This window comes from Pseudovibrio sp. JE062 (assembly GCF_000156235.1).
GTDB lineage: Bacteria > Pseudomonadota > Alphaproteobacteria > Rhizobiales > Stappiaceae > Pseudovibrio.
Window position 1 is genome coordinate 467612 of sequence record NZ_DS996806.1, and the last position, 57193, is coordinate 524804.

Genomic DNA, 57193 nt, shown 5'->3' on the forward strand with positions numbered 1-57193 from the left:
ATCTTATTTAGAACTCAGTTTAGCAGTTCGGTGGACGAGTATCAGCTCGCCTGCATAAAATGCGGGAACCATCCCTCGAAAGCATTGTTCAGTTCTTCAACTGACACACTGATTTTATCGCCAAGAACCAGAGTATCACCACCAGTCTTACCGATTTCTTCTGTGCTGATACCAGCGTCGATCGCATCTTCCAAGAAGGCAGCGAGTTTTTCCTCTGCCACAGTCACAACATAGCGACTTTGATCTTCACCAAACAGAATGGCATGAGGATGGTCACCAGTCACTTTTGCGGTGGCGCCGAGCTTGCCTTTAATCGCCATTTCAGCCAGAGCAACAGCGAGACCTCCTGAGGAGATGTCGTGTGCTGCTGTAATACGGCCTTCGGTGATTGCTTCACGAACAAATGTGCCGGTGAGCTTTTCAACTTCCAGATCGACTGGAGGAGGAGCGCCTTCTTCGCGGCCCAGAACTTCCTGCAGGTACTGAGAAGAGCCGAGGTGTTTGCCCTTACCGCCCAGAACGACGATGGTTTCGCCAGTGCTAACAAATGCACTGCCGACGCGTTTGGTCACGTCTTTCAGCAGACCAACGCCGCCGATGGCTGGTGTTGGCAGAATGCCTTCGCCGTAGGTTTCGTTGTAAAGGGAAACGTTACCGGAAACGATTGGGGTTTCCAGCACTTCACAGGCTTCGCCGATACCCTTCAGACAGCCAACGAACTGACCCATGATCTCTGGCTTTTCAGGATTGCCGAAGTTCAGGTTGTCGGTGATTGCCAGTGGCAGAGAGCCAACTGCGGACAGGTTGCGGTAGGTTTCTGCAACGGCCTGCTTGCCACCCTCATAAGGGTTTGCGTAGCAGTAGCGTGGGTTTACATCGACGGAGAACGCCAGACCTTTGTCTGTGCCGTCTACGCGGATGACGCCTGCATCACCGCCCGGAGTTGCGGCAGAGTTGCCCTGAATGAGGGTGTCGTACTGCTCGTAAACCCAGCGACGGGAAGAGCCGTTTGCGCCACCGAGCAGCTTCAGCAGTGCTTCTTTGTAGTCTGCTGGTTCTTCAACGTTGGCTGCAGCGATTTCTTCCGGCTCAGGCCATTGTGTCCATGGACGGTCATACTCAGGAGCTTCGTCGCCGAGTTCCTTGATTGGCAGATCAGCCATTACTTCGCCGTGCTGCTTCACAACGAAGCGCAGGGTATCCGTGGTGATGCCGCAGATTGCGAAGTCCAGACCCCACTTAGTGAAGATGGCTTCCGCTTCTTTTTCCTTGGATGGCTCCAGCACCATGAGCATACGCTCCTGGCTTTCTGAGAGCATCATCTCGTAGGCCGTCATGTTTTCTTCGCGGGCAGGAACCTTGTCGAGGTCGAGCTCGATGCCGAGGTTGCCTTTTGCGCCCATCTCAACAGCAGAGCAGGTGAGGCCAGCGGCGCCCATGTCCTGAATAGCGATAACCGCGCCGGTTTTCATCAGCTCAAGGCAGGCTTCCATCAGGCATTTTTCAGTGAATGGATCACCAACCTGGACGGTAGGACGCTTTTCGTCGATGGAATCATCGAACTCAGCGGAGGCCATTGTTGCGCCGCCAACGCCGTCACGGCCTGTTTTTGCACCGAGGTAAACGACTGGGAGGCCGACACCTTTTGCTTCGGACAGGAAGATCTTGTCTGCATCAGCAAGACCAGCTGCGAAGGCGTTTACAAGGCAGTTGCCGTTGTAGGATTTGTGGAACTCAACTTCACCGCCCACGGTTGGGACGCCAAAGGAGTTGCCGTAGCCACCAACGCCGGAGACAACACCGGAAACGAGGTGGCGCGTGCGTGGATGATCCGGCTCACCGAAGCGCAGCGCATTCATAGCTGCGACAGGGCGAGCGCCCATGGTGAACACGTCGCGCAGGATGCCGCCAACGCCGGTTGCCGCGCCCTGATAGGGCTCGATGTAAGATGGGTGGTTGTGGCTTTCCATCTTGAAGACGACAGCCTGACCATCATCGATGTCGACAACGCCTGCGTTTTCGCCTGGTCCCTGAATGACGCGAGGGCCAGTGGTCGGGAGTGTCTTCAACCATTTCTTGGAGGATTTGTAGGAGCAATGCTCGTTCCACATTGCGGAGAAAATTCCAAGCTCGGTGAAGGTTGGCTCTCGGCCAATCAGCTCCAGGATGCGAGCATATTCATCTTCCTTAAGACCGTGGGCCTCAATGAGTTCGGGGGTGATCTTAACGCTATTTTGGATCATCACACTCAGAAAATTTGGGCGCTGTGCGCCGGGGCCAAATGTCACGGGCTGCTTAACAGGATTCATAGAAAAATGGAAACTGTAGAGGCCGCTTTTTTGGATTTTTTGCTGCCAAGGCATGGTTTTTTGCAGCTTAACGACAAGTCACTCTGTTTAAATCATATGGAGCTGTAATCTTTTGAATTAGCTGAAAAATTTTTCAACCTAAAATACTCAGTTTGCGGTGGTCAGAAGGTGACTTCGCCCTGCAGAGTTGTCACGGACATGGACATGTTTGGCAGCTTGGTACGGCTCCATGTTCCGCTGCCTTTGGCATTTGCCCATTTTTCATCGCCACCCAGAATGGCCCAGTTGCCTGAGTACCGTCCGTCTTTGATGCCCGTGATCTCATAGCTGATGGCAAACGGTGCGCCGTTCTTGTCCTTCAGGCTGCAAACACCGCCGCCCTGTACCTGCATGTTTTTAACGACTGCACCGCCGAAGCAGCTGCCGGATACGAAGTCGAATGGATCTTCAGGATTGTCGCTGAGGAATACGTAATCTGCGTTGATGCGCTTGAGGTTGAGTTGATCGGTGATGATAGCATTGTTGTAAAGGCCGAAGGTTGCGAGCTGACCTGTGTGAGAGAACCCTGCTGCTCTGGCGTTGACCTGTGCTGCATTGGCAGAAAGAGCGGTGACTCCAACTGCTGTGGCGAAAACGGTTCCGAGGACGGCAAGTCTTTTCGCAAGGGGTGGCATCACAGATAGTCCTTTGCAGGTTTGCCCGGCGAATTAGCAAGGCGCATGTGTTTTCGCGATGCAACCACAACCTGAGAGGATGTTTCAATCATGTCCTTTTGAACTGGTTAGGGTTTTGTTTCGCGTTATGCAATGAGCGGGCGCTAAAATTTTACGCTTCGGAAATATTCGTTAACCTACTGTATTTACTAGCTACTTAGAATTTGGAGGGATCATTTTCACGATTTCAAAACCCTCATTTGCGATGCTTTCACGTGCCTCCAAATGGGCGCCTTTTGCTGGTGCTAATAACCGGCTTGTCTAACAAGAATTCGCCGATGCTTATGTTTTGCGTAGTGTCAGGTGAGCGGAGATAAAGGGTGCCTGGAGGCATTTTTCACATAAGTGGTCCGATCAAGGTGATCTTAGGCGCATGCGCCTTGATCGGCGCTTATGTTGTTATTGATTATTTCTTCACCTACACCGCTGATGCCTATGTCTCCGCAGATGTGGTGCGTGTCTCTCCTGAAATTTCCGGATTTGTTACCGAGGTTCCTGTTGATCGGAACAAGGCTGTAAAAGCTGGTGAGTTGCTGATGCAGATTGATCCTGAACCTTTTGCTCTGGCGGTTCAGGAAGCGCGGGCGCAGGAAGCCATGTCTCTGGCTAACTTGCGCAGGTCTGAGGCAGAGGTGCAGGTTGCTGAGGCTGCAGTAACGGCTGCGGTTGCAAAGGTTGCTAATCTCTCAGCTCAACAGCAGCGCTTTGAGGAGCTGACGGACAATGGTTTCGTAACCCAGCAACGTCTCGACAACATCACGCTTTCTCTGGAAGAGGCGAATGCGGAAACGGATTCGGCGAGAGATACTTTGCGGGCGGCTGCGCATCAGGTGGAAGTGCAACGCTCGACCTATGAGGCTTCTCAGGCGGCAACAGCTCTGGCGCAGTACAATCTTCGAAAGTCCTCCTTATTGTCGCCGGTGGATGGTGTGGTCAGCGAGTACACAGTTAACCCGGGCAATTATGTGCTTCAGGGCATTCCACAGATGGCACTTATCACGAACACCAATTGGCGGATCATTGCGAACCTGATTGAGAGGCATGCGGCCCGGTTGAAACCGGGGCAAACGGTCTACTTTCAGGTCTCCAGTGATCCATACCGGGTTCACAAAGGGACGGTCCGGTCCATTGGGCGAGGCATTTCCCGCATGGATCAGGATCCCAGGGTGCTGCCTTACATACCATTGACGACCGACTGGATCCGGCTTTCGCAGCGGTTTCCGGTCGAAATTGATATGGGGGAGTTTTTAGAGGACCACGTTCCAATGCATGGGGGAGATGCGCGCATCTTCCTTGTGCATTAGAGGAGGCGCCATGTTCTTCAACTACGCTATCGGTCTCCGCACCAGCCTGATGGTGACGCTCGCCTCGATCATTGCTCTGATTGTTGATGCGGATGATCCTTGGTGGGCGGCCATGTCTGCCATGACGGTGGCCAATGCGGACTGGACCAACGTTTGGCGCAAAGGCATTCAACGTGTGATCGGCACCATTGCCGGTGGGTTTTCCGGGTACTGGATTGCGGTTGCAGTTAAGAACTATGAAGTCTTCCAGATGATTGCGGTTGGATGCCTTGCAGCCCTTGCGATTTATAAGCGAATGGCGAGCCCCAACTATGCCTATGCGTGGTTGATGGGGATCGTGACTGCGATGTTGGCCATTTATATTTCTCTGCTGGAAATTGATCTGTTGTTTTATCTGATGGTTGACCGAACAATTACGGTTGCAATTGGGGTGATGACCGCGGCGGTCGTCTCCTATTACTTCCTCGAGGAAACGTCGTTAGGTGTGGGAGTTGGACCCTATTTGACGCCCAACATCGACACCATGGATAAGAGCTGGGTGATTGCGCTGTGTTTGAGCGGGGCAGCAGTCGCAATGCTGGCACCGATCATCTACGTGGGCCATGAACTTGCGGCGATGGTGCAGATCATCATTACCTCGCTTGTTGTGCTCTATGGGCCGGTTGTGTCCGTGAAGAAGTTTGCTTTGAACCGAAGTCTGGGCTGTCTCATCGGTGGGTTGATGGGGTTCGGTCTGATCGGGCTCGGGTTACAGTCGTTTTTCTGGTGGGCGCTGCTGCTTGCAATCGGGTTGTTCTTCCTAGCCTCGGTGCACCACGGCAAGAGTTACTGGGCTTATGCAGGAACGCAGGGTGGGTATGCGTTTGTGATTGCGGCGCTGGCGTCTGCAGGTCCGGTCGACAACTTCAATCAGGTTATTGACCGATTAGTGGGTGTTGTTTTGGGGGCTGTGATTGCGATCTGTGTCTTGATTGTTGTCCGCATTTGGCAGGGGGCAGACTTTCCAGATATTGAGCACATCAATCAGAAGAAGGCACGAAAGCCTCGTGTCAAAAAGACATAAAAAAGAGAGGCTGCGAAAACACAGCCTCTCTGAGCACCAAGAAAGTGTTTGTGGTAAAATTGATTATAGAGCTCCGGTGTATTCACCGCGGGCGGGATAATCGTTCTTGATGCAGAAGTCGAGAGCACCGAGCATTGGTTTAAAGTCAGGACGTGCAAATGGCATAGTCTGCACATTCCCGAAGTAAAGTGTGCCGTCAGGCTTTACGAAGAACAGTCCTGGTTCTGCGAACAGATCTGGTTCTTCAATACCGATAGACGTTTTTCCGCGGCCTGCTGAAATGAACAGACCCCATTCACGCGCCTTGGTCAGAGTAACGCCATACCCAACGCGCAGTTTGTCTGCTTTGATTGCGTTGGAGAATGTTTGGGCACGATCCTCTGTATCGGTGGAGAGAGCAATGGTTTTCACACCGCGTTCTTCGAACTCCGGTGTCAGACGTTCCAGTTCTTTCAGGTAGGTTGCACAGATGGGGCAGTGCAGACCACGGTAAAAGACAACCAGAGTGGCAAAATCAGAAGCGTCGGCTGACAGATCGAATGTACCACCACCAACGAGGTTCGCAGATAAGCTTGGGACTGGCTTGCGAGGGATCAGCATATTATTCTCCTGAGCTAAGTATTCTTCTTGTAGCTTTGCTCATTTCGTTTTTTGAAAAGGCAATTAGCGGTGGTCGATTTGTAGCTATTATGTTATTGAACGTTTAATTGCCTTTTGTTCGAAAAAACTGATCGAGAGTTCGGATATGGCCACTGAGCTAGCTGAAGTGAAACCACGAGAGCTGCGATACGACCGTCTGTCTTCGCTTATTGAGCGCTTTAAGGTGGAGGCGCATATCCTTCACAACACAGAGGATGAGGTGCTTCAGGGCAACTTTTTCATCCTTCGTTGCATGCACGGTTTTCGGAAGCTCGTGTTCCTTCCTTCCAGTCCCAACAACCCAACTGAGATCAAGCGTATTTGCGATGACACCATTGTGCTTGCAGGTGCGCGGGTGGAGTTCGGTGGGCCGGGATCTCAGCTGAGTACGGCGCTGCCGGACTATGTCGAGATCTATCTGCAGGATGCGCCTGAGTTGGAAAGCCTTGCTGACCTGATGGTGGAAGAAGTGCTGTCTCCGCGCTGTGGTGGAGCGGCGGTGATCAACCGGCTTTGCGAAGTGGTGGTGATCCGGTTGCTGCGGCATGCGGTTCGTTCTGGTGCTGCATGTAGCGGATTGATTGCCGGGCTAGCACACCCAAATCTGGCGCAAGCGCTTGTGGCTATTCATGAGGAACCGGCAAAGCAGTGGCGACTGGAGACCCTCGCTGAAGTGGCGGGCATGTCGCGCACTCAGTTTGCGGTTCACTTCAAGGATGTAATGGGTGAGACGCCGGGTTCTTACTTAAGCAACTGGCGTCTGGCTCTGGCGAAGCTGGATCTGGAGGCTGGGCGTCCCTTGAAAAGTGTGGCAGCGCGTGTTGGTTTTGCGTCGCCGACGGCATTGTCCCGTGCCTATCAACGGCGTTACAATGAGTTGCCTCGCAATGTTGCATTGAAAACAGTTGTGGCTGCCTAGTACCGGGGCGCTCTGAGTATTTGTCCTGATGTCACAACTCTGCTTTATATGCTGCTCCGCTTTCTATTCAGAATACGATTGAGCCATCCATGAGTTTTGCAGAACGTCCGACAAATCTTCCTGAGGAACATGTTCAGGGTCATGCGTTAGAGGTCTTTGTTGCTTTCCTGAAGTTGGGCCTGACATCCTTTGGTGGGCCGATTGCGCATCTTGGGTATTTCCGAGAGGAGCTGGTTAAGCGACGTAAGTGGCTTTCTGAAGAAGCCTATGGGGATCTGGTTGCGCTCTGTCAGTTTTTGCCGGGGCCTGCGAGTAGTCAGGTTGGATTTGGGCTTGGTTTGATGCGGGCAGGGCCACTTGGGGCGCTTGCAGCATTCTTTGCGTTTACCGCACCTTCCGCTTTGCTTCTCTTTGGTTTTGCATACTGGGCCAGCGCTTTTGAGGGGCCTGTCGGAATGGGCTTGATCCATGGCCTCAAGCTGGTTGCTGTTGCTGTAGTGGCGCAGGCGGTTTGGGGGATGGCACGTAACTTCTGTGCAGATCAACTGCGGGCTGGGCTTGCGGTGCTTGCAGTGGTTCTGGTCGTTGCGCTGGGCGGTGCTGGTGGGCAGATTGCTGCGATAGTTGCTGGTGGCTTAGGTGGTTTCCTGTTCTGCCGATCTGAGCCCAAAGCCGACGTTCATGAGGTGCTGTTTGCTCCGAGGCGTCGGTTTGGTCTTCTGGCCGTTGCGCTATTTGCAATTCTTTTGTTCGGCCTGCCTGTTTTGAGTGAGTGGGTTGTTGATCCGCTGCTTGGTGTGTTTGCCAGCTTTTATCACTCCGGTTCGCTCGTGTTTGGTGGTGGCCATGTGGTGCTGCCGCTTCTGGAGGCGGAAGTGGTTGGAACTGGGCAGGTGAGTGAGAGTTCTTTCCTCGCCGGATATGGTGCAACGCAGGCGGTACCGGGACCTCTCTTCACGTTTGCCGGTTATCTGGGGGCTGAGATGCCAACTGGATATGCACCGTGGATTGGCGCATGTGTTGCTTTGATCGGCATTTTCTTGCCGGGAGCTTTGCTTTTGATTGCCGGTTTGCCTTACTGGGCTGTTCTACGGCAGACGCCTTCAGCGCGTGGGATCATGGCAGGCGCTAATGCAGCCGTCGTTGGTGTTCTCGGTGCGGCGCTGTACTCGCCTGTGTGGACCAGTGCAATTTTGGAGGCGAAGGACTTTGCAGCGGCGCTTTGTGGCTTTGTGCTGCTAGTTTCTTTCAAAGCACCACCATGGATTGTCGTTGTGCTGCTGGGCCTGACCGGGATCGGTTTTGCGTTTATCTGAGGCATGAAAAAACCCGGAGTGCTGAGCATCCGGGTTTTAAAAAAGTTATTCTGCTCGCAGTTTAAGCTGCAAGGCTCTGCATGACGCTTTCGAACAGCGCGCGGCCTTCAACGCCACCGTGAAGATCTTCAATGAGATTTTCTGGGTGAGGCATCATGCCGAGGACGTTGCCTTTTGCGCTGGTGATGCCAGCGATGTCGTTGATGGAACCGTTCGGGTTGGTGCCGTTAGCATAGCGGAATGCCACGCGGCCTTCGCCTTCCAGTTCTTTCAGCGTTTCCGCATCAGCAAAGTAGTTGCCATCATGATGAGCCACCGGGCAGCGCCAGACCTTGCCTTTTTCCATGTGGGATGTGAAGGCACTGTTGGTGCTGGTGGTTTCCAGCATGACTTCCTTACAGACGAAGTGCAGGGATGCATTGCGCATCAGAGCGCCCGGCAGAAGGCCTGCTTCAGTCAGCATCTGGAAGCCGTTGCAAACGCCCAGAACGTGACGTCCCTGATCAGCTGCTGTTTTCAGAGCTGGCATGATGTGGGAACGAGCTGCAATCGCACCTGAACGCAGGTAATCACCGTAGGAGAAACCGCCCGGAAGGACGTAGAGATCTGCTTCCGGCAGTTCTGTTTCGGTGTGCCATATTGTGGCAACAGGCTGGCCGGAGATTTGCTCCAGCGCTTTGATCATATCGCGGTCACGGTTGGAGCCGGGGAATAGGATCACTGCGGATTTCATGAATGTTTCCTCTTGGATGGAGGGCCGCTTGTCACAGACGAGGTTTTACAGGAGTAAAAACACCGCAAGAACAGAGAGGGCAGCTGGCAAGCCAATAAAGATGATCGCCTTGATGACCATGAAACGGATGATCCGGCTGGTATCGTCTTGCACGGTTTTGCCCTCGCAGGTTCGTCTATCGTTTACAGCTTAAAGCAGCTCGATAGAGTAGTTTTCGATGACGGTGTTTGCCAGCAGCTGTTCGCACATGGCTTCAATGTCAGCTTTGGCCTGAGCTTCGCTGCGGTCAGCCAGCTCCAGATCAAACACTTTACCCTGGCGAATGCCTTCAACGCCTTCAAAACCGAGAGAACCAAGGGAGCCTTCGATTGCTTTGCCCTGGGGATCGAGAACACCGTTCTTAAGAGTGACGGTCACACGTGCCTTCATGGTTCTAACTGGTCCTTCCTTACCAATATGGGAGATTTAAGCGGACTGCATTGCGCCTGTCGCCTAAATCCATTCTTTGCGCGCGTTCATAACGCGGGAATCTATGCTGGGGAAGCAAAAACGAGCCAAGGTAGTGAGATAGTTCAATACCCGTGCGGTAGATTGCTTGCCCCAAAAATGCAAAACGGGCCTCACGGGCCCGTTCATTGATTACTTGACTAGCACTGGTCCAGAGTGTCCCGGACGGTCGTTGTCGATCAGGATGCCGAGCCTGCGGGCTACTTCCTGATAGGCTTCAACCATACCACCCATGTTCTGACGGAAGCGGTCCTTGTCCATCTTGTCGTTTGTGGAAGTATCCCACAGGCGACAGCTGTCTGGAGAAATCTCGTCCGCAAGAACAATGCGCATCATGTCGCCTTCGATCTGACGTCCAAGTTCGATCTTGAAGTCAACGAGGCGGATGCCAACGCTCATGAACAGACCGGACAGGAAGTCATTGATGCGGATGGCGAGTGCCATGATGTCATCAAGCTCCTGAGGAGCGGCCCAACCAAAAGCGGTGATGTGTTCTTCAGAAACCAGCGGATCTCCAAGTTCGTCGTTCTTGTAGTAGAACTCGATAATGGAGCGTGGTAGCTGAGTGCCTTCTTCCAATCCTAGGCGTTTGCACAGAGAACCTGCAGCAACGTTGCGGATAACGACCTCAATCGGGATGATTTCCACCTGACGGATCAGTTGTTCGCGCATGTTCAACCGACGAATAAAATGGGTTGGAATGCCCATGTTATTCAGATTGTTGAAAATGTACTCAGAAATCCGGTTGTTCAGGACACCTTTTCCATCAACGACTTCATGCTTTTCGTTGTTGAAGGCTGTTGCATCATCTTTGAAGTGTTGAATCAGCGTTCCCGGCTCAGGACCCTCATAGAGAATCTTGGCCTTGCCTTCGTAAATTCGCCGACGGCGGTTCATAGGCACGTACCATTGCGTTTGTAGAACAAGTCGTACGGGTGACGTCGGGGCGTAAACCAGATGTCTTTCAAAGCACTCGAGCCTAAAGACTGCAAATGTTCCTCCAGCATTGGTTTTCGCATCTTTCGTCATTGCGAAAATCGCGATCCCGCTATGCGGCGCGGAACTTAACCGACTTTTTGATAAAGCACAAATGGGTAATTCGAATGGCGTTACCACCATTTGATATACCACTGACTACAACTAATGGCTTTTGACCTGCAAATAGAAGTTGCGTACAATGATTCACGTAAGTTATAGCGTGACTTGTAAGAGGGGAGGGACCTTTTTACATTGTCTGAGCTAGGAGGGAATAGATGACCACGTTCGACAAACGAGCTGATGCGTTTGAAGGCGGTTTCGCAATGGGTTCTGAGCTTGCTTTCAAAGCGACTGCGCGGCGCGACAAGCTGCTGGGGCAGTGGGCTGCTGAGAAGCTTGGTTTGGCCGGGGACATTGCAGAAGAGTACGCCAACAAGATCGTACAAACTGATCTTAAAGAGCCTGGCGACGAAGACATTTTTGCTCGTATTTCCAAGGATTTTGCTGATGCAGGTGTTGAGCAGTCTGAACACCAGATTCGCCGCACCATGGAAGAGCTGATGGCTGTTGCGAAGAAGGAAGTTGCTGAGGAAGCGTAAGCAGATCCCCTCAAGCTGGCCCATCTGATGGGCGCTTCACAAAAGAATTTGCCGTCTTCCCTTGATATTGTGAGGGAGACGGCTTTTTTGTTTGAATGACAATTGCGTTTAAGAGCTGGTGCTGCGTGGTTGATGGTGCCTGTGCTCAATCAGATGAGGCATTGCATGACTGAGAATATGTGTCTGGCAGAAAAACTGCGTGCAGGGCAAACCGTTGTGAGCGCGTGGGCAAGTCTGCCATCTCCAATCTTTTCGAATCTGTTTCTGAAAAGTGGTTATGAGGCAATCACTCTGGATTTGCAGCATGGGTTGCTGACGACAGCTGATGCCCGTGATTCTATTCGGGAGATCATCATTGGCGGTGGTCATGCTGTGGCACGAATCTGCGTTGATGATTTCAAGAATGCCAGCTGGCTGCTTGATATGGGTGCGGAAGTGATAACCGCGCCGATGATCAACTCGGTGACCGATGCGAAGAAGCTTGTTGAGTTCTGCAAGTACCCACCTCTAGGATCGCGCAGTTATGGCGCTGTTGGGGCGACCATGGCCTCTGGCACCACCATGGACGAGTACTTTGCTTCCGCGGATAAGAAGACATTGGCCATTGCGATGATTGAGACACCGGAAGCCTATGAGGCTCTGGAGGATATTCTCGCAGTTGATGGATTGGATGGTGTTTTTGTTGGGCCAGCAGATCTGTCCCTGACTGTTTCTGGTGGGCAGCGCATCGAGCCAGTGGCAGATGCATCTTTGGCGATGCAGAAGGATATTGCCGAGAAGACACGTGCTGCTGGAAAGATTGCAGGGATCTACTGTGTCTCCAAAGGCCATTTGCAGCACTCGAAGGCCGCTGGTTATCAGTTCATGACGTTTGGCACAGATTCGACCTTGTTTACGAGTGCAGCATCAGAGGCTGCAAAAGCTCTCGATTAAGACTGCATTGCTTACAAAAAAGGCCGCCTCCCGGGCGGCCTTTTGCGATAATGGATCAGGACTTACACCTGAGCAGCTGTTCGAATGGCTGTAATGTTTTCGCGGTAGCTTTCTACGGTGCCACCTTTGAACACGGCTGAGCCAGCAACCAGTGTGTCTGCGCCAGCTTTGGTGACAAGTGGTGCAGTTTCCGGAGTGATGCCGCCATCGATCTGGATGCGGATTGGACGATCACCGATCATGCTTTTGATGCGTGCAACTTTCTCAATCTGAGAGTGAATGAACTTCTGCCCGCCGAAGCCTGGGTTGACTGTCATGACAAGGATCAAGTCTACGCTGTCCAGAACGTACTCCAGGTAGCTTTCATGTGTGCCAGGGTTCAGCGAAACACCTGCTTTTTTGCCAAGGGCACGGATCGCCTGCAGAGAACGGTGCAGGTGGGTGGTCGCTTCAGCGTGGACTGTGATGTAGTCGGAACCAGCCTTTGCAAAGGCTTCAAGGTATGGATCACACGGCTCGATCATGAGGTGGGTGTCGAACACCTTGTCGGTGTGTGGGCGGAGCTTTGCGATGACATCTGGGCCAAAGGTGATGTTTGGAACGAAGTGACCGTCCATAACATCCAGATGGATCCAGTCGGCTCCAGCTTCTACAACATCACGAACTTCTTGCCCCAGCTTGGAAAAGTCTGATGCAAGTACGGAAGGTGCGATAACGAGCGGCTGTGCCATAGCAGGGATTCTCCTTGATGTGCCCATTTTGCTGTGCCGCTAACATGGACACAAGAGAGAAGCAAGTGGTGCGAATAGCGCAACTGCCATTCGTTCTTTAGGGGGCGGCTGTTTCAGTCTTACCGATATGCATGGCGACAGGTCTTAGGATCCACGGCAACAGGTAGATCGGGAACTGAGCAAAGGCGAAGAAGAGCCACGCAAATTCAGGGATTGTGCCGCCTAATGCAGCAACCATCAGACCCAGATTTCGGCTTCCTGTACCATAGGCAGCGATGAAGGCGGTTTGCTTGCCTGCCGGGTAGAAGATCAGGAATGTGATGAGCAGCTGAACACCCGCGATGGCAAAGACACCGATGAACAGCGCGGTCGCCTTGAATGGGGCGGTTAGCGCAAAGTCAGTCACGCCATCCATAGCCGCTATGGCGAAGATGAACAGAACAACGCAGTTGATGCCGTTGATGTGGTCCGTGGCCTGATTGATGCGCTCAGCACCAAGCACGTAATAGAGCAGGCGACCTAAACCCGCTGAACCGATCAGGAACATAGCCAGATTAGTGGCCAGTGAGAGCGGGGCAACTTGCAAGGTGTCTGGCAGCAACAGGTACGCAAACAGGGCCGTGCTGAACGGTGCAATGATCAGTGCGAGTGTTGAGATGGTGAGTGCGAGCGCGCCGTTGAGGCCAAACATCCAGATGAAAATTGGCGTGGACATGACGGGTGGTGCTGCTGAGACCATGAACAGTGCAGTGAGTACGCCGAGATCTAACTGATCCAATCCAATTGTCAGGCATATCAAAGTCGCAAGCAGGGGCAGGATCAGCATCTGCCAGAGGACTGCCGCGATTGCTGGAAGAGGATGCGTAAGCTGCTGTGCGATGGCGGCGTTGTCGACGCGGATAAAACTCAGTGTCAGCAGAATAAAGATAGCGGGCGTTAAAAGAATGCGCAGGGCTTCTGCAATGCCGGGTAGAAAGAGGCCGAGAAAGATTGAGATCGCCACGGCATTGGTGCCGTTTCGTCCCAGAAAACGCAGGAGTGCGTTGATCAGCTTGAGGCCGCTTATAACGAATGTGGGGGAGGGCAATGTTTAGTCCACGCGAAATCTATAAGTGCAAGAGATCGCGCGACTAAACCATATCAGTCGAGTTTGAGCAAACATTTCGGAGTTTCGGCGACCGCGCGTAAACTAACTCCGATTAGGCTGTGTCAGAAACTTTAACTGACAAACTCTTTAAGCGGTAACGCAACTGTTTCCTTAATTGTCGAAACTACAATGCGGGACTGAACATCTGAGACCAGAGCGTTGTCCAGAAGTTTCAAGCGAAGGAAATCGTCATAGGACTTTATATCTGTGGCGACCACTTTGATGAGATAGTCCACTGCGCCGGTGATGCGTTCGCATGTAACAACTTCGGGCCATACCCCAATAAGCCTGTCGAATGTTTCCATGTTCTCGCGGCTGGGCACAGTGAGCTTAACAAAGGCATATGCGAGAAAGCCAAGACCGACTGCTTCGCGATCAACCAGAGCTGCTGTCTGTTTGATCACTCCAGTCTCCTTGAGTTTCTTAATTCGCCTCCAGCAAGGAGTTTGGCTCATACCGGCTTCTTTGGCGATATCTGCGATGGATTGGGATGCATCTTTTTGCAGAATGCGCAGAACTCGGATGTCGGATGGGTCCAATAAGGAATTTTCGCTCATATGCCCTCTTAGGAATAATTTTTCGACTGAGTACGTATTTGTCGGTAGGATAGCACAGAAAGCACGCAAAAAAAGGATCACTATGGGCTAGGACGAAAGAATTGGTTTTGGCGGGGGGGACCGTCCACAGCCATGATGGGAGAGGAGCTCATTGAATGAATGTAAGTGTGCCACCGATCAGCTTACATGATAAATACACAGCTGAAACAGGCAATGTTTACCTGACCGGTATTCAGGCACTGGTACGACTGGCGTTGGACCGCGGTCGTTTGGATCGAGCTAACGGATTGAAAACAGGCGGTTTTATCTCAGGATACCGCGGTTCTCCAATCGCTGGCTACGACACGGAGCTTCAAAGATCACGTCAATATCTTGATCCGCTGGATATTCAGTTTCAACCGGGAGTGAATGAGGAACTGGGTGCAACAGCGGTTTGGGGATCGCAAAAAGTTCGGCAGCACGGAAAAGGTTCTGCCTATGATGGTGTCTATGGCATCTGGTACGGGAAGGCGCCAGGCGTTGATAGAGCCGGAGATGTACTGCATCAGGCAAGTGCTTCTGGAACCGACCCAAATGGCGGTGTTGTGGCGCTTGCTGGCGATGACCATCTGGCAAAATCTTCCATTTTGCCGGCACAAAGCGAGTTTTTCTTCCAACACGCAGAAATCCCTGTTCTCAATCCTGCTGATATTCAGGAAGTGCTGGATTTTGGCCTGCACGGGTTTGAGATGTCGCGTTACACCGGTCTGTGGAGTGCATTGATTTGCCTTGCAGATACGATGGATGCATCTGGTGTTGTTTCTGTAGACCCGCAGCGTTTGTCGTTCTCACGCCCTGCTGCATTTGATCCACGCAAGAATGCGGAGTTGAATCGGGTTCTTCTGCTCGGCAACCGTCTGGAAACGGAGCGCTTGCTGCGTGATATCCGAATGCCGGCTGTTCTGGCCTATGCCAAGGCGAATCGTCTGGATCATGTGGCCTATGGTGCGCAGAAGCCTCGGATCGGTATGGTTGCGACAGGTAAGGCGTTCCGTGATCTGTGTCAGGCACTGCGCCTGATGGGCATTACGGATCGGCGAGCCAAGGAGATTGGGCTTGCGGTTTATAAGGTGGGTATGCCTTATCCGCTGGAGCCAACTGCATTTTCCAGCTTTGCGCGCGGCGTTGAAAAGATTCTGGTTGTTGAACACAAGCGTGCGTTCATCGAACCTCAGATCAAAGAGATCGCTTACAACTGGCCGAGTGATCAGCAGCCGCAGATCCTTGGAAAAAAGGATGCGCAGGGTGAGCCATTGCTCTCTGATGTGCTGGAGCTTTCCATTGATGAGATGATCCGCGTGATCATGAACTTCCTGCCTCGGGAGTACATCAATGACGAGATGCGGTCAGTTGCTGATTCCATGATGCGCCAGCAGATGTGGGCGCAGGGACATGGTGAGCTTGCTGCTCGTTCTCCGTTCTTCTGTTCTGGTTGTCCGCACAACACGTCTACTGTGGTGCCTGAAGGGTCTCGTTCCATGCCGGGGATTGGCTGTCATGCCATGACCGAAATTAATGGCCGGACGACCGATGGTCAGATCGCCATGGGTGGTGAAGGTTCACTGTGGGTTGGACAGGCGCATTTCGCCCGTGATGAGCATGTGTTTGCGAATATGGGTGATGGCACCTACTTCCACTCCGGTATTCTGTCGATCCGTCAGGCTGTGGCGGCGCGTGTGCCGATAACCTTCAAGATCCTTTATAACGATGCTGTTGCGATGACAGGCGGTCAGGAGATTGATGGATCGCTGACGGTTCCTCAGCTTCTCAATCAGCTTCATGCAGAAGGCGTTGAGAGGGTGGTTCTGCTCTCTGAGCATCCCGATGATTATCAGGGGCGTCAGGACCTAGCGCTGACTGAGCCTGTGCATCACCGCGATGATCTGATGAAGGTTCAGAACGAACTCAAGGAGTTCAAAGGCGTTTCGGCGATCGTGTTTGATCAGACCTGTGCTGCTGAGAAGCGTCGTCGTCGTAAGAGAGGGTTGTATCCCGATCCGGATCTTCGTCTGTTCATCAATGATCGTGTCTGTGAGGGTTGTGGTGACTGTTCTGTACAGTCCAACTGTCTCTCCGTTGAGCCTGTTGAGACGGTGTTTGGCGAAAAGCGCCGCATCAACCAGTCTTCCTGTAACAAAGACTTCTCCTGTGTGAAGGGCTTCTGCCCATCTTTTGTTTATGTGAAGGGCTCCAAGCTGCGTCAGGCCAAGCCAGCGGACTTTGCGCTGGATGACTATGTGAAGCAGCTGCCTGAAGTTCAGCTTCCTTCGCTTGAGAACACCCGTAACCTGCTGGTGGCTGGTATCGGCGGCATGGGTGTTACGACCATCTCCGCCATCATTGCGATGGCAGCGCATATTGACGGAATCAAAGCGTCTACGTTGGATATGACTGGACTTGCTCAGAAGGGTGGTCCTGTAACCTCTCACGTGCGTTTTGCAGCAGCAAGCGACACGATTGAGGGGCCACGTGTTCCGCCTGCACAGTTGGATGTGCTCATTGCGAGTGACATGCTGGTTGCAAGTAAGGCTGAACAGCTGTCGCTTTATCACAAGAGCAGAACGCATGGTTTTGTGAACACGAACGTCACGCCGACTTCAGAATTCGTTATGAAGCAGCAGCTGTCGTTTGATGAGCACAAGATGAAGCGGACGCTTGAGCAGGGTACGCTTGATCTGAGAGCGCATGATCTGGCGAACATTGCCGAGAAGCTGCTTGGTGATGCGATTTACACCAATATGATGCTGATCGGTCTGGCCTATCAGGCTGGCACACTGCCAATCTCAGCCCAGTCGATTGAGAATGCCATCTCATTGAATGGTGCTGCGGTTGAGAAGAACATCAATGCCTTCCATGCAGGTCGTGTTCTTTACTCCAACCCTGATGCGATCTTCGCAGCGCTTCCGCGTCAGGAAGCCGTTACGGTGATGACGCTGGATGAGAAGATTGCGTTCTTTGCCATGGAGTTGACCGCTTACCAGAACAGGTCTTACGCCAATAAGTATCTCGATAAGATCACCGAGATCCGCGCGAAAGATGAGGAGTTTGGTCCGGGATCTCTTGAGATCACCCACACCGCCGCTGAGATGCTTTACAAGGTGATGGCTTACAAAGATGAGTACGAAGTTGCGCGTCTTTATAGCGAGCCTGAGTTCCGCAAGAACCTGGAAGCACAGTTTGCTGATCCGGGTGAATTGCAGTTGATGCTGGCGCCACCATTCTTGCCTAGTAAGCCTGATCCAAAGACTGGACGTCCGCAAAAGCGGGCCTTTGGTCCTTGGATTTTCAAAGCATTTGAGATGCTTGTCTCACTCCGCAGTTTGCGTGGAACAGCTCTTGACCCGTTTGGGTATGCACGTGAACGGAAGGAAGAGCGTGCATTGATCAAGCAGTACCGTGATGACCTGAGTCTTGCCTGCGGAAAGCTGGGAACAGCAAATTATGGTCTCCTGCGTGAGTTCCTCAATTTGCCTGATTCTATTCGCGGCTATGGTCCGATCAAAGACGAGAATATGCGGCTTGCGCAACTTCGGCGCGAGGAGCTGCTTGGTCGACTCGAGGAAGATCCAACCACGGTGACCTTCAAAGAAGCAGCCGAATAACATCCAGTTATTGGCGGAAAATCAACAAATGCCGATCCCTATGGGGTCGGCATTTTGTGTTTCAAGTCACAGTTACGTGATCTTTTTCTTGCTATGCGGTTTCCTACGGGCAGCTATCTCGATTTTCTCAAAATTCGAACTTGTCTTTTTTTTGGTCTTCCTCTAAAACCGACTGGACGGTACAAAAACCGACTGGACGGTACAGAAACCGACCAGACGGTACAAGGCTCCGAGAGTGGAGAGGGATACCAACGTGGAAACAACAGCGGAACATATTCTGGATGCGGTCGAGCGTCTGGTTTGCATTGAAGGGACGCGCAAGCTGACCATTGATGCCGTGGCGGCTGAGGCCGGCATGTCCAAAGGCGGAGTGCTTTACAATTTCCGGAGCAAGCAAGAGCTTTTGCTTGGGGTGATCCGCCGGGTTGTGACCGAAGTTCGGGAACGGACTTACGCGTTGAGTGACAAGCTGACAGAGCAGGGGGTGGCCTGCCCAATTTTGAGGGCAAGCTTTCAGATCTATAAGGAATATAGAGAGAAGACCGCACCTAAAGCACTGTTTGCTCTTGCTGCCCAAGAGCCTGAATTGGTTGCTGAATTTCAGGATATGAGCACTGAGTTCGGTCGAGCAATCAGCAGTGAAATCAGTGACCCGGTGTTGGGGCACATGTGTTTGCTCATTATTGACGGACTTTATTATCGCCAGGCTCTGGACATTGAACACTGCAGTGCTGGTGAAATCGATGAACTTATTGATCGCGTGTTGGAAATTTCCTCCCAGAACTCCCGACACGCCGTATTGAACGCTGAAGCTGGAAACTAAGGTAAAATGCAGAAAATAAGCGGAAAAAGTAGAATAGGACGCCTGGGCGCGCCTATTTTTGTTGGGGCACTTGCTCTGCTGCTTGCAAGCTGTCAGGAGCAGGAAATTGCGGAAGCACCTAAAACGGTAGCGCCGCGCCCTGCTCGTGTCATGGTCGTTTCTGAGGTTGATGATCTCTTCACACGTAACTTTACTGGACGTGTTGATGCGGTTCAGACCGTTGATCTGGCATTCCGGGTATCCGGCCAGCTTGTCGAACTGCCAATCGTTGAAGGACAGCGCATTGCAAAGGGCGATTTGATTGCTGCGCTTGACCCAACCGATTATGAGAATGCTCTTCGTGAAGCTCAGGTCAACTATGAGCAAAAGAAGAAAGACTTGCAGCGTTTTGAAACGTTGAAAGACAAGCAGGTTATTTCTGAAGGTCAGTACGATAACGCAAAAACTGCATTTGACCTTGCTGAAGTGACCCTTGATCGTGCCAAGCAAAACCTTGGTTACACAAAGATTGTGGCCCCATACGACGCAATTGTTACTTCCCGTACGCTCGACAACTACGCGATCATCAATGCTGGTACCAGCATCGCACGCGTACAGGACGTGAGTGAAGTTCGTATCGACATCAACGTACCAGAAACACTGTTTGCTCAGGCAACAGAGTCTTCCATGCTGAAAATGACCGCTGAGTTCCCATCTCATCCGGGCAAAGTGTTTCCGCTGGAATACCGCGAGCACAGCACTGAAGCTGACATGGTTGCGCAGACATACCGTGTGACTTTGGCGATGGACAATGATGCTGGCTTCAACATCATCCCTGGCATGACTGCCAGCGTGAAAGTGAAGCTCAACAGTCTTGATGCAGCAGGTGCTACTGCGTTCTTCGTCCCGACTTCTGCTATTGGTTCTGCGCCAGACAAGAGCTCGTACGTTTGGGTTGTTGATGAGAGTGAAAAGCGCGTTGGTCGTCGTAAGGTTCTGCTCGGCACCGTGCTTGGTGGCTTCATTCCGATCCTCTCCGGCCTGAAGGACGGTGAAATGATCGTGACAGCAGGCGTGAGCCATCTGAGTGAAAACCAGCAGATCGTGCCGAAGCTGTAAGAGTAGCGTCTAGGAGTTTTTGAAATGGATATTGCACGCTACTCAATTGAGAAGCCGGTCAATGTCTGGATGGTTGTCCTGATTGCTCTTCTTGGTGGCATTTGGGCTCTAGGCGGCATTGGACGACTGGAAGATCCGGCATTTACAATTAAAGAAGCGCAGGTGATCACCTCCTATCCGGGTGCGAGCGCTGCGGAAGTAGAAGAAGAAGTTACTGAACGGCTCGAAAGTGCCATTCAGCAGATGCCCCAGCTGAAGGAAGTTCGCAGTACCTCTGAGCCGGGTCTCTCACGTATTCAGGTAGAGATGAAAGACATCTATGACGGTACTGAGCTGCCACAGGTGTGGGATGAGCTGCGTCGCAAAGTGAACGACGAGATGCCGAACCTGCCAAGCGGTGTTCGCACTCCGATTGTTTACGACAGCTTCGGTGATGTGTTCGGCATGTACTATGCCTTGACAGCTGATGGATACTCCAACCGGGATATCCGTAAGACCGTCAAGGAACTGCGCCGTGAACTGCTGACTGTCGACAATGTTGCGAAGGTTTCCATCCTTGGTGCGCCTGAAGATGAGATCGTCATTGCGATGGATCAGGACCGTCTGGCACAGCTGGGTATCACTATTGCTGACGTGCAGAACGTGCTGAATGCAGAGAATGCTATTCAGGCGAACGGTACCACGGTTTCCGGTGATCTGCGCATTCGCATCTCAACTGTTTCCGCCTTTGACAGCTATCGCAGCATTCAGGATCTGGTGATTGGTAATCCGGGTTCTACTGCGATGGTACGCCTGTCTGATGTGGCTACGCTTTCTGTCGAAGAGCCTGAAAACCCAAGTGTTCTGGTTCGTCATAACGGACAGCGCGCTGTTACCCTTGGCGTAGCTGCTGTTGAAGACACAAACATTGTGGCTGTCGGTCAGGGCGTTGAAGCGCATCTGAACGAACTGCGTGCGAACCTGCCAGTTGGCATGGAAATCATCCCGATCTACGAACAGCACCGTGTGGTTGATCAGGCTGTTGGTTCCTTCGTGTGGAACCTTGTGATGTCTGTTTCCATCGTGATTGTGGTGCTCGGCATCTTCATGGGCTGGCGTGCTGCTGTTGTGGTGGGTTCTGTTCTGCTGCTGACCGTGCTTTCAACTATCCTGCTGATGAAACTTGGTGGTATTGAGCTTGAGCGTATTTCGCTTGGTGCTCTCGTGATCGCCATGGGTATGTTGGTAGACAACGCGATCGTTGTTGCTGAAGGTATGATGATCAACATGCAGCGCGGTATGCGGCCTATCAAAGCTGCGTCGACTGTTGTTGAGCAGACCAAGTGGCCACTGCTGGGTGCAACTGTTATCGGCATCATGGCGTTCTCAGGTATCGGTCTTTCCAGCGACAGTACGGGTGAGTTCATGTTCTCCCTGTTCGCGGTTGTTGGTATCTCCCTGCTGATGTCCTGGCTGTTCGCGATCCTCGTTACACCGCTGTTTGGTAAGTACTTCTTCAAGATGGCTACCATCTCTGGTGATGAGCATGATCCGTACCGTGGTGTTCTTTACACACTGTTCCGTAAGATTCTGGTTCTGACCCTGAAACTGCGCTGGTTGTCTCTGGCGGCTCTGATCGGTGTGACTGTAGTTTGCTTCTGGTCTTTCCAGTTTGTTGGAAACTCCTTCTTCCCGAACTCTGCAACGCCGCTGTTCTATGTGAACTACTGGCTGCCGCATGGGACTGACATTCATGCGACTGCGCGTGATATGGAGAAGCTGGAGAACGAGATCCTGTCTCTGCCGGGTGTTGTTTCTACCAATACCTTCATTGGTCAGGGTGCGACCCGCTTCATGCTGACATACTCTGCTCAGGATGGAAGCTCCAACTATGGTCAGGTGATCGTACGCACTGAAAACACTGACATCATTGATGATTTGGCTTTGAAGATCCGCGAGTTCGGTGTTCAGGAGCTGCCTCAGGGACAGGTTTATACCGAACGTCTGGTGTTTGGTCCTCCGTCCGGTGCTGATGTTCAGGCGCGTATTACGGGTCCGGATGCAGATGTTCTGCGGGCGATCTCTGAAGAGATGATGGCGATCTTTAAAGATCCTCAGTATCGCTTGAGTGATGTGCGTACTGACTGGCGTGAGCGTGAGTTGGTGATGCAGCCGAAGTTCGACGAACAGCGTGCGCGTATTGCTGGTATCACTCGTCAGGATCTGTCTACTGCAATCCAGTTTACCTCTGACGGTATCCGTGCTGGTAGCTATCGTGATCTGGATGAAGACATTCCGATCATCGTGAAGCGTCAGCGTGGTGAAGGTGAGACTGCCTCTGAAGCTCTTGTAAACACTCTGGTTTGGAGTTCTCAGCAGCGCAAGTACGTGCCGATTGATCAGGTCACCTCCGGTATTTCTACCGTGGCTGAAGATACTCTGATCCGTCGCCGGGACCGTGTGAAGACGCTGAGTGTGCTTGGAGCGAGTGCGCCGGATGAGTTGGCGTCGGTTGCTCATGCCCGAATTCGGGGTGCGATTGAAGCTGTTCCGCTGCCGGATGGGTATTCCATGGAGTGGGGTGGTGAGTACGAAAACTCTCAGGATGCGAATGAATCGCTGGGGAGTAAGGTACCAGTCACCTTCCTTGTGATGATTGTTATCTCCATCCTGCTGTTCTCTAAGGTTCGGGAACCACTCATCATCTGGCTGATCGTACCGATGTCTGTCAACGGTGTGGTGATTGGTCTGCTGGGTACAGGTCTGCCGCTGGACTTCATGGCGATCCTTGGTGTGCTGTCCCTGTCAGGCATGTTGATCAAGAACGCGATCGTGCTGCTGGAAGAGATCGACCTTCAGCTTGAAGAAGGTGGAGACCGGTTTGACGCTGTGGTTCGTGCGAGTGTGTCTCGTCTGCGTCCGGTGTCTATGGCGGCGATCACGACGATCCTTGGTATGGCTCCGCTGATTGTTGATCCGATGTTCGCGAGTATGTCTGTGACCATTATGGGTGGTCTGGCGTTTGCGACTGTGTTGACACTGATTGCTGTTCCGCTGCTGTTCATCATCTTCTACCGCATTCATCCAACAAAGGGTGCAGGTAAAGGTGAAGCAGACAAGCCTCTGAAAAAACTGGAAGAAAAAGTTTCTGACGGTCAGAAGGCTGAGCCGGAACCGGCATAGGAAAAAGGTCTTCCCGGTTACCTAAAACCGGGAAGACCTCCGAGATACGCAAAGGGCGGCGTATATTTACCGCAACACTCCGTCCTTTGCTCCCCCGCGTCGCCTCTGCCCCCAACACCAGAGGCGGCGCATCTTTTTTGCCTTTCGGCACTTATTCAAGAGAGCACATCTGCCTTGAATACCGGCTCCCATCTCTGGTGAGCTCGATCCAAAACTCCAGCACATTATACCGGTTTGCGTCGATTTGCGTTGTTTTGCGCAAACTTGCGTTTTTATGGGTTTGCTTGCGTTGCTATGTGAGCTTTACCTTAACGGAAATATCAGGATACGGAATTCAAATCTACCGTGATCCGTGTTGGCTCTTCCATGTTGGTACTGTGTCACCAGGGTACTCCGTCGCATTGTAGACGCCGCGGGCGATGGCGCGGGAGACGGTCTGAGCGGCGTAGGCGCCGAGCTCGAGCAGCTCGACCATCGGGTCCTGCATCTTGCGTTGGCCGGTTGAGATCACGAAGAGCAGATCACCATCCATTGGAGTGTGTGCCGGCCAGAGAGCACGGGCATAACCGTCGTGGGCGGCGGTGGCGATGCGTTTGGCCTCAGATTTGGTGAGGATCAGATCAGTGGCAACGATGCCAATGGTGGTGTTGGTGTTTGGGGACAGATCGATTGTGCCCAGAGTGAACTTGGTTTGCACGGTACGATCCATGCCCGGCATTTCTGCTGGCCAGCCGAGACCGCCGAATTCCCCGTTTTGCTCGCTTGGAGCGGCCCAGAAGTATGGCGTGTCGCCGATAGTGGGACGGCCTAATGCGTTTACCGCGATGAGGGCGCCAACTGTGCCGCCGCGGGGCAGGGAGAGGGAGGCGGAGCCGAGGCCGCCTTTGAGGTCGGCGGTGGTAGCGCCAAAGCCTGCGCCTGCTGAGCCGAGCTCAAAATCTTCACCAGCGTTGTCGACCGCTTCGATGCCCATCTCACGGTAAACTGGTTTTCTGCCCCAGGATTTATCCCCCCCGTTGAGGAGATCGAATAGAATAGCTGTGGGGGTAATTGGAATGACTGCACTGCCAACTTTGAAACCTTTGCCGAGTTCTGCCAGTCGCACCTGTGCGCCGCTGCCTGCATCCAGCCCGAATGCGGAGCCGCCGGACAGCACGAGGGCGTCGATGGCATTGACGGTCTGCTCTGGTTCCAGAAGAGCGATATCGCGGGTGCCTGGCGCGCCACCCAAGATGGCGACGGACGCGACGGCTTGTTCGTCGGGTATGAGAACCGTGACACCGGACTTGGTCTTCTCGCAATGGGCATTGCCGACCTTCAATCCCGGAACGTCGGTTATCAGATTGCGCGGTGCTGGTGTCATCGTTTTTCCCTAAATCAATGTCGAAATATGCAGATGCACAACCGCGACAGGTCCATCGCGATTGGTGCAGAAAATTCTTTTATTGCTGTAGGCCTAGTTCCGAAATGGGAACTTAGGACCAAATTCAGACGGAATGATAGTTCCGATCAAGGTAGATCAGAGCAGGTGCAAATTCACCCAGACGTGCTGCGACCACCTCGCCGAATATAACAGAGTGCGTGCCAACTTCAGTCACTTCTTTAATGTGGCAATCAAAGCTGACGCGTGCACTCTCCAAAATCGGGCTTCCTGTTGCCAGAGTGCCCCAGCTTCCTTTTGCGAAGCGTTCTTCCATTGACAGGTCGCCCTGACCTGCGAAGACGTTGGAAAGATCGGTGTGGTCATGAATAAGTGTGTTGATGGAAAAGACGCCGTTGTCTTTGACGATCTGATTCACCTTTGCGCTGCGGTTGAGGCAGACGAGCAGGGTGGCCGGATCATCTGACACAGAGCAGACAGATGAAACTGTTGCGCCAACGCGACCGGCAGAACCGGCACTGGCAAGCAAGTGAACTGAAGCGCCTAAACGACTCATTGCCTCTCTAAATTCATGAGAGGCCAGACTTTTGCTCGTATTATCAGCGGGCGCCATTGTTAAAGCTGTCGTCATCCAGTTCGTTCCAAGATATTCCCACAGATATGATCTGTGTTTCACACTGTACAATATTCATTAGTACTTTTCAGTCGCCCAAAAACGACAGGTATTTCAATTAGAGTAGTTATAGCCATTTGCTGAGAAAAGCTAGTTCTACTGCTAAAAACTGATTAATATACCGAGGGCTTCCCTCTCGTTTTGAGGCCGTGATTTGCTGATACGGAATTTTCGTAGAAATTAGAAGGCTCAATCACGCCTTCGCGAGCCGGCAGATTGGAAATCTTCAAAAAATCCCGGGTACCATCTTGCAGTTTTTGTCTGGATATGGTCAGTATACATCAGCTGTGATATATTACAGAATAGGGAAGAGGCATTCTACGGATGAGAAATATTCACGCATTGGTTGTGGTGCTCTGATCTCAGAGCCTGTCCTAGCGGATTGTCGGGAGTAGGAATAAGTCCAGATTTTGGGTTCTATGAAATAAAAATGCGTTTGCGACGCATAAAGAATAGGAAAATTCCAAAATACGGACTTATAAGTATGGGTAATATACTTACAGGTCGGCTTACCATAAAATATTGGGGTCTGAATTCGGAGGCATTCAGACTGGACAGCAACTAAAAGCTGATCTCATGCGGGGAACAAAATAAAACATGGATTACTTTCTCCAACAACTTATCAATGGTGTGACGCTTGGGTCCATTTATGGGCTCATCGCCATTGGCTATACAATGGTCTATGGCATTATCGGCATGATTAACTTCGCCCATGGCGATATCTTCATGGTCGGATCTTTCGTTGCACTTATTCTAATTGTTGCACTTGGCATTACTGCCGCTACACCGGTGCTTCTTTTGATTTTGGCTCTGGCCCTCGTTCTTGTGGTGGCCATGGCTCTGACTGCTGTTTGGGGGTGGACAGTAGAACGTATTGCCTATCGGCCTTTGCGTGGCTCATTCCGCCTTGCACCGCTGATTACTGCAATTGGTGCATCAATTGCTCTTCAGAACTTTGTTCAGGTTTCTCAAGGCGCGAAAAACAAACCACTACAGCCGCTGATTTCGGGAGGATTTCAGCTGACTGATGGTGGGGCTGACGGCTCTGGCTTTATCGTCAACCTGTCTTACGTGCAGATCCTGATTGTGGTGACCACCGTCATTTTGATGGTTGGGTTTACTTACCTCATCAACAACACAAATCTTGGCCGTTCGCAGCGTGCTTGTGAGCAGGACCGTAAGATGGCAGCGTTGCTTGGCGTGAACGTCGACCGCACCATCTCGCTGACCTTCGTCATGGGTGCTTCTCTGGCAGCTGTCGCAGGCCTGATGTTCCTTCTCTATTATGGCGTTGTCGACTTCTACATTGGCTTCCTTGCTGGTGTTAAGGCGTTTACCGCTGCGGTGCTGGGTGGCATTGGCTCCCTGCCGGGCGCGATGCTTGGTGGCCTGCTGATTGGCCTGATCGAGACATTCTGGTCCGGTTATTTCTCAGTTGAGTACAAGGACGTGGCCGCATTCTCGATCCTGGCGATCGTGCTCATCTTTATGCCGGAAGGTCTTCTCGGCCAACCTGAGGTGGAGAAGGTATAATGCAAGCAAGACAAAGAGATAGCTTGCTTGTTGCAAGCCTGAAAGACAGTCTGGGTGGTGCGGTTATTACCTTTGCACTGGCCTGTGTCATGGTGGGTCTCAAGGTTGATGTTGCCTCTGGCCGTGGTGCCGAACTCTTCCTTGAACACCGCTGGCTGGCGGTTGCCACCGCTGTGATTGTTGTGTTCGCAGGTCGCTTCCTGCTGAACATGTTCTTCTGGAAGCGCGAAGATGCACCAAGCATCGGGATTTCCGGGTTCCTGCCAAAAGGTGGTTTGGGTACTGGCAGTGCGAACATGCTGAAATACGGCATGCTGGTGCTGGCTGTTGTGCTTCCATTTGCGTTGATGTTCTGGCTCGGCTCCCGTGGCTCTCGTCAGTATATTGACCTTGCCATCCTCGTGCTCACCTACGTGATGCTGGGATGGGGCCTGAACATCGTGGTTGGTCTTGCTGGTCTTCTGGACCTTGGTTATGTGGCCTTTTACGCGGTGGGTGCTTATTCCTACGCGTTGCTGGCGCACTACTTCGGCTTCTCCTTCTGGATCTGTCTTCCGCTGGCCGGTATTCTGGCTGCGTTCTGGGGCATCATTCTGGGCTTCCCGGTTCTAAGGCTTCGAGGGGATTACCTTGCCATTGTGACGCTTGCGTTTGGTGAGATTATCCGAGTGGTTCTGCTGAACTGGTACGAGTTTACCGGTGGTCCTGACGGTCTTTCCGGCATTCCGCGTCCAAGCTTCTTTGGCCTAGAGTTCACCCGTGGTGAAGGCGGTTTTGCTGACTTCTTCGGCCTGAAGTACAACAGTATCCATCGCATTATCTTCCTGTACTACCTCATCTTTATCATGGCGATGCTCACCAACTTTGTGACTATGCGGTTGCGCAGAATGCCGATTGGTCGTGCATGGGAAGCGCTGCGTGAAGATGAGATTGCGTGTCGTGCGCTTGGCATCAACACCACCAACACCAAGCTGACAGCGTTTGCTCTTGGCGCGATGTTCGGCGGATTTGCTGGCTCCTTCTTCGCAACACGTCAGGGCTTTATTTCTCCTGAGAGTTTCACCTTCCTTGAATCTGCGATCATTCTTGCGATCGTGGTGCTGGGTGGTCTCGGTTCGCAAATGGGCGTTGTGATTGCAGCGGTTGTGATGATCGGTGGCTTCGAGTTCTTCCGTGAGTTTGAAGAATATCGCATGCTTGTCTTCGGTCTGATCATGGTTGTCATCATGGTCTGGAAGCCTCGTGGGCTTGTTTCCAGCAGAACGCCGAGTGTGGCACTTTCCAAAAACGCAAAAGGCATATCTGCCGATCTTGTTCAGGAGGGCCACGGATGAGCACCTGGGACAACAACCCTGTTCTGAAGGTCGAACACCTGACCATGCGCTTTGGCGGTCTGACCGCTGTTGGCGACCTGAGCTTCAATGTTGGGCGCAGTGACATTACTGCGCTGATCGGACCGAACGGTGCGGGTAAAACCACAGTGTTTAACTGCATCACGGGGTTCTATAAGCCGACTGAAGGTCGTCTGGTGATGAACCGCTCCAACGGAGAAAAGCATCTTCTGGAGCGCAAGCCGGACTTCAAGATTACGGCTGAGGCGAAAGTTGCCCGTACCTTCCAGAACATCCGTCTGTTTGGCGGTATGACCATTCTGGAAAACCTGATGGTGGCGCAGCACAATCCGCTGATGGTTGCTTCCAACTGGACGATTGGTGGTCTGCTCGGTCTGGGCGGTTACAAGAAGTCCAACGTGGATGCCATTGAGACAGCCAAGTACTGGCTGGAGCGGATCGACCTGATTGATCGGGCTGATGCGCCTGCTGCGGACCTTTCCTACGGTGATCAGCGCCGTCTGGAAATTGCCCGTGCCATGTGTACCGGTCCTGAGCTTCTTTGTCTGGACGAGCCAGCTGCTGGTTTGAACCCGAAAGAGAGCCTGGAGCTGAACACTCTGCTTCAATACATCCGTAAAGAGCATGACACGTCTGTTCTGCTGATTGAGCATGACATGTCTGTTGTGATGGAAATCTCCGACCACGTTGTGGTGCTGGATTACGGCGTGAAGATTTCTGATGGCACCCCTGAGTTCGTGAAGAACGATCCGCACGTGATTGCGGCTTACCTGGGTGTTGAGGATGATGAAGTTGATCAGGTTGAAGAGGAGGTGGGCATCGTATGAGCGCACAACAACCACTCCTGAGCATTCGTGGTGTTCAAACTTTCTACGGCAAGATTCAGGCGCTGCATGGCGTTGATCTTGATGTGTATGAAGGAGAGATCGTCACGCTGATTGGTGCCAATGGTGCCGGCAAGTCGACCCTGATGATGACCGTTTGCGGTACGCCGCAGGCCCGTCATGGCTCGGTGTCGTATTGCGGTGAGGACATCACCTATAAGCCGACGTTCGAGATCATGCGCACTGGCATCGCTCAATCTCCTGAAGGGCGCCGTATCTTCCCACGCATGACGGTTCTGGAGAACCTGATGATGGGCGGTATGGTTGCTGGAAACGAGCATTTTGAGGAAGACCTGCGCCGTGCGTTTGAGCTGTTCCCGCGTTTGAAAGAACGTCAGCAGCAGCGCGGTGGGACGCTTTCCGGTGGTGAGCAGCAGATGCTGGCGATTGCCCGTGCGCTGATGAGCCGTCCGCGTCTTCTTCTGCTGGATGAGCCGTCTCTTGGTCTGGCACCGATTATCGTGTCGCAGATTTTTGAGGCGATTGCTGAGCTGAACCGGACCGATGGTCTGACCGTGTTCCTTGTTGAGCAGAATGCGTATCACGCGCTGAAGCTGGCTCACCGGGGTTACGTGATGGTCAACGGCACAATCACCATGACCGGCACTGGTAAGGAGCTTCTGTCTCGTGAAGAGGTGAAAGCGGCTTATCTTGAAGGCGGCGCACATTAGAGCATGGCTATGACAGACGAAACTTTGAGCCATGCTCTAATGAATTGTTTTTGCGCGGATCCTTGTCCGAAAACCGGTTCCCACTTTTCGGGAATGCGCTCGACGGAGGCTTAGAGATGGGTATTCTTTATGGCAGCTCGATGCCTGCCTTTATCATGCTGGTTGTTGTTCTTGGCGGGTTGGCAGCTGCTGCAACAGGTCGTTCCATTGCGACCACATGGCGGCCATTGCCGATCCTGTTTTGGTTCATCTTCCTGCTGTCGCTGGCGATGCGTTTTCTGTCGTTCGCGCTGTTTGAAGAGCCGCTGCTGTCTATTCAGTATCTGGTGGTGGACTACGCCATTCTCATCGGCATTGCGCTGGTGAGCTACCGCGTGACCCGCACCAACCAGATGGTGACGCAGTACAGCTGGCTTTATCAGAAGACAGGTCCGTTTGGCTGGAAGCTGAAACCGGGCCAGCAAGATAATTACTAATTCGCAAAATTACTTAGATAATTGTTGCGCATTCGGTCAGTTCTGGTTCAAACTAGTTTCTGGCTAGGCATCCAGATGATGAGTACGGAGAGGTCTCATTGTCGGAAGCATTGAGCAGGCGAGGGGTTTGCCTGCTCTGGTGGGAGACGGTTGCGTTTCCCGCTCAATTTCAATTGAGAAATGCACCTGACTCGGGGAGTTTTTTATGAAAAAGTATCTTTTGGCGAGCGTTGCCGGTGTTGCTGCTATGGCAATGTCTGGCGCGGCTATGGCTGAAATCGTTATTGCTACTGCAGGCCCAATGACTGGTCAGTACGCATCGTTTGGTGCGCAGATGAAAGCTGGTGCTGAGCAGGCTGTTGCTGACATCAACGCTGCTGGCGGTGTGAACGGCGAGATGCTTGTTCTGGAAGTTGGCGATGATGCATGTGACCCTAAGCAGGCTGTTGCGGTTGCGAACCAGATGGTTGGTAAAAACGTAGCATTCATGGCTGGTCACTTCTGCTCCGGTTCTTCCATCCCAGCTTCTCAGGTATACGCTGAAGAGGGTATCATCCAGATCACCCCAGCTTCTACCAACCCGAAGTACACCGACGAGCGTCCTGGTCCTGGTACCTACCGTGTGTGTGGTCGTGATGACCAGCAGGGTAAAGTTGCGGGTACTACGCTTGCGACAGAGTTCGGCGGCAAGAACATTGCTGTGATCCACGACAAGACCGCTTACGGTAAGGGTCTTGCTGATGCGACCAAAGCTGTCATGAACGCTGCTGGTAAGCAGGAAGCGCTTTATGAAGCTTACACCGCTGGTGAAAAAGACTACACCGCGCTGGTTTCCAAGCTGAAGTCTGAAAAAGTCGACGTTCTTTATGTTGGTGGTTACCACACTGAAGCTGGTCTGATGAAGCGTCAGATGGTTGATCAGGGCATGGACACCATTCTGGTTTCCGGTGACGCTCTGGTGACTGATGAGTACTGGTCCATCACTGGCCCTGCTGGTGAAGGCACTCTGATGACCTTCCCACCGGATCCACGTAACAACGAAGAAGCTGCTGCTGTTGTGGCTGCTCTTGAAGCTGCTGGTAAAACCACTGAAGGTTACGCACTTTACACCTATGCTGCGATCCAGACATGGGCGGCTGCTGCTGCTGAAGCTGGCACCACCGACTATGACGCAGTTGTAGAAAAGCTGAACGCAGGCAAGTTCGACACAGTTCTTGGCGAACTGTCCTTCAACGAGAAGGGTGACGTGTCTCTGCCAGGTTACGTTTGGTACGAGTGGAAAGACGGTTCCTACGGTTACCGCTAAGATTTAAGGCCTGATTATCGTCAGGTTTTATGAGGGTTTCGGGGCGTTACTCCGGAACCCTTTTTTGTTGCAGTTTAGTGAGGCTGGCAGAACACCATTAAGGGTGAAACTGCTTGCCTACGGAAACCTACAGTAGGCTTAAGGTTCGGGGCGTAAACTAGCGCCTTCCCAAAGCAGTTTCATATGAGCTGCTTGCGTTTGGTTTGCGTATCTTTGCCAAAAACCGGTGTTCACTTTCCGGAGATACGCGCTATTGGAAGGTGTGCCATGATCATCCGGTGTCTGGTGTTTCTCGCGTTTTTGAGTTCCTCTGCTGTTGCCCTTGCTCAAGGGCCGAACCAGCCACGAGCTGATGAGATTAAGGTGTTTCATGAGTGCCTGCAAAAAGGGGGGCTTGTGTTCACTAACAGAGTCCAGTGCATTGGAAAGGTGTTTGAACATTGCGCCATGAAGTTGCAGGACCAGACCAGCATGGGCATGCGGGAATGCTACTCACGGGAAACAGCGCTTTGGGAAAAGATGATTTCGAACTCTGAAAAGGAGTTGAGGCGGAACGAGAATAAGGCCACGAAGACCGAGCTTGTTGAATCCACTCGGAACTGGAAGGCCTTTCGAAACAACGCCTGCAACATTCCTTTTGCCATGAACCCTAAGGGAACACTGGCACCGGTTCTTGGGATGGAGTGTTTCAACCGCATAACGGCTTTGTGGGCGCTTCAACTGTCAGAGTTTGCAACACCTTTGGGAGATTAAGGCCTGATGAGATTATGGGCGTGTTTGGTTGTCTTTACTGCGGTTAGCTTTAGTTCCGTTCAGGCTGCGCAGATTGATCTGCCGGTGTGCAAGGCTGGTGACGGCAAAACACCTGTGCCGCGCTGGGAAGTGACGGCAATGCCCGTCGATATGCCCGAAGGTGAACCAGCCGAGCCTTTTACCTACACAGTCACCTATCCGCCGCCTGCCTATCACGGATTGATGGGTCACCTACGGGTGAAGCTGGGCACGTTGGATGAGCAGTATTGTAGTGCTTTGCGGGAAGAGCTTATCGAGATCAAAAGAAGCACGGGTCAGCCGATTCCGATTGTGATTGAGTGGCTGTTTGATGACAACGGCCCTAAGGATGATGTGCGGTCGCTGGACTTTTATGAGCTTCCCGAGTTTACGCAGGAAGGGTGCTGGTTGGATGGTGTCTATCAGTTCGTCGCGCTTGGGCACTCAGAGGCGCAGCCCGACGAGTACATGCTGAATCTGGTGCCTTTGGAAGCCATTCAAAAATCTGGTTCTTTCTGTCGTCCTATTCAAGAAGGGTGAGCTGGCTCTGCGACGCCTCGCATGTTTTGATAGTACCTCAGCCGTGTGAGTGGGCCCGGCCTCTTATCTCTTTTGCATATAGCCCTGTTTCCCTAAGGTGAGAAACGGCGTAGGCTTGGTTGTTGCAGCCAATGTGTGAGGGGGAGTAATGGGGCAGACGGTTGAACATGACACGATCATCATTCGGGAAAAGCTGGAGGCATCTGCTGAGGAGGTGTTTGCAGCTTGGGAGGATCCGAACGCCCGGACGGTTTGGGGCGTTCCTTCTGATGATGAAGCCATTGCATTTTTAGAAAATGACTTTCGCGTTGGTGGTTTGGACGTTCACCAGTGCGGCCAGAATGGTGATCTGCGATTTCGTGTTGAGACGCGTTATCACGATATTCGTCGCCCGGATCTCCTGCTGTTTACCGAGCGGGTTTCAACCGGTGACATGCTGCTGAGTGCTTCTTTGATCACGGTTACTATGAATGGAGAGGGCAGTACCACTGAGCTTAGTGTGACTGTTCAGGTCATATCCATGGTTGGCACGGACATGATTGAGGCGACCCGTGGAGGTTGGCAGGCCTCACTGGTGAGGTTGGCTGGTTATCTGGAGCGATCCCACCGCGAACAGTCCGGTGCCTGAGTGCCAGCTGATGATCTGCTGTTGCTCAGGTGTAAAGCCGCTCAGTACATGCCACGCGCAGTGCTGATTAAAGCCGGATAGCATTTTGGTTCTGTTTACCGGCTTACTAAAGCAGGATGATCCTTCATCCGCAGTATAGTGGAATATTCTCTCTGTAATTCGAGGAATTACCTCATGTATTCATGGTGTTGTATGCTGTGATGCGTATGAGGAACTCACTTTAATAGTGAATACTTCAGAGTTTTGTCTGTTCAAATCACTCCCAGGTTTACTAGGGTAAAATATCAATTTGATTCAATTTTTCTGTATTGGAAGATTGAAGGATATGGGTGCAGGCAGCTGATGTGGGGCGTTTTAGCGGTTTGTCTGCGCATGGTCAGGGGCTTACATGCGGATCAAAACCCTTTTAATTTCAAGCTGTTTGATCGTGTCCGGCTGCGTGCCGCACATTAGCGACAGTGTTGAGGAACTGGCTGAGACGACGGTTAAAAAATCTAACGAAAAACCCGTTGCTGAACGCGCCAGAAAAACCGAAGCAGAGCTGGCTGCTGTTTCCGCGCTTGCTGGCAAGTGGTCTGTGGTGCGCAAACAAGGGCAAAAACCGTGCGCGTTGCAGCTGAAAACAGCGCAGTTTGGCAAGAACTATTCAGCAAGTTCCGTATGTTCGGGCAAACCAAATGTTTGGGCTTGGAACACAAAAGAGGATGCTCTTGTCCTTTACGATCACAGAAGTGAAGTGATCGGGTCTTTTCATAAAAATGAGGTGGACAGCTGGAAGGAAGCGAAAGCGGGTGGGGATCCTGCGCTTCGTCTGATCCGGCACGGACAATAAGACCCAACGTATTCTTTGGGGGGAATGACATGAGGAAGTTTGTTGTTGCTGCAAGCCTGTTGGCGCTTGCTGGCTGTCAAAGTGCTGGAGGAGGCGGGGAAACCTATAGCGCGCCAGCACCCGCAGCGCAGCCACCTGCCAGCGCTGCCGATACTCAGGCCGTGGTGGCGCAGGACCAGACCACGCAAAGCAAAACCTATCGCAAAGCAGATGGGACGGTTGTGACTGAGATCGCCACAAGTTCAGCGCAGGCCAGTGTGGATCCGGGAACTGCAACGGCGTTTCTGGCGGGTGTTGTGGCCGCAGCAGCGCTTGGCAAGAAAGAGGAGCGCAGGTCTCAGCCCATAGTGAAAGCCGATGATATGGTTGGAAAGTGGACGGTTTATCTGAACTCTGATGACCGCGTTTGCCAGCTCAATCTCAGCACAGAACCTAAAGATGAAGGCTTTGCTGCCAGCTTCAATCACTGCATGGATGGGGATCTATTCTTCGTTTCCAACTGGCGGATGAAGGGGCAGGAGCTCGTGTTGTTCGACAACTTCTCCCGCGCCAAAGGCAGCATGCGTATGACCGAATGGAACCGCTGGGAAGGCCAACTGGCCAGCAACAGCAAGCCAATCACCATTGCTCGGTAGGTGACTGAGTGTCGGTTATGGTACTGGCACGCTATGTGTTGAGGTAGAGTTGCTCCGGCCCTATTTGGAGTTTTTTGTCGGTGATTTTTTTATGATTTGACCGCAAGGAGTGACAACAATCTCTGTTGAGACACTGCTCTCAGAGAGGCGCACAATGAATTCCAATTTATAGCTGCTACCACTTTTTGTGATTGAGATTGGGTAGTAGCGAGCTTTATTGCCGTATTCTTGTGTGACCCAAAGCCTCGCAATGGCGTCAAACTGTGCTGGTCCAGTTAACTGCGTGGCACATTGGGCCATCTTTTGAATGTCCTTTGGAGTTCTTAGTTCAATAACCTCCAAATGAGCATTGGATGGTAACGGAGAAGACAGCAAGCACAATAGCGCGATAAGCATGATCTTCATTCCACACTCCTGCTGAAAATTCTGTTCCTTAGGCATTAGTCCGGCACCGCGCTTTTGAACGCTGCCGAGAGTGCAGCGACTGCTTCTTCGGGTTTACCGCCTCGCACTCTTGTATGCAGCATGATTGGTAAGGCGGGGAGGTCCGGCAGGCCGAGTTTCTCTCCAACTTCAACGGCACCGATTGGCAGCATTCGCCGGGTGAGGGCTGCGACGCCCAAACCGGCCATGACGGCGGCTGATACAGCAGTCACGCCACCGCCAACGAAGACCTCTCTCCACGGAATACCGGCCTGATCGAGCAAGTGCCCGGCCATAATGCGCACGCCGCATGGCTCGGGCATAGTCGCAACGGGCAGAGGTTCATTTGCCCGAGGCTGCCAGTTTTGTGAGGCAAACCAGCCGAACTTCTCATTTGCGATCAGTTTACCATCTCCTCTGCTTTCATGTTGGCGGATGATGACGGTGCTGAGTTCCTGCCGGTCGAAGCTCTTGAGGAGATCGCCTGAAGAGCCAATCCTGATCTCGATGAGAAGCTGCGGGTCTTGTGCGTTCATGCGGGCGATCAGCAGGGGGAGTTCTGGCCCTGCAACGTGGTCGCTGATGCCCATGGTCAGACGTTGACGTGTGTTGGTGAGGGAAGCGAGGGCATGATCGTGCTGTTTCAGGAGTTCTCTGGCATGTTCCAGAAACGTGGTGCCTTCTGCTGAGAGCTGAACGTAACGCGGTGTCCGTTCAATCAGCTGGCAACCCAACCGCTTTTCCAGCCGTTTCAGCTTTAAACTTACTGTCGACTGGGTTGTCTGAAGCACCTCAGCAGCCTGCGTGAAGCTGCCAAGTTCTGCAATGCGAACAAAGGTTTGCACGGCGTCGAGATCAAGGGGTCGGTTTGTCATTTAAGTGTTCAATAACTGATATCGCTAGGCATTGTATATTCAAATGGATGGTGTGCGTCTAGGTTTCTCTCCATGACTTAAAGGAGGAACCGTCATGCCACTTGTCCATATCTCATTGCGTTCAGGGAAATCTGATGTCTATCGGCAGGCTATCTTTGATGGTGTCTATCACGCTATGCGGGATGCGCTGAATGCGCCAGAAGACAATCAGTTTATGGTAATTACCGAGCACACGAGCGCCAACTTCCGTTTTGGGGCGTCCTACCTGAACATCGCCCGAAGCGAGGATCTGGTTTTCATCCAGATCACGCTCAACACGCGGAGCTCAGAACAAAAGAGGGCACTGTTTCGGCGGATTGTCGAGCTGCTGGGAGAGACCCCTCAAATCCGGCCTGAGGATGTCTTTATCAATCTGGTTGAGGTTGAAAAAGAGAACTGGTCGCTCGGCAATGGCGTTGCGCAGTACGCATGAGCGCGCAGTTACCCTGTCAGTTGCGATTGCAGCTGACGGGGGAGATTTAGCAATGCCTGATACGAGGTTGTATCAGACTTGCTTGTCCATGATTTCTGCTGGCAGGTGGGCCATCCACTTACGGCGGATTGCTTTTTCCAGGTCAAGGTTGTTGCGGTCCGCGTAGAGCAGAAGGTGAGCCAGCAGGTCTGCAGCTTCGTCTTCTTTCTGGGCGTGCAACTCTTTTGGGGTTGCAGAACCGGAGCGGCCACGACGGGTTGCCTTCATATGGGCGGCCGTCAGCTCTCCGAGCTCTTCCTGAAGTTTGGCAAGATACCAGATCTCATCACGGTTGATGTTGAACCGCTTGGCGTAGATTGCTGAGACTGTTTTTACAATGTGCAGAAGTACTTTGAATGTCATCGGCTCTGACGGAATGGTTGGGCTCTCTGCGAGTTAGTGCAGCGGAGCTGAAGGATTGTCAGGAACTTATGTTCAAGCGTATCTTTATCCGAAAACCGGTTCCCACTTTTCGGAGATACACGCTAGAGGAATCTCTGCGTGGCATCATATGTACTATTTATGCGCTTGTCATTCAGGGCGAGGCAAAGATCTTTGACCGCATCCAGCGAATGGATTGCCCGGAACTCATCGGTATGCGGCAGTATCGCCTGAATTCCGCGGGCTTTGGCCTCGAACTTATCGTAGCGCAGCAGCGGATTGAGCCAGATGAGCCGTCTGCAAGATCTGTGGAGACGATCCATCTCAACGGACAACTCATCATACGCTTCCCGCTCCAGACCATCCGTGATGAGCAGGACGATTGGCCCGCCGTGGCAGACGCGTCTGAGCCAGGCGCGGTTGAAGGTTTGCAGGGAGCTGGCGATGCGGGTGCCGCCGGACCAGTCTTCCACCTCATCGGTACAAGCAGCGAGGGCTTCGTCCGGGTCTTTCATGCGCAGGGCGCGGGTGATGTTGGTGAGCCGTGTGCCAAACAGAAATGTATGGGTTTTGCGCTTTTCTGACAGGGCATGCAGGAAGTGCAGCATGATACGGGAATACTGGCTCATGCTGCCGGAGATATCGCAGAGGGCAATCACGGGCGGATGGACTTGTGCCGGTGCCTTGTGCTTGAGGTCGATGATGGAACCGCCTGCCTTCAGCGTGGCACGCATGGTTCGCCGCGCATCTACCTGCTTGCCGATGGTGTGGGAGTGCACCGGCTTGAAGCGGCGGGATCTGACCTGATCGGCTGGCATGGTGAGATGAGCGAGGGATCTGCGGGCTTCCGCGATTTCCTCAGCTGTCATCTGGGCGAAGTCCTTCTTTTGCAGGACTTCTTTTTCTGAGACGGTGAAGCGGGCGTCGACCTCCACCAGCGGTTTGGTTTCCTTCGCCTCGCGCTGCTTGTTGGCTTCAAACGCATTGGCAACGCGGGATTGGGCGGCGCGTGGTTTTTCCGGTTCGCGTTGTCCGGCTGGAGCAACGGGAGAGAGGAGGGCCAGCATCTTTTCGACGAGGCCTTTGCTTTGCCAGTAAAGGCGGAAGGTTTCGTCAAAGACGGGCTGCTGGTCGCGTTTATGGACGAAGACGGAGTGCAGGGTCCAGTAGAGGTCCTGCTTGTTCTCAATGCCATTGATGGTGACCGCGCTTACTGCATCCACCACAGAGGATGGCCCCGCAGGCAGGCCTGCTTTGCGCAGGGTTCTGGCAAAGTGGACGATGTTTTCCGTGATGCGCCCATGCGGTGGGCGGGGAGAGGGAGCGAAGTCGTCCTGCATCAGGTGAGGCTACACGGTTGGGGCAGGCATGCTGCCAGCGATGGTGGCCTGTGAGTTGGCTTCCATGCGGATCTCATCAAGGATTGCGCGGGTTCTGGAGCCTTTGATGCGGTCGATATCTTCCTGATACTTGAGCAGCACGCCCAAGGTGTCTGAGACCATCTCCGGATCCAGTGCAACTTCTTGTAGCTCAGTGAGGGCTGTGGCCCAGTCCAGCGTTTCAGCAACGCCGGGTTTTTTGAAGAGGGCCTCATCTTCGCGCAGCTTTTGTACGAAGGCGACGACTTGTGCTGAAAGCGTGGCTGCTGCTGTTGGCAGTTTGGTCTGCACAATCTGAAGCTCGCGCTCGGCGGTTGGGTAGTCCACCCAATGATAGAGGCAGCGGCGTTTCAGGGCGTCGTGGATTTCGCGGGTGCGGTTGGTGGTGATGATGGTGATCGGCGGTTCTTCGGATTTGATAGTTCCGAGTTCCGGGATGGTCACCTGGCTGTCTGCCAACACTTCCAACAGGAATGCCTCGAAAGCTTCATCGGTGCGGTCCAGTTCGTCGATCAGGAAGATTGGTGCGCCAAGTTCCGTGGTTTCCAGCGCCTGAAGCACAGGGCGCTTGATGAGGAAGCGAGGGCTGTAAAGTGCAGTGTTGAGGTTCTCGCGGTCCACACTGCCAGCCGCTTCCGCCATGCGGATTTCAACCATCTGCGCGGCGTAGTTCCACTCGTAGACGGCGGAGGAGATGTCCAATCCTTCGTAACATTGCAAGCGGACGAGGGGGCGGTTGAGGGTGGCTGCGAGGACTTTGGCGATCTCGGTTTTACCGACGCCTGCTTCACCTTCCAGAAACAGCGGGCGTTGCATGCGTAAAGACAGGTGCAGCACGGTTGCGAGCGCACGATCTGCCAGATACCCGCCCGAACTTAAGAGCGTGAGGGTTTCCTCAATGGAGTTTGGTAGATCAACCTTGCCGCTCATAGATAATCCGCTCCCGCCCTGTCTTATGTTTCGCCGCGCTTTGATTTGCGCACCCCGATCATAATAGGGAGAAAAACGTATATTGAAAGCGGATTGTTGCCAGATGAACGGCCTGCGTGTTCTAGCGGTTTGTGAGGCCTAGGCCCTTGCCATCGCGCATCACAGTTGTGGCTTGGGCAGTGAAGGCGCCGCCAGCTTCTTCGTGCAAGGTGAAGCCTGGCAGGATCTGCAACGGAGCCCGACTGGCAGCCACAGCGCGCACAATGATGCGGGTGGCTGGAGCGTCTGCTGTTGGGCGGATCGGGATAATGTCGATCGCGCCGAAGCGGCGTTGCATTGGGCCAAGAAGGTCCTGCAGTCCGTCTGCTCTGAAGATGATGGAGAGCGTGCCGCCATCCTTCAGCAGGTCTTTGGCGGTTTTGATCCACGGCTCGATACCGCGCTCATCCAGAGCATGCGCCGGTGCGCGGTCTGACTGAGGCGTGACGCGGAAGCGGGTGCTGTCGTAGTAGGGCGGGTTCATGATCACATGATCTGCGATGGATGAGCCCAGTCCGCTTTGGTGGCGAATGCTGCCCTTGGCGGTGAGGTTGGCTTCCAGAATAGACACGCGATCTGCGAAACTGGCGTTTTCCGGCAGGGACAGACCTTTGCGGGCCAGCGCTGCAGTCACAGGGTCGACCTCTACACCCACGGCTTTGATTGCAGGCAGACGATGAGCGGCGCAGAATGCTGCGGTGCCGACGCCGGTGCCCAGATCATAAAGTGTTCCCGCTGTGCTTTCCGGTAGGGAGGCAGCCAGATACACTGCATCCAGCCCGGCGCGATGGCGGCCTTTGGCTGGCTGTTCCACCATAACTTTCCCACCAAGGAACTTGTCCTTCGTGGTTGGCTGTGGTGCTTCAGGTGTTTCTGGGTTGGTCATGGCGGTGCCGGATCAAATAAATGCAATAAGGCACTGATACAGGCTGCCGATTTTCATGCAATCCCTATTGTTTATCTAACGAGAAGTTTTCACGCGTCTTTTAGGTAGTGCTCGAGACCTGCATCGCGCATAAGTTGACAGGCTTCGTCTAATCGATCGGCCTCAACCATGATCCGGCGCGGAAGAAAGCCAAGTGAGCCATCCAGAATGCTCATGTTGGTGTCGGCGACGAAGTAGATGATTTCTGCTTCTCCCAGCAGGGCTTCAAGATGAGAGATGAGGACCGGGTCTGTTGTTCTGATGAGTTCTTCCACGATGGTGTCCTCTTAATGGGAGTTGCCTGTTACGCCAGAAATTATGCAGGTTAGGGTTGGTATTGTGAAAAAAACTAATTGTGATTGGTAAATTATCCATTGGACACTACTTTATTGGCAGCAAATTCTTACTAAAGCTTGCCCGAGCCTAACTACCAACCTATTGTCCCGTTGGAATCAAAATAGAGGTATCCCGTGGGCGTTGTTGGTCTTCAATCACAGACAGCCAAACCAGCTGGAATTCAAGGGCTAGTCGAGCTCGTTTCTGGTGACATGGAGAAGGTGAACGAGCTGATCCTCTCCAAAGCCGGTTCTAATGTTGAGCTGATCCCGGAAATTGCGCGTCATCTGATCGATTCAGGTGGGAAGCGTTTGCGTCCTATGCTGACACTGGCATTTGCCCAGATGTTTGGTTACGAGGGCGAGGGGCATGTCATTCTCGCTGCATCTGTTGAGTTTATGCACACTGCAACTCTACTGCATGATGATGTGGTGGATGAAAGCGATATGCGCCGTGGCAAACTGGCAGCCCGCAAGCTGTGGGGCAACCAGGCCAGCGTGCTGGTTGGTGACTATCTGCTGGGGCAGGCTTTCAAGATGATGGTTGATGTGCGCTCTCTGGAAGCGCTGCGCATCCTCTCTGAAGCCTCTGCGATCATTGCTGAAGGTGAAGTTCTGCAGCTGGGTGCAGCTCAGGATACGACCACGACCTACGACATGTACCTGCGGGTGATCGAAGCAAAGACTGCTGCGCTGTTTGCAGCGGCTTGTGAAGTGAGCCCTGAGATTGCGGACAAAGGCGACGAGATGCGTGCAGCTGCGCGCAAGTTCGGCCTTGAGCTTGGCTATGCCTTCCAGCTGGTTGATGACGCGCTGGATTATGGCGGAGCAACCGTTGATCTTGGTAAGGACGTTGGCGACGACTTCCACGAAGGTAAGATCACTCTTCCTGTGATCTACGCCATGGAGCGTGGCAGCGATGAGGACAAGGCATTCTGGAAGCGCTGTCTGGAAGACGGCGATATCAAAGACGGCGATCTGGACCACGCGATCAAGCTGCTGAATGACACTGGTGCTCTTGCTGACACCGTTCAACGCGCCCGCGACTACGGCGCATCAGCCATTGATGCTCTCTCTGTCTTCCCGGACGGCCCAGCCAAACAGGCCCTCAAAGAAGCGGTAGACTTCTGCATTGCTCGCGTGAGCTAAGCAGAGAGAAGTTTTAAGAACTTAAAAAGCGCCGCGGCAGAAATGCCCGGCGCTTTTTTGTTGAGTGAGGAGGAAAGCTTCTTTTCTGAGTTCATGAGAAGTTGGCACTGCTGCCTGCTTCAATTAACGATGCAGCAGTGCATTGAAAAAAAACTAAATCACGCCGATTGTAGCTTGTAGGCGTAATAGTCTCGGTAGTTTTTGTTGTAGTCTTCTTGCTCAATCGGCAAATCGAGTGTTGCCCGCAATCTGTTGGCGATATGTTGTTTCGACCAGGTAATAGCCGCGAGCTCGGAACCGTCTTCTGCTTCCAGTTCTGATATGATCTGGAGGACTTTGGTGCTCAGGTCATCCCCTTCGTTGCTTGCGCTCCAGGCATTGCTTGCAACGACAGATGCTCCTGTGGCGACAGCCATTGTAGAGCCGGCTGTTAAAAGTGCACGTCGATTTATATGCGTGTCTTCACCTTTGCGATCCATTGAATTTTTTCCTTAGGATATAGTTCGGCAATTGTTAGATCAGGGGCTTTTTCTGATGGGTTGTCGGCTTCTGCCGCGCCCCTGATCTGTGGCTATCAATGCAACTTAGATGTCGCTCACATCTGCAATGTTGATGTTGAGTGCTTCTGCAACACCGGTTCCATAAGCAGGGTCAGCCCGGTAACAGTTGCGGACATGGCGGTGCTGGATTTCGATGCGTGCAGGGCCGATTGAACGGGCTGTGTTTGCAAACAGAGCTTCTTTCTGCTCAGTATTCATTGAGCGGAAAAGTGCACCGGGCTGAGAGTAATAATCTTCATCCTCTCTATGATCCCAATGACCAGCAGCTCCCTCAATGGAAAGTGGTGGTTCAGAGAAATCTGGTTGCTGTTGCCACTCCCCAAACATGTTTGGTTCATATCCAATACGTGACCCGTTGTTGCCATCAACCCGCATGGCTCCATCACGGTGGTAGGAATGGAATGGGCAGCGCGGTGCATTCACCGGGATTTGTGAGTGATTAACCCCAAGACGATACCGCGCAGCATCACCATAAGAGAACAGGCGGCCCTGAAGCATTTTATCAGGAGAGAAGCTGATGCCAGGTACGACCGTTGAAGGGGCAAATGAAGCTTGCTCAACCTCAGCATAGTAGTTCTCTGGGTTCCGGTTCAGCTCAAGCACACCAACTTCGATCAACGGATAATCTGACTTAGGCCATACCTTTGTGAGATCAAACGGGTTGATGTGATAATTGCCGGCCTCTTTTTCTGGCATGATTTGGACAGAGAGTTTCCATTTCGGAAAATCACCATTCTCGATGCTGTCATAAAGATCTCGCTGGTGACTTTCACGGTCATGGGCAACGATCTGAGCGGCCTCTTCATCTGTCAGGTTTTTGATACCTTGTTGGGTTTCAAAGTGGAATTTAACCCAATACCGTTCGTTGTCTGCATTGATGAAACTGTAAGTGTGGCTGCCAAAACCATGCATATGGCGGTAAGTTGCGGGAATACCGCGATCTGACATGACGATCGTCACCTGATGCAGAGCTTCCGGCAAGTTCGTCCAGAAGTCCCAGTTGTTATCCGCGCTGCGCATGTTGGTGCGCGGATCACGCTTCACAGCATGGTTCAGATCCGGAAATTTGAGTGGATCGCGGAGAAAGAAGACTGGCGTGTTGTTGCCCACCAGATCCCAGTTGCCTTGCTCAGTGTAAAACTTGATAGCGAAGCCGCGAATGTCACGCTCTGCGTCCGCTGCGCCACGTTCGCCAGCGACAGTTGAGAACCGCATGAACAAGTCGGACTTCTTGCCAACTTCTGAGAAGATCTTCGCTCGGGTGAACTTCGTGATGTCATGGGTTGTTGTGAACGTTCCATAAGCTCCTGACCCTTTGGCATGCATTCTGCGCTCAGGGATAACCTCACGATCAAAGTGGGCCATTTTTTCGAGGAACCAAACATCCTGCAGCAGAGCAGGGCCACGAGGCCCGGCAGTTTGAATGTTCTGATTGTCTGGAACGGGGGAACCAAAGGCGGTGGTCAATTGGGGCTTATCAGTCATTTTCTCTCCGCGTCTTGTTATTCCAGAAGGATGATTTCGGAGGGGAGAAAAACAAAATCAGATAAACTTATTGAGCCATAATTAGTCTTGATAATGCCACCTTAACGCGTGGAAAAGACAGGGTTTGCCTGGGTTTTATCTGCTTGAAAGTCAGCGATCATTGTGGAGGTTACCTGAGGACAATTGCGGATTGCATGTGAACTGCGAGGTAGACCAGGCCAAGGTCACATATGTTCTACTCATAAATTATCGAATGAATCAGTGAAGAGATAGGCGAGTTTGCTTTGGAGTAAAAGATGGGAGGTGAGCCCCCATCCCGGAAGCGCTTGGCTGCATCAACGGCTTTTCAAAGTAGACACCGATGGCAATGCGTGGATGTGCGTTGGTTAGATGGTTGCCGGGGCAACCTACACCTCTGCCGCTCTGATCCACCAGTCGCTGTGGAGGTCCTGCAAGTGTGTGGCGATGGACTGGGCGTCCTCCAGGGTTTCGCAAAGGGCGAAGCAAGTGGCGCCGGAGCCGGACATGCGGGCGAGGAGGGTGTCTGGCTGAGAGGCCAGAAGGTCGAGCACCTCTGAGATTTCGGCAGCCTGTGAAATCGCTGGCTTTTGCAGATCGTTGCGGCAGGATTTGAGCCAGTTGGCGAGGGCCTTCATGCTCTCAAACTCTTCCGGCATTTCTGGCAGGGGTGCGTTGTCTTTCTTTTCAAGCGCACGGAAGATGGTCGGGGTGGAAATCTCGATCATCGGATTGACCAGCACGATGGCTCCTGATGGAAAGTCAGCAACTGGTTCAATGATTTCGCCAATGCCGCGGATGCGGGCAGGTTTTTCTTCCAGACACATAGGTACATCAGCGCCCAGGCTGAGAGAGAGTCTGGCTAGATCTGCCGGTGCCGGAGAGGTGCCCCAGAGTTTAGCGAGGGCGCGCAGGGTTGCGGCTGCATCGGCTGAGCCTCCGCCAATGCCTGCTGCGACGGGAAGGGATTTTTCCAGTTCAATGCGGGTGCCGGATGCGTTTGGAACGTGCTCTGCCAGCATCTGTGCTGCTTTGTAGACCAGATTGTCGGAAGGATCGCCCTGTATCTTTTCTGCAAAATCACCGGTGATCTGCAGTGACAAGTCCGGGGCAGCTTCCACGGCGATGCGGTCGCCCACCTTTGGAAAGACGACCAGACTGTCGAGCAGGTGATAGCCGTCTTCGCGCTGACCGGTGATGTGGAGGGCAAGGTTCACCTTGGCACGGGCTAACTCCTCAACCCGTGCTGCCTTTGTGTCTTCCAAAGTCATAGCAATATGATCGCTTTATGAATTACTTACTGTCTGCAGAGCTGGCGACGACCGGAACAGCTTCTTCCATGCCGTTCTCGATCTTGTCCAGAATGCGTTCCAGATCTTTTGGTTCTGGCTCAAGATCGCGGGCATGGTTCCACTTGTAGCGGGCTTCCAGTTTGCGGCCGACCTGCCAGTAGGCATCGCCCAGGTGATCGTTGATGATCGGATCATGCGGGCGCAGGGCCACGGCGCGTTCCAGCTTTTCGACGGCTTCTTCATAGCGGCCAAGGCGGTAGTAGACCCAGCCAAGGCTGTCGACGATGTAGCCGTCGGTTGGACGCAGGCGGACTGCGCGTTCAATCATCTTCTGCGCTTCATCCAGCTTCAGACCACGATCTACCAGTGAGTACCCGAGGTAGTTCAGGATCATTGGCTGTTCTGGCTTCAGGGTCAGCGCTTCGCGGAAATCTTCCTCCGCTGCATCCCATTTGTTCTGACGTTCGCGGGTGATGCCGCGGAAGTAGAGCAAGGTCCAGTGGTTGGATTGAATTTCGTTGAGGGTGCTCAGGCCCTGATCGTAAGAGGTCTCAGCCTCCTCAAAGAGGGAGTGACCACGCAGAACATTGCCCAGAGAGGTGATGGCTTCCAGATCGGTTGGATCGGATTCAACCAGCTTTTCCAGATGGGCGCGGGCTTCTTCCAGATTGTCCAGAATGTTGTAATGCAGGGCAATCTGGATTTCGGCTTCCCGTTTCATCGGGGAGCTTTCAGAAACCTCAGAGAGATACGCGATGGCGCGTTCATTGTCGCCGAGCTGCTCAAACAGAGAGGCCAGACCAATCAGTGCGGAGTCGTTGCCTGGATTGAGGTAGATGGCGAGCTGCAGGTAGTTTGCGGAAAGCTCTTCGCCTTCCTTGCTGACTGCGATGCCAAGGCCGTGCAGAGCTTCAGCCAGTCCATCAGCTGGTGTTTTGGCAACAGATTCAATCACCTCACCGCTTTCAATCTGTTCTCTCAAGGAGACGAGAAGTGGGTGCTCTGGAATAAGCTGCTCATATTCAGCAACGATGTCCAGCGCTTCCTGCTGTCTGCCGGATGCGGCGAGCATGCGGGTGTAGGAGATGGCGTTGCGCAGGGCGCCGCGGTCAATCTCATAAGCAGCTTTGTAGAACTCAGCGGCTTTGTGCGGATCGTTGTTGTATTCCGCCAGCAGGCCAGCATTGAAGTTGATGAAGAGGTCAAACCACTTTGCGCCTGTCGTGCTTGTCAGGTCTTCAATAGCCTCATTCGTTTTGCCCTGACCGGCCTTTTCCCATGCGGAGACGAGGGCAAAGGTGAGACGAGAGAGTGGATTTACATTCTGAGTGACAGCGTCTGGCAGCGGGGTGGTGTAGTCACCTTCGTGGATACGCTGCGCGGCAATGGCCAGCTGCGCAAGAAAATGCTCGTTGTCTTCTTCCAGAATCTGGTTTGCCAGCGGAAATGCTTTCTCAACATTGCCGTTTGCCAGGGATGTGACAAATGCGCGGTCCAGAATGTAAAAATTCTCCGGATCACGCTGCAGAGCGGCTGTGAAATAGTTGGAGGCTGCTGCCAGATCCTGTGCGAGAAGGGCGCTTCTGCCTGACAGGTAACTTCCTGACAGAGAGCTTGCAGCCGGCAAGGATTGGGAGTTTGCTTTTGCTTCTTCAGCTGGCACCAGTGGAGTACCTAATATGACAAGCGTCAGCGCTGAGGCCATAAGGGCCTTTTTGAAAAATCTGTTTTTAATAACAGAATGATAGGTCATACGGCCATTGTTCTGAGCAGAAGCAGAATTGGAGCGGAACAGCGCAAAAGAGCTTGTCAGGGTCATATATGTCTCTCATTGAGAGCCGATTGCGACTCAATATTACATCAATCTGTTAGTAGCGAAGAATGGCGTTTTTATAGCAGCCGGATTACTCACCGCGTTCTAAAGAGTGTATCCGATCATTCTTTCAATTGAACCTATATTTTTTCAAGTATCTGCGGATAAGTAAGTATATTGATATTTCTCAAGAATTCAGAAGTATTTACGCAATAACACTAAGGTCGAGGTCTGAGTCTCTTGCTATAATGAGCCTGTTCATTGCAGATAGTAGGCAGTGGTGCAATTCCAAGTGAGATTGGTTGATGTCTCACTCAATAAAGGGGGGTGTTATGACCAAGTGGGTCTACATCTTTGGAGAAAACAAAACCGAGGGCGATGCTTCTATGAAGGAGCTGCTTGGAGGCAAGGGCGCCAACCTTGCAGAGATGAGCAGACTAGGATTGCCTGTCCCTCCCGGATTTACCATTACAACGCAAGTTTGCACGCACTATTATGAGGAAGGCCAGCAGTATCCGTCCGAGCTCAAAGAGCAGGTCCATGCTGCGATTGCCGCCGTTGAAGAACTGACAGGGCGTGAGTTTAACAGTACGACGAAGCCGTTGCTGTTGTCCGTTCGTTCCGGTGCCCGCGTTTCCATGCCGGGCATGATGGACACAGTTCTCAACCTTGGTCTGAATGACCGGACTGTTGAGGCGCTGGCCAAAGATGCAAATGACGATCGGTTTGCTTATGACAGCTATCGTCGTTTCATCCAGATGTATTCCGATGTGGTGCTGGATGTTGACCATGACTACTTCGAGGAAATTCTGGAAGACTTCAAGGACGAGCATGACTACTCCCTTGATACGGATCTGACCGGTGATGACTGGAAAGAGATCGTAGCCGCCTACAAGGACAAGGTTGAAGAAGAGCTTGGTCGTCCATTCCCTGAAGATCCTGAGGAACAGCTCTGGGGTGCCGTTGGCGCTGTGTTCAAGAGCTGGATGATCCCACGGGCAAAGACTTACCGCGCCCTGCACGAAATCCCAGAGGACTGGGGCACTGCAGTGAACGTTCAGGCGATGGTGTTTGGTAACACAGGTGAGAACTCTGCCACCGGTGTTGCCTTTACCCGTAACCCGTCTACCGGTGAAAACGCGCTTTACGGCGAGTTCCTCATTAATGCGCAGGGTGAAGATGTTGTGGCGGGTATTCGTACGCCGCAGGACATCACCGAGAAAGCCCGCATTGAAGCGCATTCTGAAAAGCCATCTCTTGAAGCGACCATGCCTGAGGTGTTTGCAGAGTTCAAAGCTGTCTGTGACAAGCTGGAGAACCACTACCGCGACATGCAGGATCTGGAGTTCACCGTTGAACACGGCAAGCTTTGGATGCTTCAGACCCGTAATGGTAAGCGCACGCTGAAAGCCGCGCTGAAGATTGCGGTTGATATGGCCAAAGACGGTCTGATCACCAAGGAAGAAGCGGTTGAACGCATTGCGCCTTCTTCTCTGGATCAGCTGCTGCACCCAACCATTGACCCGAACAGTGAGCGTGATGAGCTGACCGTTGGTTTGCCAGCTTCTCCGGGTGCAGCTTGCGGTGCGATCGTGTTCAACTCTGATGATGCAGAGACAGAAAAGGCCAATGGCCGTTCCGTTATTCTGGTTCGTACAGAAACCAGCCCGGAAGACATCCACGGCATGCATGCTGCGGAAGGTATTCTGACCACCCGTGGCGGTATGACCAGTCACGCGGCTGTTGTGGCGCGCGGCATGGGTAAGCCATGTGTGGCAGGTGCCGGTTCTATCCGCGTTGATGCACGCAATGAAATCATGAGCGTTGATGGCCGCAGCTTTGGCAAGGGCGATGTGATCACCATTGATGGTGGTAACGGTCAGGTGCTGGCAGGCAAGGTTCAGATGCAGGAGCCGGAACTTTCCGGTGACTTCAAAAAGCTGATGGAATGGGCGGATGATATTCGCCGCATGAACATTCGCACCAATGCGGAAACCCCTGCTGATGTGAAGGTTGCGCTTTCTTTTGGCGCTGAGGGGATTGGTCTTTGCCGTACCGAGCATATGTTCTTTGAAGGGGAACGTATTCTTGCCGTGCGCGAGATGATCCTGTCTGACACCGTTCAGGAGCGTAAAGCTGCACTGGCGAAATTGCTGCCGATTCAGCGTCAGGACTTCATCGACATCTTTGAGCTGATGGTTGACCGTCCGGTGACCATTCGTTTGCTTGATCCGCCACTTCACGAGTTCCTTCCTAAAACGGATGAGGACATTGCTGAAGTTGCCAAGCAGATGGATATTGATCCGGAAGAGCTGCGAGAGCGTGCGGAAGAGCTGGAAGAGTTCAACCCAATGCTCGGCAACCGTGGCTGCCGTCTGCTGATTTCCTATCCGGAAATTGCAGAGATGCAGGCACGTGCGATCTTTGAAGCTGCTCTGGATGTTTCCAAGCGTCATGGCCGTAAGGTGACACCTGAAATTATGGTGCCGCTGGTTGGTCTGAAGAGCGAGCTGGATATTGTCCGCGCTTCCATTGATGGCACTGCTGAGGTTGTGGCCAAGGAACTGGGCGAGAAACCTGAGTATTCCGTTGGCACCATGATTGAGCTGCCACGCGCTGCACTTCTTTCTGAAGATATTGCAGCGTCTGCGGAGTTCTTCTCCTTCGGCACTAATGACCTGACACAGACCACCTTTGGTATCTCCCGCGATGATGCAGCGTCCTTCCTGGGCAAGTATCAGGATCGCAAGGTGATGGAAAAGGATCCGTTTGTGTCTCTGGACATTGATGGTGTTGGCCAGCTGGTGAAGCTTGCAGCCACGAATGGTCGTAAGACCAAGGCTGATATCAAGCTTGGTATCTGCGGTGAGCATGGTGGTGATCCGGCCTCTATCGCCTTCTGTGAAACTGTTGGCCTGAACTACGTGTCCTGTTCTCCATTCCGTGTTCCTGTTGCACGTCTTGCAGCTGCTCAGGCAGTGCTGGCTCATCGGAACAAGGGGTGAGTGGTCCAACCAAAAAGGTTAGGAGCTGGCCTAAGTCGGCTCCTACCTCTCTTGAAGAGTTGAGAGCTGGCGGTAAGCCAGCTCTTGCACGTTTGCTCAGCGCGATTGAGAGCTATGAGGGCCATCCTCAGTTGATCTCTCTTTTGGATGAAGCGCTGCAGAACCCAATGGCGCATGTGGTTGCGCTCACCGGTCCACCCGGCGTTGGGAAATCCACCCTTACCAATGCAATGATTTCCGAGTACCGCGGCGCAGACAAAAGCGTTGGGGTGATTGCGGTAGACCCTTCCTCTCAGGTGACGGGCGGATCGCTGCTGGGTGATCGAACTCGTCTTTCGACAGATCCGGAAGACCAGAAGATCTTCGTACGCTCTATGGCTGCGCGGGACCGGCTTGGTGGGCTTTCTGAGCATGCTATTGCAGCTGTGATCCTGATGCGTGCCGTGATGGACCGGGTGATTGTTGAGAGTGTTGGTATTGGCCAGTCAGAGGCGGATGTGGCTCTGGTGGCTGACAGCTGCGTTCTCTGTATTCAGCCGGGATCGGGTGACAGTCTTCAGTTCATGAAAGCCGGTATCATGGAGTTGCCGGACATTATCTGCGTGACCAAAGCGGATATGGGTGATGTGGCCAGCCGAGCGCGTGCGGACGTGGAAGGTGCTATGAGCCTGAGTGCGCGGCGAGGGGACTGGAAGGTCCCTGTTCTGATGCTCAGCGCATTGGATAGTACGGGTCTGAATGATCTAGTTGAAGCTTGCGATCAGCACGTGGTTGCTTTGAGCGAACGCGGTGAGTTAGTGCAGCAGCGCGGTGAGCAGGTGAAGGCCTGGTTGATTGATCAGCTGAAAGTGCAGTTCGGCCAGCATGGGGTTGCTGTGCTGCAGGCGTCTGGTGTGCGTTGGGAGGAGGCGGTGAAGAGGCCGTTTGCTTTCAAGCAGGAAACCAGTGAGACGTTCGCTGCGTTCTGGAAGAGTTTTTCTTAAAGCCTTATCTGAATAGCCGACTGGCTTGGATGGGCGCAGGTTATTCTGCTGCGCCCACTCTGATTTTGCGTGGCTTTTGCTCCAGCTCCTCGTCCATATCATCACGCCACAGACGGAACTTGCCGAGCGGGATTGGGCGGGAGAACAGGTAGCCCTGCATCATTGGGCAATCCATGGTGAGCAGCAGTTCTTTCTGCTCTTCTTCCTCAACGCCCTCAACACAAACCTGCATGCCGAGGCGTAGACCCAGTGTGATTGCGCTGGCTAGAATTTCTCTGGCTTTGGCGTCGGTAACCGCACCATTGATGAAGGAGCGGTCGATCTTGATCTTGTCGAACAGATCGCGGCGCAGGTAGCTGAGGGAAGAGAAGCCGGTGCCGAAATCATCCAGTGCGATCTTTACGCCCAGATTGCGCAGGCGTTCGATCACTTCAACCACTGTCTCAGAGTAGTTGATGAGGACGTCTTCGGTAACTTCAAGTTCCAGACGGTTTGCTTCCAGCTGGTACTTCTCAAGCAGCTTGCTGACCAGCTCCGGGAACTCCGGATGGCGCAGTTGGGTTGGGGAGACGTTCACGCACATGGTAACTTCATCAAGGGTCGCACCGTCCTTGATGGCGTTCTCCAGCACCCATTCACCAATGCGGTTGATGAGCATGGACTCTTCTGCAACCGGCAGGAAGGCTGCTGGTGGTAGGAGACCTTTTTTCGGGTGGTTCCAGCGGATGAGTGCTTCAGCGGCCAGAATGTTGGTCCCAGACTGATCCATGATCGGTTGGTAGTAGTTCTGGAATTCGTTGGCGTTGAGCGCGCGCTTGATGTCCTCTTCAATCTCACGGGAGATCTGGAGAGTATCTTCCATCTCTTTTTCAAAGAGGACGTAACGACCGCGGCCCAGCTTTTTGGCCTGATACAGCGCGATATCTGCGCGGCGCAGCAGCTCAGTGAGGTCATGACCATGTGCCGGAGCGATAGCCACGCCCATGCTGGCGGTGGTGAGGATCTTGTGCTTTTCGACCTTGAATGCATCGGAGAGCATCTTCTCGATATACATACAGGTCTCGATGATCTCTTCCATCTTGGTGCGGTGAGACAGCACCAGTAGGAACTCATCGCCACTGACACGAGCAACCCTGTCTTCCGGATTGATGGAGGCTTTCAAACGTTCAGCAACCAGCTTGATGACTTCATCACCGATGGAGTGCCCAAGGCTATCGTTGATCTGCTTGAAGTGGTCGAGATCCAGGAACACGATGCCGGTGATGCGTTGCTTCTGGCGATCGCGTTTGAGGACATCGGCTGCAAAGACTTCAAACCACGTTCTGTTGGGCAGGCCACACAGGGCATCATGGAGGGCGGCGTGTGTTGCATCGGCTTCATTCTGCAGGATCCGGTCTGTCATTTTGATATAGCGGAGCAGAATGAGGATGGTTGTCAGCAAGATCGCTGCGATGGTTCCAAGAAAATAAGGAGAGGAGTTGGTGAAGATCGCGCCAGAGGCTGCGGTTGTCTTCCAACTCAGGTTGGCGATGGTTTCACCACTGCGGCGGAGCAGAGGAACAGACACGCGCTGGAAATCGGCTTTCGGCTTGTTCGTGGTGATGAACATTTCAGAAAGGCCGGTGGATTCTTCAAAGGAGCGAATGGAGCGGATGTCCAACGAGCGGACCCACAGCAGGTAACCAGCGACAGCCGGCATGCCTTTTGGTGGGGCGGTGGATGGTGTGATTGCTGCGACGGTGACGAGACCAATCGCGCCATCAACCATAACGACATCACGCAGGCTGAGGGAAAGTGGAGCGTGGCTGCGCAGAGGTTCTGGTACGCGCAGTTCCTGCTGCTTGGTGTTTGCCTTGGATTCCAGCTCCATCAGCGTATCGTTGATCTGGCCGCGCAGCTGGTCCTCAAAGACCTCGCTGTGCCATGGCAGGTCGCGGCGGTAGGTGTAGAGCGGTTTCATGTCCTTGTTGAGGATCACGAAGATGTCTCTGTCTCCGCGCGTGCTTGGGGTTGGTGTCAGGTCTTCATCCAGCAGGATGTTGCTTTCTTCTGACAGAACAGAAGCGTAGGCCTTGTTGGAGATGGCGATACGTTCTGCCTCGTTGGCCAGACCGTTGCGGAACACCTTGAGGTTACTCTGAACCAGCCTGATTTCTTTCTCGACTTCAAAATCGAGGGCGCGCTGGGTTGACCAATAGAAGGCCACATAGCCAACGGCCAGAGCAGCAGCGACCACAGAAAGGATCAGCAAAGCCATCATACGGGCGCCGACTTTCTTGCCACGTGTGATCGTGTTGCCGAAAGCACTTCCCAATACTGCTGCAGAAATCGGGGTTTTCGAACTCAATTGTCCCGCCATCGGCATTCTACTCATGCTGCCTTTTAAACTCTTGATTGTATGCGTAAACGCACTTGCCCATGCTTATGTTCTGAAAGTTTGCTTGAGTGAGCCTGTACAGAAGGTGCGTTTTATCGATGACTTGGGAAATTTATGTGAATGGAGTTCTGTTGATGCGGGAAACTCAGATGAGTTGCAGTCCCCTGAAGCTGACATGTCCTGAGCCAGCAATGATGATGTGATCGTGTAGCACAATACCGAGAGGTTCCAGTGTGCTGGCAATTTTTGTTGTCATCTCAATGTCTTGCCGAGATGGCGTCGGGTCGCCAGATGGATGGTTGTGAACCAGAATGATGGCGCAGGCAGATAATTCCAGTGCGCGTTTGGTCACTTCGCGTGGATACACCGGTGTATGGTCGACTGTTCCGGTTTGTTGGACTTCATCGGCTATCAGACGGTTCTTTTTGTCCAGAAACAGAATGCGGAACTCTTCTTTATCGTTGTGGGCCATGGCGGCTCGCACGTATTCCAGCACCTTGCTCCAGGAGGAAAGGGGATCGCGCTCTACAACCTGTGCTTTAGCATAGAGGATGGCGGCGGCCTGTATTTCCTTGATGAAGCTTGCGGTGCGTGGTCCGCAACCGGGAACTTCCTCTAACCGCTGCTTGGGGGCAGCTAGGACTTGAGCGAATGAGCCAAACTGAGCCAACAAGGATTTGGCGAGGGGTTTGGTGTCGCCTTGTTTGATGGAAGAGAACAGCAGCATTTCCAGTATTTCATAGGACTGGAGGCCATTGAGGCCGTTTTCCTCGAAACGCTCGCGCAGGCGTGCACGGTGGCCGTGGTAGTGTTTGGCTACTGGTTTGCTTGTTTTGCTCTGCCGGGCGGCAGGCTTGACCGGTCGTGGTGCCGGTTCATCCAAAGGGATCTGGTTAGGGAGTGCAGGCACGGTAGGTGCCTGCTCCTGAGGAGAGGGAGTTGCCTCATGAAACCCGAAACTGGTTTGCTTCATTCCCCCTCCTTGTTTGGTGCTTTATGCAGCGGCTCCGGTTTCCGGTTCCATTGGGTTGAACAGGCCTGCTGGTGACGTTGTAAAGATATCGCAGCCTGTTGAGGTGATACCGATGGAGTGCTCAAACTGAGCAGACAAGGTTTTGTCTTTGGTTTCTGCTGTCCAGCCGTCTTTGAGGACACGTACGTCCGGGCGGCCCAGATTGACCATTGGCTCAATGGTGAAGATCATGCCCGGCATCAGTTTGATACCAGTGCCCTTCTGGCCGTAGTGCAGGATGTTTGGCATGTCGTGGAACAGCTTGCCGACGCCGTGACCGCAGAAATCACGCACAACGGAGCAACGCTCTGATTCCACATATTCCTGAATGGCGTGACCGATGTCGCCTGTGGTGTTGCCCGGCTTGGCGGCGTCCAGTGCACGCATCAGGGATTCGTGGGTCACTTCAATCAGGCGCTTGGCGGCTGGCTTTAGTTTGCCAACCGGATACATGCGGGAGCTGTCACCGTGCCAGCCATCAACGATGTAAGTGACATCGATGTTGACGATGTCGCCTTCTTTCAGCTTCTTCTTTGGATCAGGGATGCCGTGACAGATGACACGGTTGATGGAGGTGCAGCAGGACTTGGTGTAGCCACGATAGTTCAGGGTTGCAGGGACGCCACCGCGCTCCTTGCCGAACTTGAAAACGAAGTCATCAATGTCCTGTGTCGTGACGCCAGGTTGCACCAGAGGCACGAGTGCGTCGAGGCACTGTGCGGTCATCTGGCTTGCTTTGCGCATACCTTCAAAATCTTCCTGGCTGTAGATCTTAATCTGGCCAGTGTTTTTCAAGGGCGCTTTGGCAGCGTCTACATACTCAATCATTTTCCCGTTTTTTCCTTGTTCCGTTCGCGCAGGGACCAGCGCAGATTACATCATGAGGAACTGTAAAATGCGCTTATGCGAGCTCGCAAGCCCTGCTTCTCCGTAGAAGCTTCTCCTATTTTTTTAGGGGCGATCTATGGAGTAATCTCGTGTTTCCCCACTTATATCGGGTATTTCCAAAAGGGATAGAGAAAAAAGAAGGTCAGATCCTTAACTGCGCACGCATTTTGTGAAGGCCGCTGTTTTTCCCTGTTTAACGCAGGGGGAACGGCGATTTTGATGGTCGTGTCATCCGGGGTAAGTCACAGGAACTTCTTGGATAACGGAAAACAGGCACTTGCACGATGCTGGTTTGCTCGTGTACTCAAGTGCCTGCAAGCGGTCGTGGTGGAATTGGTATACACAGCAGACTTAAAATCTGCCGCCCTTGGGCTTGCGGGTTCGAGTCCCGCCGTCCGCACCAAATTTTCTTTTCCCAGAAATTTAGATAGTGAACTGGTACTGGCCTTCTTGTGCTGAGACGGCTGGTGGTATGCGGTTTTGTTCGAAGAGGTCGTAGCCTTGTTTCAGGTTGCGCCAGAACGGATGCCATTTGGAGCTGCTGTGTTTGCTGAGGTTTTCCTCGGTCATCTCGAAGGGGAATATGTGAACCGGGACAGTGCCTTGTCCGCTTTGTAGTGCAGCTTCGACAAGCAGGTAAATTTCCTCGATATGCTGATTGGTCATGGCATAGCAGCCGATGGAGAGGCAGTTGCCGTGGACCATGAGGTAAGAACCTGTTCGGCCCATTGACTGATCGAATGTATTTGGGAAACCGAGGTTGAAAGACAGGTGGTATTGGCTGTTCGGGTTTAGCTGTCTGGCTGAGACGTTGTAGAAGCCTTCCGGTGACTGGCCGTCGCCTTCTTTCAGTTTTGGTCCCAGATCGCCGGAGTACTTGCAGATCTCCCAGGACTTGTAGGGGTGATAAGTCTCTCCGGATCTGATCCAGGCCTCCAGTCGGCTTTCTTCTTTAAAGACCCGGAGGAAGACCGGACTTCCCAGCTCCATTCCTTTGAATGTGAGATCTGCGCGCAGGGCGGGCAGGCGTTCCTCTTTTACTTTTGTCAGGTTTGCAGAGCCGGGCAGGTCGTAAGGCAGCAGCAGATAAGTGGCGAAAACTGCTAGCATCACGAAAAAGGCTGTGCCCACGGCCCAAAGGAGCGGACGTGAAATGGTTTTTGCCATGGAAGGTCCGATTGCAAATCACTGAAAACTGTTGCCTGCAGATAAGAGAGGCAATGTGGCCAAGTGATGGTTTGCCCGATGAACCCTGTGAACAGATCGCTCTGATATTCCTGTGGCGTAAGTACGCAGCGCATTTGTTTTGCTTTTCTTTGAGAAAACAAATGCTAGTGTCCGTGCCCATTCTGATCTGATTGCTCTATTGTGCTATAGAGCATTTCTATCAAGCGTTGTGTGAAGGGTGAGCGTCCTTGGATATTCGGCAGTTACAATACCTCGTTACTCTGGCTCAGGAGCGGCATTTCACCCGCGCTGCAGCGGCTTGTAACGTGACGCAGCCAACGCTGTCTGGCCGAATTCGCCAGTTGGAGATTGAGCTGGGCGTGCCGATCATTGAGCGTGGCAAGAAGTTTCATGGTCTGACGCCAGAAGGGGAGCGGATTCTCGTCTGGGCGAAGAAGGTGCTTGCGGACTGCAACAGCTTGCGGAATGAGGTTGCTGGCAAGAGCGCTGAGGTGTTTGGCAAGGTCAATATTGGCGTCATTCCATCAGCTGATGTAGCGACGGCCTCTCTTATTCTGGACCTGAAGAAGAGCCATCCGCATGCGCATGCTACGATCCAGCTGATGAGCCATGATGAGATCCATAAGGCTCTTGAGGATTATCAGATTGATGCAGGCATCACCTACACTCAGTTCAGTGATGCAAAGAAACACAGCAGTTTCACCCTTTATGAGGAAGACTACCGTCTGTTTATGCCCGCTGGGCACCGCTTGCAAAATGCTGAGGCTGTGG

The 57193-nt window shown here is 52.9% G+C and carries 53 protein-coding genes and 1 tRNA gene (1 of these 54 only partly in view); 27 read left to right on the forward strand and 27 right to left on the reverse strand.

Going from position 1 to position 57193, the window contains the following annotated elements:
• Positions 1-41: 41 nt before the first annotated feature.
• Positions 42-2246, reverse strand: a complete 2205-nt coding sequence (purL, locus tag PJE062_RS06480; RefSeq protein WP_037036296.1) for a phosphoribosylformylglycinamidine synthase subunit PurL — start codon at positions 2244-2246, stop codon at positions 42-44.
• 224 nt (positions 2247-2470) lie between these two features.
• The gene (locus tag PJE062_RS06485) at positions 2471-2983 is read right to left on the reverse strand and encodes a hypothetical protein (protein WP_008547664.1); all 513 of its coding nucleotides are present in this window, start codon (positions 2981-2983) and stop codon (positions 2471-2473) included.
• 359 nt (positions 2984-3342) lie between these two features.
• Here PJE062_RS06485 and PJE062_RS06490 point away from each other — a divergent pair, with 359 nt between their 5' ends.
• Both PJE062_RS06490 and PJE062_RS06495 read left to right on the forward strand, forming a co-directional pair.
• Positions 3343-4326, forward strand: a complete 984-nt coding sequence (locus PJE062_RS06490; protein WP_174519169.1) for an HlyD family secretion protein — start codon at positions 3343-3345, stop codon at positions 4324-4326.
• Between the two features lie 10 nt (positions 4327-4336).
• Entirely contained in the window at positions 4337-5389 is a 1053-nt protein-coding gene (locus PJE062_RS06495; RefSeq protein WP_008547505.1) for an FUSC family protein, read from the forward strand.
• A gap of 63 nt (positions 5390-5452) precedes the next feature.
• On the opposite strand, the gene PJE062_RS06500 is transcribed toward PJE062_RS06495, so the two are convergent.
• The gene (locus PJE062_RS06500; RefSeq protein ID WP_008547673.1) at positions 5453-5989 is read right to left on the reverse strand and encodes a peroxiredoxin-like family protein; all 537 of its coding nucleotides are present in this window, start codon (positions 5987-5989) and stop codon (positions 5453-5455) included.
• 145 nt (positions 5990-6134) lie between these two features.
• Here PJE062_RS06500 and PJE062_RS06505 point away from each other — a divergent pair, with 145 nt between their 5' ends.
• Positions 6135-6947 (forward strand): AraC family transcriptional regulator, encoded by an 813-nt coding sequence (locus PJE062_RS06505; RefSeq protein ID WP_008547858.1) that lies wholly within the window; start codon positions 6135-6137, stop codon positions 6945-6947.
• Between the two features lie 89 nt (positions 6948-7036).
• The gene (chrA, locus tag PJE062_RS06510) at positions 7037-8263 is read left to right on the forward strand and encodes a chromate efflux transporter (protein ID WP_008547902.1); all 1227 of its coding nucleotides are present in this window, start codon (positions 7037-7039) and stop codon (positions 8261-8263) included.
• Positions 8264-8324: 61 nt separating this feature from the next.
• On the opposite strand, the gene purQ is transcribed toward chrA, so the two are convergent.
• From purQ to purC, 4 genes are all read right to left on the reverse strand, one after another.
• On the reverse strand, positions 8325-8996 hold the full coding sequence (gene purQ / locus PJE062_RS06515; RefSeq protein ID WP_008547760.1) for a phosphoribosylformylglycinamidine synthase subunit PurQ: 672 nt from the start codon (positions 8994-8996) through the stop codon (positions 8325-8327).
• 45 nt (positions 8997-9041) lie between these two features.
• On the reverse strand, positions 9042-9149 hold the full coding sequence (locus tag PJE062_RS26875; RefSeq protein WP_014286429.1) for a phosphoribosylformylglycinamidine synthase-associated small membrane protein: 108 nt from the start codon (positions 9147-9149) through the stop codon (positions 9042-9044).
• 36 nt (positions 9150-9185) lie between these two features.
• Complete coding sequence (gene purS / locus PJE062_RS06520; RefSeq protein WP_008548081.1) at positions 9186-9425, reverse strand: phosphoribosylformylglycinamidine synthase subunit PurS; 240 nt, start codon at positions 9423-9425, stop codon at positions 9186-9188.
• Between the two features lie 210 nt (positions 9426-9635).
• The gene (purC, locus tag PJE062_RS06525; protein WP_008548091.1) at positions 9636-10400 is read right to left on the reverse strand and encodes a phosphoribosylaminoimidazolesuccinocarboxamide synthase; all 765 of its coding nucleotides are present in this window, start codon (positions 10398-10400) and stop codon (positions 9636-9638) included.
• 356 nt (positions 10401-10756) lie between these two features.
• Here purC and PJE062_RS06530 point away from each other — a divergent pair, with 356 nt between their 5' ends.
• Both PJE062_RS06530 and PJE062_RS06535 read left to right on the forward strand, forming a co-directional pair.
• On the forward strand, positions 10757-11080 hold the full coding sequence (locus tag PJE062_RS06530; protein WP_008548073.1) for a DUF1476 domain-containing protein: 324 nt from the start codon (positions 10757-10759) through the stop codon (positions 11078-11080).
• Between the two features lie 165 nt (positions 11081-11245).
• Positions 11246-12013 carry an HpcH/HpaI aldolase/citrate lyase family protein gene (locus PJE062_RS06535; RefSeq protein ID WP_008548050.1) on the forward strand — a complete coding sequence of 256 codons (768 nt, stop codon included), beginning with the start codon at positions 11246-11248 and terminating at the stop codon, positions 12011-12013.
• Positions 12014-12075: 62 nt separating this feature from the next.
• Here the strand turns inward: PJE062_RS06535 and rpe are convergent, their stop codons facing one another.
• The 3 genes from rpe to PJE062_RS06550 all read right to left on the reverse strand — a co-directional run bounded on the left by rpe (position 12076) and on the right by PJE062_RS06550 (position 14448).
• Positions 12076-12744, reverse strand: coding sequence for a ribulose-phosphate 3-epimerase (gene rpe, locus PJE062_RS06540; protein WP_008547400.1), 669 nt, complete (start codon positions 12742-12744; stop codon positions 12076-12078).
• A 97-nt stretch (positions 12745-12841) separates the two neighbouring features.
• Positions 12842-13831 carry a symporter gene (locus tag PJE062_RS06545; protein ID WP_008548030.1) on the reverse strand — a complete coding sequence of 330 codons (990 nt, stop codon included), beginning with the start codon at positions 13829-13831 and terminating at the stop codon, positions 12842-12844.
• Between the two features lie 131 nt (positions 13832-13962).
• Positions 13963-14448 (reverse strand): Lrp/AsnC family transcriptional regulator, encoded by a 486-nt coding sequence (locus tag PJE062_RS06550; protein WP_008547660.1) that lies wholly within the window; start codon positions 14446-14448, stop codon positions 13963-13965.
• A gap of 155 nt (positions 14449-14603) precedes the next feature.
• Here PJE062_RS06550 and PJE062_RS06555 point away from each other — a divergent pair, with 155 nt between their 5' ends.
• The 4 genes from PJE062_RS06555 (at position 14604) to PJE062_RS06570 (ending at position 23172) form a co-directional block, all read left to right on the forward strand.
• Positions 14604-18089, forward strand: a complete 3486-nt coding sequence (locus PJE062_RS06555) for an indolepyruvate ferredoxin oxidoreductase family protein (RefSeq protein WP_008548146.1) — start codon at positions 14604-14606, stop codon at positions 18087-18089.
• 253 nt (positions 18090-18342) lie between these two features.
• The gene (locus PJE062_RS06560; protein WP_008547377.1) at positions 18343-18912 is read left to right on the forward strand and encodes a TetR/AcrR family transcriptional regulator; all 570 of its coding nucleotides are present in this window, start codon (positions 18343-18345) and stop codon (positions 18910-18912) included.
• A gap of 6 nt (positions 18913-18918) precedes the next feature.
• A complete protein-coding gene (locus PJE062_RS06565) occupies positions 18919-20010 on the forward strand; it encodes an efflux RND transporter periplasmic adaptor subunit (RefSeq protein ID WP_008547368.1) in 1092 nt (363 codons plus the stop codon).
• Positions 20011-20034: 24 nt separating this feature from the next.
• The gene (locus tag PJE062_RS06570) at positions 20035-23172 is read left to right on the forward strand and encodes an efflux RND transporter permease subunit (protein WP_008548025.1); all 3138 of its coding nucleotides are present in this window, start codon (positions 20035-20037) and stop codon (positions 23170-23172) included.
• Between the two features lie 340 nt (positions 23173-23512).
• On the opposite strand, the gene PJE062_RS06575 is transcribed toward PJE062_RS06570, so the two are convergent.
• Together PJE062_RS06575 and PJE062_RS06580 are read right to left on the reverse strand one after the other, a co-directional pair.
• The gene (locus PJE062_RS06575) at positions 23513-24535 is read right to left on the reverse strand and encodes a P1 family peptidase (RefSeq protein WP_008547415.1); all 1023 of its coding nucleotides are present in this window, start codon (positions 24533-24535) and stop codon (positions 23513-23515) included.
• 124 nt (positions 24536-24659) lie between these two features.
• Entirely contained in the window at positions 24660-25109 is a 450-nt protein-coding gene (locus tag PJE062_RS06580) for a flavin reductase (protein ID WP_008547823.1), read from the reverse strand.
• 714 nt (positions 25110-25823) lie between these two features.
• On the opposite strand from PJE062_RS06580, the gene PJE062_RS06585 reads away from it, so the two are divergent.
• The 11 genes from PJE062_RS06585 to PJE062_RS06635 all read left to right on the forward strand — a co-directional run bounded on the left by PJE062_RS06585 (position 25824) and on the right by PJE062_RS06635 (position 34854).
• Positions 25824-26759, forward strand: coding sequence for a branched-chain amino acid ABC transporter permease (locus PJE062_RS06585; RefSeq protein WP_008548160.1), 936 nt, complete (start codon positions 25824-25826; stop codon positions 26757-26759).
• Positions 26759-28093, forward strand: a complete 1335-nt coding sequence (gene livM, locus PJE062_RS06590; protein WP_008547376.1) for a high-affinity branched-chain amino acid ABC transporter permease LivM — start codon at positions 26759-26761, stop codon at positions 28091-28093. The genes PJE062_RS06585 and livM overlap by 1 nt, the downstream gene beginning before the upstream one ends.
• Positions 28090-28938: an ABC transporter ATP-binding protein gene (locus PJE062_RS06595; RefSeq protein WP_008547498.1), complete on the forward strand. Its 849-nt coding sequence runs from the start codon at positions 28090-28092 to the stop codon at positions 28936-28938. Before livM ends, PJE062_RS06595 begins: the two co-directional genes overlap by 4 nt.
• A complete protein-coding gene (locus tag PJE062_RS06600; RefSeq protein WP_008547419.1) occupies positions 28935-29666 on the forward strand; it encodes an ABC transporter ATP-binding protein in 732 nt (243 codons plus the stop codon). Before PJE062_RS06595 ends, PJE062_RS06600 begins: the two co-directional genes overlap by 4 nt.
• A 116-nt stretch (positions 29667-29782) precedes the next feature.
• Positions 29783-30142, forward strand: a complete 360-nt coding sequence (locus tag PJE062_RS06605) for a DUF6867 family protein (RefSeq protein ID WP_008547540.1) — start codon at positions 29783-29785, stop codon at positions 30140-30142.
• Between the two features lie 205 nt (positions 30143-30347).
• The gene (locus tag PJE062_RS06610) at positions 30348-31448 is read left to right on the forward strand and encodes a branched-chain amino acid ABC transporter substrate-binding protein (RefSeq protein WP_008547633.1); all 1101 of its coding nucleotides are present in this window, start codon (positions 30348-30350) and stop codon (positions 31446-31448) included.
• Positions 31449-31715: 267 nt separating this feature from the next.
• A complete protein-coding gene (locus PJE062_RS06615) occupies positions 31716-32201 on the forward strand; it encodes a lysozyme inhibitor LprI family protein (RefSeq protein ID WP_008547466.1) in 486 nt (161 codons plus the stop codon).
• 6 nt (positions 32202-32207) lie between these two features.
• Positions 32208-32759, forward strand: a complete 552-nt coding sequence (locus PJE062_RS06620; RefSeq protein ID WP_008548058.1) for a hypothetical protein — start codon at positions 32208-32210, stop codon at positions 32757-32759.
• A gap of 148 nt (positions 32760-32907) precedes the next feature.
• Entirely contained in the window at positions 32908-33387 is a 480-nt protein-coding gene (locus PJE062_RS06625) for an SRPBCC family protein (RefSeq protein ID WP_008547414.1), read from the forward strand.
• A gap of 388 nt (positions 33388-33775) precedes the next feature.
• Positions 33776-34219, forward strand: a complete 444-nt coding sequence (locus PJE062_RS06630) for an AprI/Inh family metalloprotease inhibitor (RefSeq protein ID WP_008547421.1) — start codon at positions 33776-33778, stop codon at positions 34217-34219.
• A gap of 29 nt (positions 34220-34248) precedes the next feature.
• On the forward strand, positions 34249-34854 hold the full coding sequence (locus tag PJE062_RS06635) for an AprI/Inh family metalloprotease inhibitor (RefSeq protein WP_008547819.1): 606 nt from the start codon (positions 34249-34251) through the stop codon (positions 34852-34854).
• A 60-nt stretch (positions 34855-34914) separates the two neighbouring features.
• Here the strand turns inward: PJE062_RS06635 and PJE062_RS06640 are convergent, their stop codons facing one another.
• Positions 34915-35259 carry a hypothetical protein gene (locus tag PJE062_RS06640; RefSeq protein WP_008547389.1) on the reverse strand — a complete coding sequence of 115 codons (345 nt, stop codon included), beginning with the start codon at positions 35257-35259 and terminating at the stop codon, positions 34915-34917.
• A 35-nt stretch (positions 35260-35294) separates the two neighbouring features.
• On the reverse strand, positions 35295-36152 hold the full coding sequence (locus tag PJE062_RS06645; RefSeq protein ID WP_037036201.1) for a LysR family transcriptional regulator: 858 nt from the start codon (positions 36150-36152) through the stop codon (positions 35295-35297).
• Between the two features lie 94 nt (positions 36153-36246).
• On the opposite strand from PJE062_RS06645, the gene PJE062_RS06650 reads away from it, so the two are divergent.
• The gene (locus PJE062_RS06650; RefSeq protein ID WP_008547913.1) at positions 36247-36624 is read left to right on the forward strand and encodes a tautomerase family protein; all 378 of its coding nucleotides are present in this window, start codon (positions 36247-36249) and stop codon (positions 36622-36624) included.
• 72 nt (positions 36625-36696) lie between these two features.
• Here the strand turns inward: PJE062_RS06650 and PJE062_RS06655 are convergent, their stop codons facing one another.
• From PJE062_RS06655 to PJE062_RS06675, 5 genes are all read right to left on the reverse strand, one after another.
• Positions 36697-37026, reverse strand: coding sequence for a hypothetical protein (locus PJE062_RS06655; protein WP_008547434.1), 330 nt, complete (start codon positions 37024-37026; stop codon positions 36697-36699).
• A gap of 122 nt (positions 37027-37148) precedes the next feature.
• A complete protein-coding gene (locus tag PJE062_RS06660; RefSeq protein WP_008547790.1) occupies positions 37149-38384 on the reverse strand; it encodes a VWA domain-containing protein in 1236 nt (411 codons plus the stop codon).
• A gap of 9 nt (positions 38385-38393) precedes the next feature.
• Entirely contained in the window at positions 38394-39353 is a 960-nt protein-coding gene (locus tag PJE062_RS06665; RefSeq protein ID WP_008547967.1) for a MoxR family ATPase, read from the reverse strand.
• 121 nt (positions 39354-39474) lie between these two features.
• A complete protein-coding gene (locus PJE062_RS06670) occupies positions 39475-40278 on the reverse strand; it encodes a tRNA1(Val) (adenine(37)-N6)-methyltransferase (protein WP_008547529.1) in 804 nt (267 codons plus the stop codon).
• A gap of 89 nt (positions 40279-40367) precedes the next feature.
• The gene (locus PJE062_RS06675; protein WP_008547375.1) at positions 40368-40592 is read right to left on the reverse strand and encodes a DUF2007 domain-containing protein; all 225 of its coding nucleotides are present in this window, start codon (positions 40590-40592) and stop codon (positions 40368-40370) included.
• 195 nt (positions 40593-40787) lie between these two features.
• On the opposite strand from PJE062_RS06675, the gene PJE062_RS06680 reads away from it, so the two are divergent.
• Entirely contained in the window at positions 40788-41801 is a 1014-nt protein-coding gene (locus PJE062_RS06680; protein WP_008547395.1) for a polyprenyl synthetase family protein, read from the forward strand.
• Positions 41802-41959: 158 nt separating this feature from the next.
• Here PJE062_RS06680 and PJE062_RS06685 read toward each other — a convergent pair whose 3' ends face one another.
• The 4 genes from PJE062_RS06685 to PJE062_RS06700 all read right to left on the reverse strand — a co-directional run bounded on the left by PJE062_RS06685 (position 41960) and on the right by PJE062_RS06700 (position 46975).
• Positions 41960-42280 carry a hypothetical protein gene (locus PJE062_RS06685; RefSeq protein WP_208982195.1) on the reverse strand — a complete coding sequence of 107 codons (321 nt, stop codon included), beginning with the start codon at positions 42278-42280 and terminating at the stop codon, positions 41960-41962.
• Between the two features lie 105 nt (positions 42281-42385).
• The gene (locus tag PJE062_RS06690) at positions 42386-43846 is read right to left on the reverse strand and encodes a catalase (protein ID WP_008547962.1); all 1461 of its coding nucleotides are present in this window, start codon (positions 43844-43846) and stop codon (positions 42386-42388) included.
• Between the two features lie 407 nt (positions 43847-44253).
• On the reverse strand, positions 44254-45135 hold the full coding sequence (locus tag PJE062_RS06695) for a 4-(cytidine 5'-diphospho)-2-C-methyl-D-erythritol kinase (protein ID WP_008548047.1): 882 nt from the start codon (positions 45133-45135) through the stop codon (positions 44254-44256).
• 22 nt (positions 45136-45157) lie between these two features.
• Entirely contained in the window at positions 45158-46975 is a 1818-nt protein-coding gene (locus PJE062_RS06700) for a tetratricopeptide repeat protein (protein ID WP_008547471.1), read from the reverse strand.
• A gap of 326 nt (positions 46976-47301) precedes the next feature.
• On the opposite strand from PJE062_RS06700, the gene ppdK reads away from it, so the two are divergent.
• Entirely contained in the window at positions 47302-49974 is a 2673-nt protein-coding gene (gene ppdK / locus PJE062_RS06705; protein WP_008548092.1) for a pyruvate, phosphate dikinase, read from the forward strand.
• Positions 49975-50033: 59 nt separating this feature from the next.
• Positions 50034-50957 (forward strand): ArgK/MeaB family GTPase, encoded by a 924-nt coding sequence (locus PJE062_RS06710; protein WP_008547927.1) that lies wholly within the window; start codon positions 50034-50036, stop codon positions 50955-50957.
• 40 nt (positions 50958-50997) lie between these two features.
• Here the strand turns inward: PJE062_RS06710 and PJE062_RS06715 are convergent, their stop codons facing one another.
• The 3 genes from PJE062_RS06715 to map form a co-directional block, all read right to left on the reverse strand.
• The gene (locus tag PJE062_RS06715; RefSeq protein WP_208608825.1) at positions 50998-53304 is read right to left on the reverse strand and encodes a bifunctional diguanylate cyclase/phosphodiesterase; all 2307 of its coding nucleotides are present in this window, start codon (positions 53302-53304) and stop codon (positions 50998-51000) included.
• Between the two features lie 175 nt (positions 53305-53479).
• Entirely contained in the window at positions 53480-54307 is an 828-nt protein-coding gene (gene radC, locus PJE062_RS06720; protein WP_008548040.1) for a DNA repair protein RadC, read from the reverse strand.
• Positions 54308-54328: 21 nt separating this feature from the next.
• Entirely contained in the window at positions 54329-55174 is an 846-nt protein-coding gene (map, locus tag PJE062_RS06725; protein ID WP_008547800.1) for a type I methionyl aminopeptidase, read from the reverse strand.
• Between the two features lie 378 nt (positions 55175-55552).
• Between map and PJE062_RS06730 the strand changes: the two genes are divergently transcribed.
• Positions 55553-55637 (forward strand) — tRNA-Leu (locus tag PJE062_RS06730).
• Positions 55638-55657: 20 nt separating this feature from the next.
• On the opposite strand, the gene PJE062_RS06735 is transcribed toward PJE062_RS06730, so the two are convergent.
• Positions 55658-56401 (reverse strand): murein L,D-transpeptidase family protein, encoded by a 744-nt coding sequence (locus PJE062_RS06735; RefSeq protein ID WP_008547630.1) that lies wholly within the window; start codon positions 56399-56401, stop codon positions 55658-55660.
• Positions 56402-56649: 248 nt separating this feature from the next.
• Here PJE062_RS06735 and PJE062_RS06740 point away from each other — a divergent pair, with 248 nt between their 5' ends.
• A protein-coding gene (locus PJE062_RS06740) for a LysR family transcriptional regulator (RefSeq protein ID WP_008547974.1) crosses the window boundary here: on the forward strand, positions 56650-57193 show its 5' portion. It continues 359 nt past the right edge of the window; 544 of the gene's 903 nt are visible here — the first part of the coding sequence; it begins with the start codon at positions 56650-56652; its stop codon lies beyond the right edge, outside the window.

Excerpts from the sequence above, each read along its gene's own strand:
- PJE062_RS06485 (WP_008547664.1), bottom strand. The coding sequence starts at position 2,983 with ATGCCACCCCTTGCGAAAAGACTTGCCGTCCTCGGAACCGTTTTCGCC.
- PJE062_RS06495 (WP_008547505.1), top strand. The coding sequence starts at position 4,337 with ATGTTCTTCAACTACGCTATCGGTCTCCGCACCAGCCTGATGGTGACG.
- PJE062_RS06500 (WP_008547673.1), bottom strand. The coding sequence starts at position 5,989 with ATGCTGATCCCTCGCAAGCCAGTCCCAAGCTTATCTGCGAACCTCGTT.
- PJE062_RS06505 (WP_008547858.1), top strand. The coding sequence starts at position 6,135 with ATGGCCACTGAGCTAGCTGAAGTGAAACCACGAGAGCTGCGATACGAC.
- chrA (WP_008547902.1), top strand. The coding sequence starts at position 7,037 with ATGAGTTTTGCAGAACGTCCGACAAATCTTCCTGAGGAACATGTTCAG.
- purQ (WP_008547760.1), bottom strand. The coding sequence starts at position 8,996 with ATGAAATCCGCAGTGATCCTATTCCCCGGCTCCAACCGTGACCGCGAT.
- purS (WP_008548081.1), bottom strand. The coding sequence starts at position 9,425 with ATGAAGGCACGTGTGACCGTCACTCTTAAGAACGGTGTTCTCGATCCC.
- purC (WP_008548091.1), bottom strand. The coding sequence starts at position 10,400 with ATGAACCGCCGTCGGCGAATTTACGAAGGCAAGGCCAAGATTCTCTAT.
- PJE062_RS06530 (WP_008548073.1), top strand. The coding sequence starts at position 10,757 with ATGACCACGTTCGACAAACGAGCTGATGCGTTTGAAGGCGGTTTCGCA.
- PJE062_RS06535 (WP_008548050.1), top strand. The coding sequence starts at position 11,246 with ATGACTGAGAATATGTGTCTGGCAGAAAAACTGCGTGCAGGGCAAACC.
- rpe (WP_008547400.1), bottom strand. The coding sequence starts at position 12,744 with ATGGCACAGCCGCTCGTTATCGCACCTTCCGTACTTGCATCAGACTTT.
- PJE062_RS06550 (WP_008547660.1), bottom strand. The coding sequence starts at position 14,448 with ATGAGCGAAAATTCCTTATTGGACCCATCCGACATCCGAGTTCTGCGC.
- PJE062_RS06555 (WP_008548146.1), top strand. The coding sequence starts at position 14,604 with ATGAATGTAAGTGTGCCACCGATCAGCTTACATGATAAATACACAGCT.
- PJE062_RS06565 (WP_008547368.1), top strand. The coding sequence starts at position 18,919 with ATGCAGAAAATAAGCGGAAAAAGTAGAATAGGACGCCTGGGCGCGCCT.
- PJE062_RS06570 (WP_008548025.1), top strand. The coding sequence starts at position 20,035 with ATGGATATTGCACGCTACTCAATTGAGAAGCCGGTCAATGTCTGGATG.
- PJE062_RS06575 (WP_008547415.1), bottom strand. The coding sequence starts at position 24,535 with ATGACACCAGCACCGCGCAATCTGATAACCGACGTTCCGGGATTGAAG.
- PJE062_RS06580 (WP_008547823.1), bottom strand. The coding sequence starts at position 25,109 with ATGAGTCGTTTAGGCGCTTCAGTTCACTTGCTTGCCAGTGCCGGTTCT.
- PJE062_RS06585 (WP_008548160.1), top strand. The coding sequence starts at position 25,824 with ATGGATTACTTTCTCCAACAACTTATCAATGGTGTGACGCTTGGGTCC.
- livM (WP_008547376.1), top strand. The coding sequence starts at position 26,759 with ATGCAAGCAAGACAAAGAGATAGCTTGCTTGTTGCAAGCCTGAAAGAC.
- PJE062_RS06595 (WP_008547498.1), top strand. The coding sequence starts at position 28,090 with ATGAGCACCTGGGACAACAACCCTGTTCTGAAGGTCGAACACCTGACC.
- PJE062_RS06600 (WP_008547419.1), top strand. The coding sequence starts at position 28,935 with ATGAGCGCACAACAACCACTCCTGAGCATTCGTGGTGTTCAAACTTTC.
- PJE062_RS06605 (WP_008547540.1), top strand. The coding sequence starts at position 29,783 with ATGGGTATTCTTTATGGCAGCTCGATGCCTGCCTTTATCATGCTGGTT.
- PJE062_RS06610 (WP_008547633.1), top strand. The coding sequence starts at position 30,348 with ATGAAAAAGTATCTTTTGGCGAGCGTTGCCGGTGTTGCTGCTATGGCA.
- PJE062_RS06615 (WP_008547466.1), top strand. The coding sequence starts at position 31,716 with ATGATCATCCGGTGTCTGGTGTTTCTCGCGTTTTTGAGTTCCTCTGCT.
- PJE062_RS06620 (WP_008548058.1), top strand. The coding sequence starts at position 32,208 with ATGAGATTATGGGCGTGTTTGGTTGTCTTTACTGCGGTTAGCTTTAGT.
- PJE062_RS06625 (WP_008547414.1), top strand. The coding sequence starts at position 32,908 with ATGGGGCAGACGGTTGAACATGACACGATCATCATTCGGGAAAAGCTG.
- PJE062_RS06630 (WP_008547421.1), top strand. The coding sequence starts at position 33,776 with ATGCGGATCAAAACCCTTTTAATTTCAAGCTGTTTGATCGTGTCCGGC.
- PJE062_RS06635 (WP_008547819.1), top strand. The coding sequence starts at position 34,249 with ATGAGGAAGTTTGTTGTTGCTGCAAGCCTGTTGGCGCTTGCTGGCTGT.
- PJE062_RS06640 (WP_008547389.1), bottom strand. The coding sequence starts at position 35,259 with ATGAAGATCATGCTTATCGCGCTATTGTGCTTGCTGTCTTCTCCGTTA.
- PJE062_RS06645 (WP_037036201.1), bottom strand. The coding sequence starts at position 36,152 with ATGACAAACCGACCCCTTGATCTCGACGCCGTGCAAACCTTTGTTCGC.
- PJE062_RS06650 (WP_008547913.1), top strand. The coding sequence starts at position 36,247 with ATGCCACTTGTCCATATCTCATTGCGTTCAGGGAAATCTGATGTCTAT.
- PJE062_RS06655 (WP_008547434.1), bottom strand. The coding sequence starts at position 37,026 with ATGACATTCAAAGTACTTCTGCACATTGTAAAAACAGTCTCAGCAATC.
- PJE062_RS06660 (WP_008547790.1), bottom strand. The coding sequence starts at position 38,384 with ATGCAGGACGACTTCGCTCCCTCTCCCCGCCCACCGCATGGGCGCATC.
- PJE062_RS06665 (WP_008547967.1), bottom strand. The coding sequence starts at position 39,353 with ATGAGCGGCAAGGTTGATCTACCAAACTCCATTGAGGAAACCCTCACG.
- PJE062_RS06670 (WP_008547529.1), bottom strand. The coding sequence starts at position 40,278 with ATGACCAACCCAGAAACACCTGAAGCACCACAGCCAACCACGAAGGAC.
- PJE062_RS06685 (WP_208982195.1), bottom strand. The coding sequence starts at position 42,280 with ATGGATCGCAAAGGTGAAGACACGCATATAAATCGACGTGCACTTTTA.
- PJE062_RS06690 (WP_008547962.1), bottom strand. The coding sequence starts at position 43,846 with ATGACTGATAAGCCCCAATTGACCACCGCCTTTGGTTCCCCCGTTCCA.
- PJE062_RS06695 (WP_008548047.1), bottom strand. The coding sequence starts at position 45,135 with ATGACTTTGGAAGACACAAAGGCAGCACGGGTTGAGGAGTTAGCCCGT.
- PJE062_RS06700 (WP_008547471.1), bottom strand. The coding sequence starts at position 46,975 with ATGACCCTGACAAGCTCTTTTGCGCTGTTCCGCTCCAATTCTGCTTCT.
- ppdK (WP_008548092.1), top strand. The coding sequence starts at position 47,302 with ATGACCAAGTGGGTCTACATCTTTGGAGAAAACAAAACCGAGGGCGAT.
- radC (WP_008548040.1), bottom strand. The coding sequence starts at position 54,307 with ATGAAGCAAACCAGTTTCGGGTTTCATGAGGCAACTCCCTCTCCTCAG.
- map (WP_008547800.1), bottom strand. The coding sequence starts at position 55,174 with ATGATTGAGTATGTAGACGCTGCCAAAGCGCCCTTGAAAAACACTGGC.
- PJE062_RS06735 (WP_008547630.1), bottom strand. The coding sequence starts at position 56,401 with ATGGCAAAAACCATTTCACGTCCGCTCCTTTGGGCCGTGGGCACAGCC.